General features: G+C 35.2%; 45 protein-coding genes and 1 CRISPR repeat array. Of the genes, 37 read left to right on the forward strand and 8 right to left on the reverse strand.

Features of this window, described 5'->3' with window-relative positions; all coding sequences use genetic code 11:
* The 6 genes from PWP26_RS04325 to PWP26_RS04350 form a co-directional block, all read left to right on the forward strand.
* Positions 1-820 (forward strand): DRTGG domain-containing protein (locus PWP26_RS04325; protein ID WP_301399023.1); only part of this gene is annotated, 820 nt, incomplete at its 5' end.
* 5 nt (positions 821-825) lie between these two features.
* Positions 826-2,133, forward strand: a complete 1,308-nt coding sequence (locus PWP26_RS04330) for an amidohydrolase (RefSeq protein ID WP_038060081.1) — start codon at positions 826-828, stop codon at positions 2,131-2,133.
* A gap of 237 nt (positions 2,134-2,370) precedes the next feature.
* Positions 2,371-2,763, forward strand: a complete 393-nt coding sequence (locus PWP26_RS04335) for a CBS domain-containing protein (protein ID WP_051754421.1) — start codon at positions 2,371-2,373, stop codon at positions 2,761-2,763.
* Positions 2,764-2,829: 66 nt separating this feature from the next.
* The gene (gene acs / locus PWP26_RS04340; RefSeq protein WP_301399024.1) at positions 2,830-4,806 is read left to right on the forward strand and encodes an acetate--CoA ligase; all 1,977 of its coding nucleotides are present in this window, start codon (positions 2,830-2,832) and stop codon (positions 4,804-4,806) included.
* 89 nt (positions 4,807-4,895) lie between these two features.
* Positions 4,896-6,071 carry an iron-containing alcohol dehydrogenase gene (locus PWP26_RS04345; RefSeq protein ID WP_301399025.1) on the forward strand — a complete coding sequence of 392 codons (1,176 nt, stop codon included), beginning with the start codon at positions 4,896-4,898 and terminating at the stop codon, positions 6,069-6,071.
* Positions 6,068-7,108 (forward strand): NAD(P)-dependent oxidoreductase, encoded by a 1,041-nt coding sequence (locus PWP26_RS04350; RefSeq protein ID WP_287568584.1) that lies wholly within the window; start codon positions 6,068-6,070, stop codon positions 7,106-7,108. Before PWP26_RS04345 ends, PWP26_RS04350 begins: the two co-directional genes overlap by 4 nt.
* On the opposite strand, the gene PWP26_RS04355 is transcribed toward PWP26_RS04350, so the two are convergent.
* The gene (locus tag PWP26_RS04355; protein ID WP_301399026.1) at positions 7,099-7,761 is read right to left on the reverse strand and encodes a 2,5-diamino-6-(ribosylamino)-4(3H)-pyrimidinone 5'-phosphate reductase; all 663 of its coding nucleotides are present in this window, start codon (positions 7,759-7,761) and stop codon (positions 7,099-7,101) included. The two genes, PWP26_RS04350 and PWP26_RS04355, sit on opposite strands and share 10 nt — an antisense overlap.
* Complete coding sequence (locus PWP26_RS04360; protein WP_301399027.1) at positions 7,754-8,383, reverse strand: CDP-alcohol phosphatidyltransferase family protein; 630 nt, start codon at positions 8,381-8,383, stop codon at positions 7,754-7,756. The genes PWP26_RS04355 and PWP26_RS04360 overlap by 8 nt, the downstream gene beginning before the upstream one ends.
* A 290-nt stretch (positions 8,384-8,673) precedes the next feature.
* Between PWP26_RS04360 and rplU the strand changes: the two genes are divergently transcribed.
* From rplU to PWP26_RS04435, 15 genes are all read left to right on the forward strand, one after another.
* On the forward strand, positions 8,674-8,985 hold the full coding sequence (gene rplU / locus PWP26_RS04365) for a 50S ribosomal protein L21 (protein WP_353735831.1): 312 nt from the start codon (positions 8,674-8,676) through the stop codon (positions 8,983-8,985).
* A 12-nt stretch (positions 8,986-8,997) separates the two neighbouring features.
* A complete protein-coding gene (gene rpmA, locus PWP26_RS04370; protein WP_273011502.1) occupies positions 8,998-9,252 on the forward strand; it encodes a 50S ribosomal protein L27 in 255 nt (84 codons plus the stop codon).
* A 97-nt stretch (positions 9,253-9,349) separates the two neighbouring features.
* Positions 9,350-9,961: a glycerol-3-phosphate 1-O-acyltransferase PlsY gene (plsY, locus tag PWP26_RS04375; protein WP_301399028.1), complete on the forward strand. Its 612-nt coding sequence runs from the start codon at positions 9,350-9,352 to the stop codon at positions 9,959-9,961.
* Positions 9,954-11,372 carry a FapA family protein gene (locus PWP26_RS04380; RefSeq protein ID WP_301399029.1) on the forward strand — a complete coding sequence of 473 codons (1,419 nt, stop codon included), beginning with the start codon at positions 9,954-9,956 and terminating at the stop codon, positions 11,370-11,372. Before plsY ends, PWP26_RS04380 begins: the two co-directional genes overlap by 8 nt.
* 6 nt (positions 11,373-11,378) lie before the next feature.
* Entirely contained in the window at positions 11,379-12,140 is a 762-nt protein-coding gene (locus PWP26_RS04385; protein ID WP_273011509.1) for a hypothetical protein, read from the forward strand.
* Positions 12,130-13,497 (forward strand): tRNA lysidine(34) synthetase TilS, encoded by a 1,368-nt coding sequence (gene tilS, locus PWP26_RS04390; RefSeq protein WP_038060068.1) that lies wholly within the window; start codon positions 12,130-12,132, stop codon positions 13,495-13,497. The genes PWP26_RS04385 and tilS overlap by 11 nt, the downstream gene beginning before the upstream one ends.
* Complete coding sequence (locus tag PWP26_RS04395; protein WP_301399031.1) at positions 13,494-14,909, forward strand: DUF342 domain-containing protein; 1,416 nt, start codon at positions 13,494-13,496, stop codon at positions 14,907-14,909. Before tilS ends, PWP26_RS04395 begins: the two co-directional genes overlap by 4 nt.
* A gap of 209 nt (positions 14,910-15,118) precedes the next feature.
* Positions 15,119-15,676, forward strand: coding sequence for an RsbRD N-terminal domain-containing protein (locus tag PWP26_RS04400; protein WP_038060066.1), 558 nt, complete (start codon positions 15,119-15,121; stop codon positions 15,674-15,676).
* Positions 15,677-15,691: 15 nt separating this feature from the next.
* A complete protein-coding gene (gene dsrM / locus PWP26_RS04405) occupies positions 15,692-16,747 on the forward strand; it encodes a sulfate reduction electron transfer complex DsrMKJOP subunit DsrM (RefSeq protein WP_301399032.1) in 1,056 nt (351 codons plus the stop codon).
* A 16-nt stretch (positions 16,748-16,763) separates the two neighbouring features.
* Positions 16,764-18,386 (forward strand): sulfate reduction electron transfer complex DsrMKJOP subunit DsrK, encoded by a 1,623-nt coding sequence (gene dsrK / locus PWP26_RS04410; protein WP_038060064.1) that lies wholly within the window; start codon positions 16,764-16,766, stop codon positions 18,384-18,386.
* 22 nt (positions 18,387-18,408) lie between these two features.
* Complete coding sequence (gene dsrJ, locus PWP26_RS04415; protein WP_301399033.1) at positions 18,409-18,795, forward strand: sulfate reduction electron transfer complex DsrMKJOP subunit DsrJ; 387 nt, start codon at positions 18,409-18,411, stop codon at positions 18,793-18,795.
* Positions 18,786-19,550: a sulfate reduction electron transfer complex DsrMKJOP subunit DsrO gene (gene dsrO / locus PWP26_RS04420; protein ID WP_287568570.1), complete on the forward strand. Its 765-nt coding sequence runs from the start codon at positions 18,786-18,788 to the stop codon at positions 19,548-19,550. Before dsrJ ends, dsrO begins: the two co-directional genes overlap by 10 nt.
* A gap of 28 nt (positions 19,551-19,578) precedes the next feature.
* Positions 19,579-20,769 (forward strand): sulfate reduction electron transfer complex DsrMKJOP subunit DsrP, encoded by a 1,191-nt coding sequence (gene dsrP, locus PWP26_RS04425; RefSeq protein WP_301399034.1) that lies wholly within the window; start codon positions 19,579-19,581, stop codon positions 20,767-20,769.
* Between the two features lie 90 nt (positions 20,770-20,859).
* The gene (locus PWP26_RS04430) at positions 20,860-22,257 is read left to right on the forward strand and encodes a cobyrinate a,c-diamide synthase (RefSeq protein WP_301399035.1); all 1,398 of its coding nucleotides are present in this window, start codon (positions 20,860-20,862) and stop codon (positions 22,255-22,257) included.
* Positions 22,258-22,270: 13 nt separating this feature from the next.
* Positions 22,271-22,459 carry a ferredoxin family protein gene (locus PWP26_RS04435; RefSeq protein WP_038060060.1) on the forward strand — a complete coding sequence of 63 codons (189 nt, stop codon included), beginning with the start codon at positions 22,271-22,273 and terminating at the stop codon, positions 22,457-22,459.
* A 29-nt stretch (positions 22,460-22,488) separates the two neighbouring features.
* Here PWP26_RS04435 and coaD read toward each other — a convergent pair whose 3' ends face one another.
* Both coaD and PWP26_RS04445 read right to left on the reverse strand, forming a co-directional pair.
* Positions 22,489-22,992 carry a pantetheine-phosphate adenylyltransferase gene (coaD, locus tag PWP26_RS04440; protein ID WP_022855046.1) on the reverse strand — a complete coding sequence of 168 codons (504 nt, stop codon included), beginning with the start codon at positions 22,990-22,992 and terminating at the stop codon, positions 22,489-22,491.
* 39 nt (positions 22,993-23,031) lie between these two features.
* Positions 23,032-24,435, reverse strand: a complete 1,404-nt coding sequence (locus PWP26_RS04445) for a hypothetical protein (RefSeq protein WP_273018984.1) — start codon at positions 24,433-24,435, stop codon at positions 23,032-23,034.
* Positions 24,436-24,639: 204 nt separating this feature from the next.
* On the opposite strand from PWP26_RS04445, the gene PWP26_RS04450 reads away from it, so the two are divergent.
* Genes PWP26_RS04450 through trmFO form a run of 10 tightly spaced genes read left to right on the forward strand, consistent with a single transcriptional unit; the run spans position 24,640 to position 35,341 of the window.
* Positions 24,640-25,038, forward strand: coding sequence for a bacteriohemerythrin (locus tag PWP26_RS04450; RefSeq protein WP_038060055.1), 399 nt, complete (start codon positions 24,640-24,642; stop codon positions 25,036-25,038).
* A gap of 14 nt (positions 25,039-25,052) precedes the next feature.
* A complete protein-coding gene (locus tag PWP26_RS04455) occupies positions 25,053-26,708 on the forward strand; it encodes a hypothetical protein (RefSeq protein ID WP_301399036.1) in 1,656 nt (551 codons plus the stop codon).
* 19 nt (positions 26,709-26,727) lie between these two features.
* On the forward strand, positions 26,728-28,731 hold the full coding sequence (locus tag PWP26_RS04460) for a dynamin family protein (protein ID WP_301399037.1): 2,004 nt from the start codon (positions 26,728-26,730) through the stop codon (positions 28,729-28,731).
* Entirely contained in the window at positions 28,725-29,387 is a 663-nt protein-coding gene (locus tag PWP26_RS04465; RefSeq protein ID WP_301399038.1) for a hypothetical protein, read from the forward strand. Before PWP26_RS04460 ends, PWP26_RS04465 begins: the two co-directional genes overlap by 7 nt.
* Positions 29,388-29,425: 38 nt before the next feature.
* Positions 29,426-30,487: a pilus assembly protein PilM gene (gene pilM / locus PWP26_RS04470; protein WP_301399039.1), complete on the forward strand. Its 1,062-nt coding sequence runs from the start codon at positions 29,426-29,428 to the stop codon at positions 30,485-30,487.
* Complete coding sequence (locus PWP26_RS04475; protein ID WP_287568554.1) at positions 30,484-31,026, forward strand: PilN domain-containing protein; 543 nt, start codon at positions 30,484-30,486, stop codon at positions 31,024-31,026. The genes pilM and PWP26_RS04475 overlap by 4 nt, the downstream gene beginning before the upstream one ends.
* Positions 31,026-31,625: a type 4a pilus biogenesis protein PilO gene (locus tag PWP26_RS04480; RefSeq protein WP_273019862.1), complete on the forward strand. Its 600-nt coding sequence runs from the start codon at positions 31,026-31,028 to the stop codon at positions 31,623-31,625. Before PWP26_RS04475 ends, PWP26_RS04480 begins: the two co-directional genes overlap by 1 nt.
* The gene (locus tag PWP26_RS04485) at positions 31,622-32,089 is read left to right on the forward strand and encodes a pilus assembly protein PilP (protein WP_273011061.1); all 468 of its coding nucleotides are present in this window, start codon (positions 31,622-31,624) and stop codon (positions 32,087-32,089) included. Before PWP26_RS04480 ends, PWP26_RS04485 begins: the two co-directional genes overlap by 4 nt.
* Positions 32,090-32,092: 3 nt before the next feature.
* Entirely contained in the window at positions 32,093-34,021 is a 1,929-nt protein-coding gene (locus PWP26_RS04490) for a secretin N-terminal domain-containing protein (protein ID WP_301399040.1), read from the forward strand.
* 9 nt (positions 34,022-34,030) lie between these two features.
* A complete protein-coding gene (gene trmFO / locus PWP26_RS04495) occupies positions 34,031-35,341 on the forward strand; it encodes a methylenetetrahydrofolate--tRNA-(uracil(54)-C(5))-methyltransferase (FADH(2)-oxidizing) TrmFO (protein WP_301399041.1) in 1,311 nt (436 codons plus the stop codon).
* Positions 35,342-35,343: 2 nt separating this feature from the next.
* Here trmFO and yajC read toward each other — a convergent pair whose 3' ends face one another.
* From yajC to PWP26_RS04515, 4 genes are read right to left on the reverse strand one after another with little or no spacing between them, the layout of a single operon-like run.
* Positions 35,344-35,676, reverse strand: coding sequence for a preprotein translocase subunit YajC (gene yajC / locus PWP26_RS04500; protein ID WP_022855034.1), 333 nt, complete (start codon positions 35,674-35,676; stop codon positions 35,344-35,346).
* Positions 35,667-36,812, reverse strand: a complete 1,146-nt coding sequence (gene tgt / locus PWP26_RS04505; RefSeq protein ID WP_301399042.1) for a tRNA guanosine(34) transglycosylase Tgt — start codon at positions 36,810-36,812, stop codon at positions 35,667-35,669. Before tgt ends, yajC begins: the two co-directional genes overlap by 10 nt.
* Positions 36,813-36,817: 5 nt before the next feature.
* Positions 36,818-38,002 (reverse strand): pyridoxal phosphate-dependent aminotransferase, encoded by a 1,185-nt coding sequence (locus tag PWP26_RS04510; RefSeq protein WP_273020049.1) that lies wholly within the window; start codon positions 38,000-38,002, stop codon positions 36,818-36,820.
* Between the two features lie 20 nt (positions 38,003-38,022).
* Positions 38,023-38,691, reverse strand: coding sequence for a hypothetical protein (locus tag PWP26_RS04515; RefSeq protein ID WP_273025590.1), 669 nt, complete (start codon positions 38,689-38,691; stop codon positions 38,023-38,025).
* A gap of 164 nt (positions 38,692-38,855) precedes the next feature.
* Here PWP26_RS04515 and PWP26_RS04520 point away from each other — a divergent pair, with 164 nt between their 5' ends.
* From PWP26_RS04520 to trmB, 6 genes are all read left to right on the forward strand, one after another.
* Complete coding sequence (locus PWP26_RS04520; RefSeq protein WP_301399043.1) at positions 38,856-40,379, forward strand: flagellin; 1,524 nt, start codon at positions 38,856-38,858, stop codon at positions 40,377-40,379.
* A 215-nt stretch (positions 40,380-40,594) separates the two neighbouring features.
* Positions 40,595-41,197, forward strand: coding sequence for a TetR/AcrR family transcriptional regulator (locus PWP26_RS04525; RefSeq protein WP_287568546.1), 603 nt, complete (start codon positions 40,595-40,597; stop codon positions 41,195-41,197).
* Positions 41,198-41,202: 5 nt separating this feature from the next.
* The gene (locus tag PWP26_RS04530) at positions 41,203-42,312 is read left to right on the forward strand and encodes an efflux RND transporter periplasmic adaptor subunit (RefSeq protein WP_287568545.1); all 1,110 of its coding nucleotides are present in this window, start codon (positions 41,203-41,205) and stop codon (positions 42,310-42,312) included.
* Positions 42,313-42,314: 2 nt separating this feature from the next.
* The gene (locus PWP26_RS04535) at positions 42,315-45,434 is read left to right on the forward strand and encodes an efflux RND transporter permease subunit (RefSeq protein WP_301399044.1); all 3,120 of its coding nucleotides are present in this window, start codon (positions 42,315-42,317) and stop codon (positions 45,432-45,434) included.
* Positions 45,431-46,843 carry an efflux transporter outer membrane subunit gene (locus tag PWP26_RS04540; RefSeq protein WP_301399045.1) on the forward strand — a complete coding sequence of 471 codons (1,413 nt, stop codon included), beginning with the start codon at positions 45,431-45,433 and terminating at the stop codon, positions 46,841-46,843. The genes PWP26_RS04535 and PWP26_RS04540 overlap by 4 nt, the downstream gene beginning before the upstream one ends.
* Complete coding sequence (gene trmB, locus PWP26_RS04545) at positions 46,833-47,882, forward strand: tRNA (guanosine(46)-N7)-methyltransferase TrmB (protein WP_301399046.1); 1,050 nt, start codon at positions 46,833-46,835, stop codon at positions 47,880-47,882. The genes PWP26_RS04540 and trmB overlap by 11 nt, the downstream gene beginning before the upstream one ends.
* A gap of 256 nt (positions 47,883-48,138) precedes the next feature.
* Positions 48,139-48,982: a CRISPR direct-repeat array (repeat unit 35 nt; unit sequence GTCGCAATCCCTTTTGAAGTAGGGCAGGTTTCTAC).
* The last annotated feature ends 64 nt before the right edge of the window (positions 48,983-49,046 follow it).

A 49,046-nucleotide genomic window follows, 5' to 3' on the forward strand; every position in this document is an offset into this window, starting at 1 on the left:
GTACAAACTGTTTGAAGGAGAAGACATATCTGTAGACCAGCAGATAAGAGAGGTTATAAAAAAACAGGCTGAACTTAAGGATTACCTTTTTGTGGTTGGGGGAGACAACATTTTTGAAGGCTACAGCCTTGGGATAGACAGCTTTCATTTAATAAAAGAATTAAAAGGCAAGGGATTAATAGTTCAGCTTTGGGATGGAGAGACCTCGGTAGACGACATTTTAGGAATCAAAGAGCTTTTAGGAGAAAATTTTGCCGGTGCGGTGATAAACAAGGTCCCTGTTGAGGAATATCCTTATGTAAAGGAGAAGGTGGTTCCATACTTAGAGGGTAAGGGTATAGAGGTTTTAGGGGTTTTCAAGAAGGACAAGTTGCTTGAGGCAGTAACGGTTAGGACGCTACTTGAGGTGGTTAACGGGGGTATTGTGTGTTGTGAGGACAAGCTTGATGAGTTTGTAGAGAACATTACGATAGGTGCGATGGACCCTGAGAATGCGATGAGGTATTTTTTAAGGATACCTAACAAGTTAGTGATAACAGGGGTAAACAGGACAGACATTCAGATTTTAGCTTTAGAGACTTCTACCAAGTGTTTACTTTTGACAGGGGGTTTGTATCCAAGCGAGATGGTGGTAAACATAGCTAAGACAAAGGGAGTGCCAATTGTGGTGACCTCTCTTGATACCTTCTCGGCAGTTGAAAAAATACAGGCCTTAGTAGGAAAAGCCATTTTAAAGGAAAAGGGTAAGGCACTGAGGGCTAAAGAGATGGTAGCTAAAGAGTTTAATTTAGAAAGATTTTTAAACTTAGTAAGAGGTTAAAACATATGGATGAGAAGTTGATTTTAGCCAAATGGGTAGTGCCCTCGGCTTATGAACCTCCTATAAAAGAAGGTGGGGTTTTTATAAAGAAAGGAGTTATTTTAGATATAGGTACTAAAGAGCAACTTATTAATAAATACCCAAACGTAGAAAGAGAGGTATTTGAAAACGGTATTCTGATGCCGGGATTGGTTAACGCACACACTCATATTCCTATGAGTATTTTAAGAGGTTTAGCAGAGGATCTTTCTTTGATGACCTGGTTAACCCAATATATTTTTCCTGTAGAGGCTAAATTAAAAAAAGAATGGGTTTATTGGGGAAGTTTGCTTTCTCTTATAGAGATGATAAAGTCGGGGATTACTCTTTTTTGTGATATGTATCTTTTTGAAGAAGAAGTTATAAAAGCCACAGAAGAATCTGGGATAAAAGGGTTACTTGGAGAAGGTCTTTTTGATTTTCCTTCTCCAAGTTACGGCCCTTTAGTTAAAGGGTTGGAATTAACAGAAAGTTTGTTAAGAAATTTTCAAAACCATCCTTTAATAAAAATAGCGGTATGTCCTCACACTTTATATACTTGTTCTCCGGATACGATAAAGTCTTGTCTCAAAATTTCTGAGAGATATGGAGCTAAACTTCACATTCATCTTTCCGAAAATCAAGAAGAGATAAAACTGATAAGGGAGCGTTATGGTAAAAATCCTATAGAGCTTCTTGCTGAAATAGGGGGGGTTAATGAAAATCTTATAGCTGTCCATGGGGTTAAGATAACTCCTAAAGAAATAGAACTTATGTCTAAAGCTAAGTCCAGTTTTATCCATTGTCCAGAGAGTAATTTAAAGTTAGGCTCAGGGGTTGCACCTATCCCTGAGATAATAAAGGCAGGTATAAACCTGGCTTTAGGTACTGATGGGCCTGCTAGTAATAACGACCTTGATATGTTTTCTGAAATGAGGACCGCCTGTTTAATCCAAAAAGGGATCAAAGAGGACCCGACGGTTATTACCGCTAAAGAAGTTTTTTATGCTGCTACCGAAGGAGGAAGTAAGGCCTTAGGTTTTTTAGATACAGGTAAACTTTCCCTAGGTTATAAAGCAGATTTAGCTGTGATAGACCTCAACAATCATTCTTTACAACCAGACTACAATCCTCTCGCTCTTATAGTCTATACAGCAAAAGCAGGTTGTGTGTCTCACCTAATGGTTAATGGAAAATGGATTATGAAAAATTATCAAGTCTTGACTGTAGATGAAGAAAAGATAAGAGAAAAGATAGAAAAAATAAAAAAAGAGGTTTTGAAGATAATTTCTTAGAAGACATAACTGAGGTATTTTTTCTCATTGAGGTTTTTTTCATCACTTATTTTTTCATAAAAAGCTAGTTTTTTTTGAAATTTTGATTATAAGAAGCCAGGCATAAATCTTGTTATATAAAATGTAAAGCATACTCTTATAAGTTTAGATTAGTGAAATTTTTAACAAAGCTATTTTAAATTTTGTTATGTTTGTAATATAAAACTTAATAAATCATTTTATAAGGAGGAGGGGCTTATGATAGAGATTGAAAAGATAAAAGTGAGAGATGTAATGACTACTCCGGTAGTTACTATTGATGGTAACGCTACGGTGAAAGAAGCCGCAGAGTTGATGATGAAAACTGGTTACAGAGGGTTGGTAGTTGATAAGGTAGACGAAGAAGATGCTTATGGGATTATCACAGTTAAAGACATAGTTTATAAAGTTATAGCTAAGGGACTCCCTTTGGAAAAAGTTAGGGTTCTAGAAGTTATGACCAAACCGTGTATCACCGTTCCTGATTACTATGATATAAAATATGCGGCTAAACTTATGGCGATGGCAAACGTGGTAAGGCTTCCGGTTATTTCAGGAGAAAAATTAGTAGGTATGATAACCTTAAGAGATATCATAAAACCCCACGTATAATAGCAAAAGATTTTTAATATTTATTTTATTTTATTTTAAAATAAAATTTTCAAAAAGGAGGTAGATATGGCAGAGTTAACATCTTTGTTGAAAGAGGAAAGGATTTTTTATCCTCCTCAAGAAGGTAAAGACCAGGCTTACATTTCTTCTCGTTATAAATATAAACAAATTTATCAGTATTCCTTAGATGACCCTGATGAGTTTTGGGCTGAGAGGGCTAAAGAGTTGATAACTTGGTTTAAGTATTGGGATAGGACTTGTTATTGGGATTTTTACAAACCAGAGATCAAGTTTTTTGAAGGTGGTAAGCTAAATGCTTGTTTTAATTGTGTAGATAGACATTTAGACAACCCAGCTATAAAAAATAAGGCAGCTATAATTTGGCAAGGAGAACCTGACAGAGACACCAAGGTTTATACCTATAATATGCTGCACAGTGAGATATGTAAGTTTGCTAAGATTTTAAAGAATTTAGGTGTAGAAAAAGGTGATAGGGTAACCATTTATCTTCCTACTATGCCAGAGGCTGTGGCAGCGATGTTGGCTTGTGCAAGAATAGGGGCTATCCATAGTGTAGTGTTTGGAGGTTTTTCCTCAGAAGCCCTTAAAGTTCGTATTCTTGATGCTCAGGCTAAGGTAGTTATCACTTGTGATGGCACTTATAGAGCTGGAAGAAGAATAACTCTTTTAGATAGGGCAGAAGAGGCTATAAGAGATTGTGATTGCGTAGAACATTGTATTGTGTTAAACCGTTTTGGTGATCCTATAGAACTAAAAGATAACCGTTGTATCTTATACGACGACTTAAAAAAAGATTTAAGTGTAGCTGAGTATTGTGAATATGAAGTAATGGATGCTGAAGATCCTCTTTTTATTCTATATACCTCAGGTACTACAGGAAAACCTAAAGGAGTTTACCATACCACAGGTGGATACTTGGTATATGCCGCGCATACCACCCAGTGGGTTTTTGACCTAAAACCAGACGATATCTATTGGTGTACTGCTGATATAGGTTGGATTACCGGGCATTCCTATGTAGTTTACGGTCCTTTAGCTTTAGGAGCTACGGTTTTTATGTATGAGGGGGTTCCAACTTATCCAGATCCAGGAAGATGGTGGGAGTTGGTAGACCGTTATGGTGTAACTGTTCTATATACAGCTCCTACAGCGATAAGGGCGTTGATGAGAGAGGGAGATCAGTGGCCTAAGAAATACAATCTTTCGAGCTTAAGGATTTTAGGAACGGTGGGAGAACCTATAAACCCAGAGGCTTGGGTTTGGTTTTATGTTAATGTAGGACGTAAACGCTGTCCTGTAGTAGATACTTGGTGGCAAACCGAGACCGGTGGACATATGATAGCCCCTATACCCTTTGCAGTACCTCAGAAACCTGGTTCAGCTACTTATCCTTTACCTGGAGTAGAGCCTATTATCCTAAGAGCTGACGGAACAGAGGCAGACATCAACGAGGGAGGTCATCTTTGTATCAAAAGAGCCTGGCCTGGTATGGCAAGAGGGGTTTGGGGGGATGAAAAAAGGTTTAAAGAGGTCTATTTTAGCAGGTTTCCAGGATATTATTACACAGGAGATGGTGCCAGAAAAGACGAGGACGGCTATTTCTGGATTATGGGAAGACTTGACGATGTTATCAACGTTTCTGGACACAGGCTTGGTACGATGGAATTAGAGTCTGCTTTTGTAGAACACCCTGCAGTAGCAGAGGCTGCAGTGGTGGGATTCCCTCATGACATTAAAGGAGAAGGGATCTTTGCTTACATCGTACTTAAAGAAGGTTTTGAGCCTACTCCAGAACTCAAGAAAGAGTTGGTCTCTTATATTAGAAAAGCTATAGGTCCTATAGCAACCCCTGACTTCATACTTTTTGCACCTGGGTTACCTAAAACTCGAAGCGGAAAAATCATGAGAAGGATCTTAAGAAAGATAGCAGCACAACAGTTTGAAGACTTGGGAGATACCAGTACATTGGCAGAACCTGAGGTGGTAGAGAAACTGGTAGAGTTGAGAAAAAATTTAAAATAACCGGTTGATTTATTTTGGTTTTTGATTAAAAATAGACCTATAGGGGTAAGCCCTATAGGTCTATTTTTATTTTAGAAGGGGGTTAATCGATGAAAAATTTTGAGTTTTATCTTCCTACAAAAGTTTTTTTTGGTAAAAAAGTTTTGAGACAATTTCCTAAAGAAGTTTCAGGTATAGGGAAAAAGGCCCTTTGGGTTTTTGGAAGGGGATCCATAATAAGAAACGGAGTTTATGACCAAGTTAAAGAGGTCTTAAAAAAAGCTAATATAGAGTATATAGAATTTGGGGGAGTAAAAGCTAACCCTCTTTTATCTAAGGTTTTAGAGGGTATCAAGGTAGCCAAAGAAGAAAAGGTTGATTTCATTTTGGCTACCGGAGGCGGAAGTGTAATAGACACTGCCAAGGCTATAGCCTGTGGGGTTTTTGCAGAGGAAAAGATATGGGATTTTTATGAAAGAAAAGATTCTCCTACACAAGCTCTCCCTATAATAGCAGTGCCTACTATCGCTGGTACTGGTTCAGAGCTAAACAACATAAGCGTTATAGTGAACGACGAAACAAAGGTTAAACTTTCTATGAACTCTCCCTGGATTTTCCCTAAACTTACTTTTTTAGACCCTACCTTTACTTTTACTGTACCTCCTGATTATACCGCTTATGGGGCTTTTGACGCCTTTTCTCATGTTTTTGAGGTTTTTATAAGTAGAGAATATAAAAAAGACTGCCTTACAGAAGACCTTATGGTAGCTTTAATGAAAAACCTTATGAAATGGTCTAAGGCTGCTATGTATGACCCTACTAATTATGAAGCCAGGGCTAATCTTATGTGGGCTTCTTCTTTAGCTTTATGCGGATTACCTAAAGCAGGTATGGGAAAATACAGGTTTTTTATTCATGCTTTAGAACATACCTTAAGCGGAGTATATGACCTTCCTCATGGACTGGGTTTAGCAGTCATAACTTATGCTTGGATAAAGGTTTATAGAAAAAACAAACTTCTTCATAAATTTTTTGAAAAAGTTTTCAACATAAAAATAGAAGATAAAATCTCTATAGAAATGGGGATCGAAGTCTTTGAAAACTGGTTAAGGGACTTGAGACTTCTTTATACTTTAAAAGATTTAAAAATTCCTGAAAAAGATTTAGAATACTTGATAGACAAGGCTTATCATATCTTAACTATATGGCAGGTAGCTGATGAGTATTCTAAAGAAGAGGTAAGTAAAGTATTTTATACAGCTTATTTTGGAGAGGTTAAATCATGAAAATAGGTATCTTTGAAATCGAGAGAGACTGGGAAAAGGAAGTTTATTTAAAGACTTTAAAACAAAACTTAGGAGAATCATTAAGTAATTTAGATCTTATTTTCACCTCAGAACCTTTAGATAGTTTTACGGGTGATGCTTATTCAGACTTAAATGTGGCAGTGATTTACATTCGTTCTTTGGTTGACGAAAAAGTACTAGATCGACTTCCTAACTTAAAACTTCTCATCACAAGAACCACAGGCACAGACCATATAGATATTTTGTCCTGTCAAAAAAGAGGTATAATAGTAGCCAATTCTCCTTACTTTGCTTTTACTACCGTAGCAGAACATACTATAGGTCTTATTTTTGCTTTAGCAAAAAGGTTTCCTACGGCTATTTCAAAGATTAAAAACTTAGATTTTTCAAGAGAAGGACTTTTGGGGTTTGACTTATTTGGTAAAACCATAGGGATTATAGGTACAGGTAACATAGGGAAAGAAGTTGCAAGGATAGCTTATGGAATAGGTATGAAAATTTTAGCGCATGACATAAAGCCTGACCTTCAGTTAAAAGAAAAATTTGGGGTAAGTTATGTCTCTTTGGAGGAGTTGCTAAAACACTCTGATATAATAGTAGTTATGGTTCCATATTATTCTAAAACTCATCATATGATAAATCTTGAGAATATAAAATTAGTAAAGGATGAAGCTATGTTAATTAATACCGCTCGTGGACCTATAGTAGATACAGAAGCTTTAATATGGGCTTTACAAAATCGAAAACTACAAGGAGGGATTGCTCTTGATGTATTTGAAGGAGAAAGGGTATTACTTGAAATGGAAAAAATTTTAGAGAATAGATTTTCACCTCAAGAGTATGAAAAAGCTTTGAAAACCCTTCATCTTTTGAGTTATCCTAACGTTATCTTTACCCCTCATACTGCACACTACACTAAAGATGCTCTACGAAGAAATATAAATTGGGTAGTAGAAACCATAACTCAATTTGTGAAAAACAAATGCCTTTTAACCACTTACTCTTTTTATTTTTGAACTTTCCACTCAGAAATCAAAAAATCGTCTATCTGAAAGAATTTTTGGATTTTAAGTTTTAATACCTTACTAAGCGATTTAAACCCTTCTCCACCTACAAAGGTAGGTACGTTTTTTCCACCTACTATCACTGGAAGATGGATGATTCTAATTTCATCTACATATCTATTTTTCACAAACTCCCAGTTAATAGAAGACCCTCCTTCTACCATCAATTTTTTTATTCCTCTTTGATAAAGCTCTGATAAAAGTACCTCAAAGTCTACCAACTCTTCTCCAGCAACGATAACTTCAGCCCCAAGCTCTTTAAGTTTTTCGATTTTTTCTTTAGGAGCTCTTTGGGTAGTAGCAATGATGGTAGGAGCATCTTTAGAAAAAATGTTAGCATTATAAGGTACGTTAGCCGTAGAACAAGGAATGATTCTCACCGGGTTTTTACCTTCTACATACCTTACGGTCAAACTTGGATCATCTGTTCTTACTGTTTCGCAACCTACCATGATACCGTCTACCTCAGCTCTTATACCATGTAAATAGCGATAAACTTCTTTGGTCATCAAACTCATTAGTTCTTTGCTTGAAGCTCCTCTATATAATGTAAGCTTTCCGTCTATTGTAACCTCAGATACTATTATTACATAAGGTCTATTCATCTTTTATCCCTCTACAGTTTTGATATAAGTATAAAATCCTTGTTATAAGAGAAAATAGGGTGAAGACAGTGATAAACTTTATACCAAACTCGAGTCCGATTTCATAAGGAGCAAATTTCTCTAAAAAGGTAAAGATTAAGATGCTTAGATGAGTTTCAGGACGACCAAAAAAACCGACGTTTTCTAAAGGATCTTGGATTTTTCCTTTTAGTTTTACCTGATATCCTATTTCAGCATATACCACAGGCTTGAGAAAGGAGTGGAGCATAGAAGATACTATAGCTAATATCGTCCAAAAAGCATCAGTATAGATATAGGCAATAGTACCTAAAACTATACCATCTACCCACTTATCTGCTATCCAATCAAAAACTGCTCCAAATTTGGTGGTATTGCCGGAGATTCTTGCTATTTCTCCATCCATAAGGTCTAAAAGGCCAGATAAAAGTAACAAAAAGGCAGCTGTCAATAAGTATTCATAATAAAAACAAACACCAGCTATCGTTCCTGATACTAAAGAAAGAGAAGTAATAAAATTAGGAGAAAGATTACTTTTGTAGAGTAAAAAACTTAAAGGGAAATAAAATCTTTTAAAATAAGCCCGTTTTGAAGTAAGGTTCATGATAAATATTTTATTAGTATTTGTTTAAAAGTCAATAAAATAACAGCATTTGGAGGTTAAAAATAGATTGTTCTACTGAGGATAAACTCTTTCTTGAAAAGTCTCTCTTTTTCAAAAATTAACATTTTATATAAAAAATCATGTGGTATTTAAAAAATGAATAGATGATTTAAAATATCAGGGTTATTCATGACAGAAAACAAATTTTAAAACAACGGATAAACAATATTGACAAAACCTGTTTTTAAGATATCTTTTAAGGTGAAAAATTTCAGGAAGGAGGGATTTTCGTGTTTGCCGTGATCAAGACTGGTGGAAAGCAATATGTAGTAAAACCTGGTGATAAAATCAAAGTAGAAAAAATAGAAGCTAATGTAGGAGATACTGTAGAAATTTCAGAGGTTCTTTTAGTTAATAAAGATGGAGAAATAAAACTGGGGACTCCTTTAGTCGAAGGAGTAAAGGTGATTGCTTCTGTGGTAGAACATTCTAAAGGACCGAAAGTGATCGTTTTTAAGAAAAAGCCAAAAAAGGGTTATAAAAGGAAAAGAGGGCATAGACAGCTTATAACTACGTTAGAAATTAAGGAAATTTTGGAATAGGGGGAAAGATAAATGGCTCATAAGAAGGCAGGAGGTTCCTCAAGAAACGGACGAGATTCTAACTCTAAGCGTTTAGGGGTTAAAAGGTATGGTGGTCAGTTTGTAAAAGCAGGTGAAATCATTATTAGGCAAAGAGGTACTAAAGTTCATCCTGGTTTTAACGTGGGTGTTGGCAAAGACTATACTATTTTTGCAAAGATAAGTGGATTTGTTAAGTTTGAAACCAAAAACGGAAGAAAAGTAGTCAGCGTTTACCCCAGTTTATAGCCAAAAATTTTAAGGGTCAGTGCTATTTTTAGTACTGACCTTTCATTTTTACCTGCTTGTTTCTTGTCAATTTTAAAAATTCGTTTAAAATTTCTTTGTGGTTTATTTAATTTTTATCTCTATAATAAGTTATATTTTAGGGTCTATTCCTTTTGCCTTAGTGGTCTGTTTGCCCTTTGGAGTAGACCCAAGAAAAGAAGGCAGTAAAAATCCTGGGGCTACTAACGTTGCCAGACTTTTAGGTAAAAAATGGGGTTTTATAACCTTTTTAGGAGATGCCTCTAAGGGTGTTTTAGCTCTTTTAATAGCCTCTTTTTTAAGCTCAAAAACACCGTATTCTCAGGAATTAATCCTTTCTTTAGCTGGGTTTTTTGCTGTATTAGGCCATCTTTTTTCTGTTTTCTTGGGTTTTAAAGGTGGAAAAGGGGTGGCTACTACCATAGGTGTTTTTTTATTTCTTGCACCTAAAGCGATTTTAGTAAGTTTATTAACCTTTTTAGCTGGTGTAGCTTTGACAGGTTTTGTTTCTGTAGGATCCTTACTCGCAACTTTTTTCTTACCTATAAACCTTTTTATTTTTAACTATTCTACCGAATATATAATATGTGCAACCTTTTTGGGTATTTTAATCTGGTATAAGCATAAAGAGAATATAAAAAGGCTTTTAAGAGGAGAAGAAAAATCTTGGAAAAAAGAGCCTCATGGATAAGGATAAATTAAAAAAAGAAGGGCTTAATTTGGAAGGATTTGAGTTTAAAGTATCTGAAGATGAATTGATGTTTTTTTGGGATGAAATACCTACTGAAGAAAATCTTAAAAAATTTAAAGAAGTTTGGCCTCAAGTTAAATCAAGACTTATAGAGGAAGGTATCTTTGGGGTGCTTGAAGAACCAGAAGTTTTAAATAATAGATTGGTTGTAGCAAAGGGAGTACCTATCACTCCTTTTGTACCAGAAAAAATAGAACTTTTGGAAAAATTTGCTAAGGTTATTTCTTTTCAAGATGAGCCTGTGGATTTACAGGATAAAGAAGAGAGAAAAGATATAAGAGAGATTCATAGAAAAATAGTGTGTGCCGAAGAAAACGAAATAATTGGAAAATGGTATCCTCCTATTCCTGGTTTAGATGGGGTTAATGTGTTTGGAGAAACCCTTCAGGCTCCCCAACCTTCCTCTCAATCTCAGATCCGGTTAGGAGAAAATTTATTTATAGATGAAGAAAAATCTATCAGAGCTAAACAGTCAAGAGTTGTTATTTACCATCAAAATACCATCGATATTTTTCCTGAATATGAAATAAAGGGAGATGTGGATTTTTCTGTAGGAAATATAGATTTTATAGGTAAAAAGTTGATTATCAAAGGAGATGTAAAGTTTGGTTTTAAGGTGAAGGCCAAAGGGGACTTAGAGCTTTATGGGGGGACAGAGAATAAGGTTTTGATCGAGGTAGAAGGAAATTTTTTGTGTGATGGGATCATAAGAGGGGAAGAAACTAAGGTTAAAGTAAAAGGTAAAGCAGAGGTTAAAGGGGTTGAGCATGCTAAATTAGAAGTTTTGGGAGATTTAGTAGTAAAAAATTACCTTATTTTTTCGGAAACCTTTGTGTCTGGAAAGATAGAAGCTAATGCAGGTAAAGGGATCATCTATGGAGGGGTAGTTAAAGCTTGTGATGTTATAGAAGCTAAAATTTTAGGAAATGAAACCCATACTTCTACCAAAATTTTAGCGGGATACCAACCTGAGTTGATAGATGACTATCTGCGAAAGATTCAACAATCTATACTTTTAGAAGAGACGCTAAACAAACTTAAAGTGGGCATTGAGTTAGGAGAAAGGCTTAAAAAAGAAAAAAACTTAACCCCAGAAAAACAAAAGATTCTTGAAAAGATTCAAAAACAATATGAACTTTATTCTAAAGAGTTAGAAGAGCTTTTACAACAACTAAAAATTATTAAAAAAGAACTTTCTTTGTATAAGTCTAAGTTTATCAAAGTTCAAGAAAAGGTTTATCCGGGGGTTATGGTAGGGATTGCTGATGTGTTTTATACAGTTGTTGAGGAGATACCTGGACCGATAATTTTTAGTTTAGAAAATGGTAAGATCAATATCCAGAAAAGTTAAAGCAAAATGATAAAAGACTGGGATGAGTTTTCAGAAAGTTTAAGCATAGAAATCAAAAAAGAAATAGCTGAAAACTATTTTAGAGAAAAAGTCTATTTAGAAGAAAAATGGAACCTTTTCAAAGAGGAATGCGACCAACTAAAAAAATTATATAAGAGAGTGTTTAACAACAGTTGGCGGATTTTTTTTCTACTAAATAAAGATGAGGATTTAATTTCTGCATTTGAAAAAGCTACCGATTTTCCTTTAAGAGAAGTTTGTATTTTAAGTAAAGAAATTTTTTCTAAAGAATTTACTCAGCCTGAAGAGACTATCAAAAAAAAGCTTTTTTCTAATATAACCTCTTCATTTTCTCTAACCACCAAAAGTAAGTTTGTAAAGCTTTTTTTTACTGTATATAAAAGGTTTAGTAAGGTTTTAAAGGAGTATTTATTAAAATTAGAGAACCTTAAAAAGTTTTATCAAGAGTTAGAAGAAGAAACCCAAAACTTTTATAAAAAATTTGATTTAAGTTATATTTTAAGTTTTTTTAACAGACTTTCTGGAGAAGGATTAGAAATTGGTGCTATAGAAGACAAAGAAAAAGTTTGGTCTTCTCTTTCTGAGGCTTTAAAAATAGAGACACCTCCTCCTTTGGATTTAATTTTTAAAGAATTTAAACCTCTTCCCGATTTGGGCAAGGTTTATCAACAACTTTCATTGTTTGCTAAAAAGGCCTACGAGCTTTATCCTGAAAACGCTAAAGATATCCTTAGGCATGTTTATTAACACCATTAAACAGGTTATCGAAAAGTTTAAGCTTTTACAAAAGGGAGACCGAGTACTTCTTGGTATCTCTGGTGGGCTTGATTCTGTAGCGCTTTTAGAGGTTTTTTGTCTCTTAAAAAAGGACTACCAACTTTCTCTTTTTGTGTCTCATTATGACCATAAGATAAGAAAAAATTCCTATCAAGATGCGATGTTTGTGTATCAACTTTGCAAACAAAAGGGAATTCCTTTTTTTTATACAGCTTCTCCTGTGCCTCTTTATGCCAAGCGCGAAAAACTTAGTTTAGAAATGGCAGGAAGAGAATTAAGATACAGATTGTGGTATTTTTTAGCCAAAAAGTATGATTTTCAAAAAGTTGCCCTGGCTCATCATTTAGACGACCTGGCAGAAGAAATTTTTTTAAAAATTATAAAAGGTACTGGTAAAAGAGGTCTTGCAGGAATACCTATTAAACGAGAGGACCTTATCATAAGACCTTTTTTATTTGTAAGTAAAGAAGAGATAAAAAACTTTGCTCAGGAGAGGGGGCTTAGATGGGTTGAAGACCCAACCAACGATGATTTAAGGTTTTTAAGAAACCGAGTAAGACATCTTTTAATTCCATACTTAGAACAAACCTTTAACAAAAACATTAAACAAAATCTTAAAAAAGTTGCGTTAATCATAGCAGAAGAAGAGGAGCTTATCGAAGATCTTGCTAAAGAGCATTATGAAAAATTAAAAGTGTTTGAGGGAAACACACTGCGTTTAAAATTTTATGAACTTAAAAATCTTTCTCCTACTTTAAGAAAAAGAATATACTTTCTGGTTTTTCAAGAGATAGGTCTACCTTTGTTTAGGATTACTTTTACTCATCTTGAAAGTTTAGAACGTTTGGTTACCCAGAATATAAAAGGTCCTGTAAGCCTTCCTGGAGACTATATAGCCTATCGTGGTCCAGGTTATTTAGCTTTTTCTAAGAAAAGCTCTGCTCTTCCTTATTTTGAACTAGAAGTAACGGCAGAGGGGGAATATTTACTTCCAACTCAAGAGATTTTAAAAGTTTATAAGATGAAATCTTTAAAGGAAGTAAAGGAAACACCTTTGATGATGTGTTTTTCAGCTGAGAAACTTATTTTTCCTTTTAAAGTGAGAAACAGAAAGCCTGGAGATAGAGTTTTTATTTCTGGATTAGGGCATAAAAAGATAAAAAAGTTTTTCCAAGAAAAGGGTGTAGCCCATCATCTTAGAGATCAGGTTTTAATCATAGAACATAAAGGAAAAATCGTAGCTATATGGAAGATATATGTTGACCCAGAATATAAGATAAGAGAAAATCAAGAGGTATTAGTGTTAGAGGTTCGATCTTTAAAATGATAGACAAGTTAAAGTTTAAAAAAGAGGGTTTGTGGTTTGGAGATTTTCTTTTATATCTAAGTCAAGATGAAATGTTAGTATATTTGCCTGTAAAACCTTCAGAACGGGTTCTTCTTAAAGATTTTATCAAAAACTGGGAAACAATAAAAGAAGAACTGAAAAAAGCAAACATTTTTGGGGTTTTAGAGGAGCCAGAACTTGTAGACGATAAATTAATAGTAGCTAAAGGAATACCTCCTACACCACCCATTCCAGAAAAGTTAGAATTTTTAGAAAAGTTTGCTCTTTTATTATCAGATGCTAAGACCGAAAAACTCGAATTAGATACTCAGGATCTGAGAGAAGCACCTAAAAGACTTATTTGTGTTGAACCAAACGAAATTATAGCAAAATGGATTCCTCCTATTCCAGGTATACCAGGCATGAACGTTTTAGGCGAACCTATACCTTCTCCTGAGGTAAAGGAATCTGCAAAGATTATCTTAGGGGAAAATCTTTTTATCGACGAAGAAGGATGGGTTAAGGCTAAAACAAGCGGAGTGGTGGGTTTACAGGGTAATAAACTTGAAATTTTGTCAGAGTATACTATCGACGGAGATGTAGATTTTTCTGTAGGTAACATAAGGTTTATAGGTAAAAAATTAACTATTAAAGGAGACATAAAGTTTGGATTTAAGGTTAGGGTCAAGGGAGACTTAGAACTTTACGGAGGGACAGAAAACAAAGTTTTGATAGAGATAGAAGGGAATTTTCTGTGTGATGGGATCATAAGAGGGGGAGAAACTAAGGTTAAAGTAAAAGGTAGAGCTGAGGTTAGAGGGGTTGAGCATGCAAGTTTAGAAGTAGACGGAGATCTTTTGATTAAGAATTATATGATTTTTGGTAAAGCTACGGTGTCAGGAGGGTGTTTAGCTAGCACAGGTAAAGGTTTAATTTATGGTACAGAAATAAAGTGTGGTGGTAACGTAGAGGTTAAAATTTTAGGCAACGAAACCCAGACTCTTACTAAGGTTTATGCAGGATATAAGACAGATTTGATCACTGAGTATTTTAAGGTACTCCAAAAAAGTATTATTTATGAAGAAACCTTAAATAAATTACAAACAGGAATTGAGATGGGGAAGAAACTTATAAAGGAGGGTAGGGTTACGCCTGAAAAAGAAAAAATAATCGAGAGACTTTTTGAACAGTATGAGCTTTACGACAGAGAATTGAAAAAACTATTAGAAAGGTTAAAAGAACTGAAAAAAGATCTTGGTTTATTTAAACAAAAAACCGTAAAAGTTTTAGAAAAGGTCTATCCAGGGGTTATCATTTGTATAGCTGACCAACAAAAAATCGTCACAGAAGAAATAAAAGGTCCTTTAGTTTTCTTTTATGAAGAAAGTGGTGTCAATTGTAAAAAAATCTAAAAGATAAAAAGGTGTTTTAAAAATTTAAGCTTATGTTTTTATCTATAGTTTCAAATAAAAAAGTTGAAAAAATTAAAAAAAATAAAAAAAATTCTTTTTTAAACCGGAAAAGAAGGCTAAAAGGAAGTTTTACTTTTTAAAACGAGGATTGACTTTTATTAAGATGAAGGTATAAATTTAGTTTAAAATTCCTTTTAGAGGGCCTTAGATTGTCTGAAGAACTAACAAGGTTTTTAGAAGATAACCAGGAGAAAATTTTTAAAAAGTGGAAATCTGTTTTTTTAAGCTCTTTAGGAGAAGAGGCCAAGAAGTTTTTTAGTCGAGAGGTTGATCCTTTTCAAAATCCATTTGGGCATAGGATAGAAGAAACTTTTCAAGGCTTGGTAAGGATTGTGTTGGGTGAGTTCAAATGGGAAGAAGCTAATTATTATTTAAAAAGGCTTGTGCAATTACTTGCTGTCCAAGAACAAGTTCCTTCAAAAGCTTTAAATTTATTTATTCAGCTCAAGGGGATTATAAGAGAAGAAATTGGAGAAGAATTTTTAAAAAGGTTTGGTATAGAAGAATTTTTAAGGTTAGAAGATAAGATAAATGCTCTTCTTATTAAAGGATTTGACTATTTTTATGAATATAGAGAAAGGTTAAATCAGATCAGATATGATGAATGGAAAAGGAATCATTTTTTATTGTTAAAGAGGGCAGGGCTAGTTTACGACCCTATGGAAGGAATGCCTCAAGTTGAGGCAGAAGACAAAATAAACCAATAAGAGAGGGAGAGAGGTATGAACGTAGGCTGGAGTTTTTTGATTTTTTTAGTCTTGCTTCTTATCCCCTGGGTTGGAGTAGGGGTTTTAGGTTTGCAAGGATTGTTTGTTACAGTAATCCCTTATGTATGTTTTTTGATTTTCATCGTAGGACTCGTTTACAGGATATTAAACTGGGCTAAGTCTCCTCAGCCATTTAAAATTCCTACTACTTGTGGTCAACAAAAGAGTTTACCCTGGATAAAGCATAGCCGCTTAGAATCTCCTTTTAACACCTTTGAGGTAGTTTTAAGAATGGTTTTAGAGGTATTGTTCTTTAGAAGTTTGTTTAGAAATCTTAGGGCTGACCTACAGGGAAAAAAGCTTATTTATGGTTCTGCTAAGTGGTTGTGGTTAGGGGCTATTCTTTTCCATTGGTCTTTTTTGATCATTCTTATAAGACATCTCAGATTGTTTACAAACCCTGTTCCTTCGGTAATTCAATTTTTGGACTATATGGATAGTTTTATTCATAGTTTTGGTGTTCCTCCAGTTTATATTACCGATATTTTAATTATTGCAGGTCTTTCCTTTTTGCTTCTCAGAAGATTGGTAGACGCTAAGGTTTCTTATATTTCTCATGGTTCAGATTATTTTCCGTTATTTCTTATTTTAGGTATAGTAATAACTGGTGTTTTGATGAGGTATAACTTAAAAATTGACGTATATGCTGTCAAACAAATAACCTTAGGGTTAGCTACCTTTAAGCCAGCTGTTCCTGAGGCAAAAATAGGAACGATATTTTATGTGCATCTTTTCTTGGTGTCAGTTTTAGCTGCGTACTTCCCGTTTAGTAAACTTGTCCATATGATAGGGGTGTTCTTTAGTCCTACGCGTAATATGCCTAATAACAATCGTGCTGAAATGCATGTTAATCCTTGGAACTATCCGGTTAAACATTTAACCTATGCAGAATGGCAGGAAAGATTTAGAGAAGTTATGGAAAATGCCGGGATTCCTATAGATGAGGAAGTAGAGAAAGAAGAGCATGAGTGGTATACTATTTATGGTCCTAATAAAAATTTAAACCTATAAACTAAAGGAGGTAAGAATGAGTCTTCCCAAGCCTGACGAATTGATATCTGATGTAAAATTGCACAGTACTCCAGCTAAAGATTGGATGGAAATAAAACCTGAATTGAGGAAGGGTTATTATCTAAGTATTGTAGAGCCTAAATATTTAGAAGAATTAGATCTTAACCACATGGGGAAATGGCAGCCTTATGATGAGAAATGGCCCTTGCCTGATGGTTGGCAAGAAAAGGTGAAGGAAGAACTTCAAAGAAGGATGAGAATAAATCGTGCTTTTAAGTTGTTTATGGATATATGTGTGAGATGTGGAGCTTGTGCCGATAAATGTCACTTTTTCCTTGGTACAGGGGATCCTAAGAACATGCCGGTTTTAAGGGCTGAGTTGGTAAGGTCTGTTATAAAAGGCGAGTTTAGTACTTTTGGCAAGCTATTTGGAAGGTTAGCTGGGGCTAGAAAGTTAGATGAGGATGTAATAAAAGAGTGGTTTTATTATTTTTATCAGTGTACAGAATGTAGAAGATGTTCGGTTTTCTGCCCTTATGGGATTGATACCGCAGAGATAACCATGATGATGAGAGAGATTTTGCTTGAGCTTGGAATTGGCACAGACTGGGGAATTAAGCCTGTTCATAACAGTTATTATATAGGTAACCATGTAGGTGTACCTCCTCAATCTTTTAAAGAAAACTTGGAGTTTTTAGTTTGGGAGTTTGAAGAGATTACAGGAATTAAGATCGATTTAGATAAGTATATAAACAGAAAAGGCGCTGAAATTATGTTTGTTCCCCTATCAGGGGACTATTTTGCTGAGCCAGGTATCTATACTATGTTAGGTTATCTTGTTCTTTTCCATTATTTAGACTTAGACGTTACGATGAGTCCTTTTGCTACCGAAGGTGGAAACTTCGGCTTTTTCAATTCTTTAGAAATGGCCAAAAGACTTCATTCAAAAATATATGATGAAGCAAAAAGACTTAAAGTTAAGTGGATAATGGGTGGAGAATGTGGACACATGTGGAGGGTCTGGCATCAATACCATAATACTTTCTTCGGTCCGATCGACTTCTTAGAAGTTCCTAAATCACCTATTACTGGCACAGTTTTTGAGCATGCTAAATCTAACAAAATCATTCACATAGTTGAGTTTACCGCTGACTTGATTGCTCACGGAAAATTAAAGTTAGACCCTTCAAGAAACGATCACTTAGTAGTTACTTTCCACGACTCTTGTAACACTTCAAGAGGTATGGGAATTTTTGAGGAACCTAGATTTATTCTGAAACATGTATGTAATAATTTTGTAGAAATGCCAGAAAATACCATTCGTGAAAAGACCTTCTGTTGTGGAAGTGGATCCGGACTTAATGCTGGAGAAAACATGGAAATCAGGATGAGAGGTGGTTTTCCTAGAGCTAACGCTGTAGAATATGTGCATAAAGAATATGGGGTTAATCATGTCGTTTGTATCTGTGCTATAGATAGAGCTGCTTTACCCACCCTTTTCCAGTACTGGGTTCCTGGTGTTGAGGTAGGAGGCCTTCATGAGTTGGTTGCCAATGCTTTAGTGTTTGAAGGAGAGAGGTCAAGGGATGTAGATTTGAGAAGAAGACCTTTAAAAACTCCTGTAAAAGGTGTAGATTAAATCTTCCTAAGGAGGCCATGGTATGTATAATGCTGGAAAGGTGATAATTTTTATAGTGGTTCTTATCTTATTTTTTACGATACCTATGTGGTTAAATTTGGGGAGGGTAGAGGCTATTCCTAAACCAGAGCTACCTAAAGACAAGGCTAAATGTATTGAATCTAAGGAATACATGAGAGCTTATCATATGAAACTTTTAGATGATTGGAGGAAACAGGCCATTCGTGAAAATAAACATGTATACGTGGCTAAGGATGGAGAAAAATATTTTATTAGTTTACAAAAAACTTGTATGAAATGCCATAATAACAAAGAAAAGTTTTGCGATAGTTGTCATAATTTTGTAGTAACACACCCAGATTGTTGGAGTTGTCACATTGCACCGGAGGTGGCAGAAAAATGGCAATAAAAAGAAGAGACCTTTTAAAATTAGGTGGTTTAACTTTAATAGGTACAGCAGCTTCAGCTGCTGTCGGAGGTGTTTATACAAAGCCTCAAGAGGCTTTGAAAGGTAGTAGATGGGCTTTAGCTATTGATGTGGTTAAATGTAAGGAAAACCGAGCTACCTGTGGTTTGAAATGTGTAGAGGTATGTCATTCTTTACATAATGTTCCCAGCATCCCTGATAAGAAAAAAGAAATTAAGTGGATCTGGGAAGAGAAGTTTGAACATGCTTTTCCTGAGCATGAAGCTAATCATTATTTAAACGAAAAACTGCACGATACACCTTTCTTACTTTTATGTAACCATTGTGATAATCCACCATGTGTTAGGGTTTGTCCTACCAAGGCAACTTTTAAGAGAGAAGACGGTATTGTAATGATGGACTATCACAGATGTATAGGTTGTCGTTTTTGTATGGCAGCATGTCCTTATGGGGCAAGGTCGTTTAACTGGATAGACCCAAGACCTTTTATTGCTAAGGTAAATCCTGAATATCCTAGTCGTATGAAAGGTGTGGTAGAAAAATGTACTTTTTGTTATGAAAGAATAGCAGAAGGTAAAATACCTGCTTGCGTGGAAGCTTGTCCTGCTAAGGCAATCGTTTTTGGAGATCTTAAAAATCCAAACGATGAGATTAACAAGATATTAAAAGAACGTTTAGCTATTAGAAGAAAAGAAGAATTGACCACCTATCCTTCAGTTTTTTATTTGATTGGATAGAAAATTTTAAACAAAGAGGGGTAGAAGTATGATAGAAAAGGCATTAACAGGAAGTAAAAAGTATTGGTTATGGCTTGCCTTTTTAGGCACCCTTATTTTTATAGGGTTTTTATGTTACTTACTTCAATGGAAGATTGGTTTAGGTATCACTGGTATGAGTAGAGATGTTTCGTGGGGCTTCTATATTGCCAATTTTACTTTTTTGGTTGGAGTAGCGGCTTCAGCTGTAATGGTAGTTCTTCCTTATTATTGGCATAACTATAAAGAGTTTGGAAAGATCACTGTTTTAGGAGAGTTTTTAGCTATTTCAGCAGTTTTGATGTGCATGCTTTTTATTTTTGTAGACCTTGGTCAACCAAATAGAGTTTTAAATGTTTTAAGATATCCTACTCCAAACTCGGTCTTCTTCTTTGACGCTTGTGTTCTCTCTGGGTATCTTCTTTTAAACCTTCTCTGTGGATGGACGGTTTTGCATGCTGAATATAAAGGAACAAAATATCCTTCTTGGTTAAAACCTTTTATTTACTTAGCTATTATTTGGGCTCCAAGTATCCATATCGTAACGGCTTTTATATACCAGGGTCTACCTGGAAGACACTTTTGGTTAACAGCTATCATGGCTCCAAGATTTTTAGCTTCTGCGTTTTCTGCCGGTCCAGCGTTAATTATTATCTTAGCTTTGTTGCTAAAAAGAGTTGCTAATTTTGACGCAGGGCAGAAGGCAATACAGACTTTGGCTAAGATAGTAACCTATGCTTTTGTTTTAAACTTACTCTTCTTCTTCTTTGAAGTCTTTACAGCTTTTTACAGTGGTATCCAGTCCCATCAAGCTCCGATTAAATATTTGTTTACTGGATTAAAGGGACATGCTGAGTGGGTGCCTTTTATGTGGGCTTCTTATATTCTTGCTTTTATAGCATTAATCCTTTTAGTGATTCCAGCTACGAGAAAGAATGAAACTACATTGGCTGTTGCTTGTTTAAGTGTGTTTATAGCAGCTTGGATAGACAAAGGTATTGGTCTGATTACCGGAGGATATACTCCTACTCCATTTGAAACCATAACTCCTTATCGTCCTACATTACCTGAAATAGGTATCGCTATCGGTATTTGGGCTTTAGGGTTTTTTGTTTTAACCATTCTTTATAAAATAGCCTTAGGGGTCAAGGAATCTAAGGAGTTAAGGGTTAAATATCAAGGGGTATTGATTAAAAAGTAGAAAGGAATGAGATTTAAAATTTATAAAAGGGAAGAAGTTACTCAAACTTCTTCCCTTTTAATTTTTTTTAATCTATGATATATTCCCTGTATGAATAAAGAGTTCAACGTTCCCAGGTTTTTAATTTCTTCTCATAAAGGTGGTTCTGGTAAAACGTTGTTAACCATTGGTCTCATCTATGTTTTTCGAGATTTAGGATTAAAGGTAGTAGGGTTTAAAAAAGGTCCTGACTACATCGATGCAGGTTGGTTGTCTAAAGTCTCTGGGGTGGTCTGTAGAAATTTAGACCCTTTTTTATTTAAAGAAGAAGATGTTTTAAAGTCTTTTTATCAGGGAGCTAAACAAAGTGACCTTGTGATAATAGAGGGGAATAGAGGGCTTTTTGACGGATTAGACGTTTATGGAAGTTATAGTACTGCTAAATTAGCTCAAGTTTTAAAAACTCCTGTAGTTTTAGTGCTTGATTGTACCAAGGTTACCAGAAGTTTAGCCCCGTTGGTTAAGGGATTTTTAAACTTTGAACAGGGAGTGGAAATCAAGGGGGTTGTCTTAAACAAGATAGCCCGACCCAGGCACGAAGATATCATAAGAAAGTCTATAGAATATTATACAGGAGTAAAAGTTTTAGGAGCTTTACCTAAACTTAAAAATTTACCTCCTGAAAGACATTTAGGGTTGATTACCTCTTTTGAATATCAACAAGAACTCTTTTTGAATGAACTTTCTCAAGCGATTAAACAGAATTTTGATTTAGAAGGCTTCTTGACCATAGCTAAGGACGTCCCCCCTATTGAGTTCACCTTCTCACCTCAAGAATTACCAGAAAGTGAATTAAACGGGATTAAAATTGGTGTTTTTTGGGACAAGGCTTTTCAATTTTATTATCCAGAAAATTTAGAGAGTTTTCAAAACCTTGGAGCAGAAATTAAATTGATAAATGCTTTTAAAGATAAATCCCTTGAAGATATAGATGGGCTTTATTTAGGAGGTGGATTCCCTGAGGTTCAGGCAGAAGCTCTTTCCGAGAATAAAGACTTGATGAAGGAGGTGAAAGAGGCAGTTTTAGAAGGGATGCCAGTTTATGCTGAATGTGGTGGTTTGATGTATTTAGGAAAAAAGATAATTTGGAAAAACAGAGAATATCCGATGTCAGAAGTATTACCGATCACCTTTAAGGTAGAACCTACCCCTCAAGGACATGGTTACGTAATAGCTAAAGTAAAAGAAAAAAATCCTTATTTTGATGTAGGTCTCTCTATAAAAGGACATGAATTTCATTATTCAAAACCTGTAGATTTTGAACTTGATCAAGATGTTAAGTTCGTCTTTGACTTGGAAAAAGGAGTAGGGTTTAAAGAAAAAAAAGACGGTATTTTATTTAAAAATTTACTGGCAGCCTATACACATATTCATGTTTTTAGTGTAAAATGTTGGACAGAGAAGTTTTTAAAGAAAGCCAAAGAGTTTAACCTACAAAAATCATCATAAAAGGAGGTGCAACATGTTTGAAATTACCGTGAATTATGACACCTGTGATGCTTGTGGAACCTGCATTGAATCTTGTCCTGCTCAGGTTTATGACAAAGGAGATGATGGGAAACCTGTCATTTCAAGAGCAGAGGATTGTCTTGGTTGCATGACCTGTGTGGAGGTATGCCCAACAGGTTCTATCACTGTTAAAGAAATTTAGTTGTTTTAGACTGTTTCCCTCTGAGGGCTTTAAAGCCCCAGAGGGAACTTTTCTTTCAGTTTTTCAAAAACTATCTTAGGAACTAAATCTTCTACTTTTCCACCTAATCTTGCAGCCTCCTTTACTATAGAAGAGCTTAAAAAGATCCATTTAAGGCTTGGTAAAAGGAAAATGGTGTCAATGCTGTTAGAAAGTTTCCTGTTCATCAAGGCTAATTGCATTTCATATTCAAAATCAGAAACTGCCCTTAGACCTCTGATAATGGCACATGCGTTTTTAGCTTTAGCAAACTCTACCAACAATCCAGAAAAGGTTTCCACTTCTACTCGATGTCCTTCTGGAAGTTCTTTGACTGCTTCCTCCACCATCATCAACCTCTCTTCTATAGAAAAAAGGGGTTTTTTGGCTGGATTTTCACCTATTGCCACAATTACCTTGTCAAAAAGCTTTAAAGCCCTGTTTATTATGTCTAAGTGTCCATTGGTAATAGGGTCAAAAGTTCCAGGATAAATAACTACCTTAGGACAACTCATCAATGCCTCCTTTTTTTGACTTTTAAATGTGTTGGGTGTTTACTCTTTAATTGGAATATAAAATATTTTGAGAACAGCTGAACCGTCTTTTTGACCTATTCCAAAAAGTCCTTCTAAAATTTCTACATAACCTGTCTTCTCACCATCTACTATCCTTAAGATAGGGCCTATTTCCTGTACTTTTCTAGTTTTATATCTTTCATATCTATAAAGACCCCATAGTATCTTAAAAATAACATATTCTTCTTTTTTGTAGTATTCCATCAGTTTTAAAAGTGGACCATAGTTTCTTTCTAACCCTTCGTCAAAAATAGGTAAAATCGCTGGAAAATACCAGATTTTGCCCTCTGGTGAACCTTGAGAAATAGTATGCAAAAGAGGCCAGATTTTAACCTCTCTGGCAACTGTTTGGTTACCTTCCCAAGTTTTTTGAGCTTTAGAGAGAATTAAGAAACGATGTATTTCTTCCTGATAGTTTTTTCCTTTATAAGAGATATAAGTTTTTTTATAGAAATAGAGAGGCCATAAAACAAAAGAATCAAAGGTGTCTTCTTTTTTGACATAACCATACAAAGGCCAAAAACGTTTTCCTTCTATTTCTTTACCTTGAATTTTTCTGAAAAATGGCCATGGTGCATCTAACTGAGAGTATGAGTTGTCTGGGGTGGTGATTTTTTGAAAAAATGGCCAAAGTATTATCTTTTTTTCAAAATCTTCGTTTTTTTCGCGAATGTAAAAAGGAAAGATTATCAGTTTTTCTGAAGAATCTCCTTCTGAAGAATGAATAATTTCTTTTATGTAAAAAGGCCATAGGATAAATTTACGTTCCTGTTCCTCTTCTCTGAAGTTTCCATAAAAAGGCCAGATTTTAAATCCTTGGTAAAGAGATCGGTTTTGTTCTTGGTTAGCAGATATAGTTCTTACAAAGGGCCATAGGATGTTGTAGGCTGTATATTCTTCATATTTAGTTTTACTATAAAGAGGCCATAGAAAAAAAGTTATTTCATCAGCACCAAACCGATTTTTGATCTTTCCATAAAAAGGAAAAAAACCTCCATAGGTTTCGTTTGAAGAGGTTTTACCTGTAAAAAAAGGGAAAAAAGTAAATTGTGTTTCTTCAGGCTCTTCAGGAGAGTATTTATACCAAGTTTTGTTGATTATAGGAACTATTTTTAAGGTAGAACTTTGGGAATCAGACTGATAAATCCCTAAAGGAGATATAAAAAAGATTTTTTTTGCTTCAGGAGTGACAACTTTAGAAGTAATAGGCCTTATAGAAGTAGCATTTTCTTTAGAAAAAGATGTTTTTTGATATAAGGGACCTAAGGCTTCAACCCTGGTGGAATTTAATTCATAATTTTGAGAAAAGAAAAAAATCGGCCAAAGATTAAACCGTTTTTCCTGTAAGTCTTCATAGGCATAAAGATGAGAATATATAGACAAAAAAATAAGTATTAAAAAATTTAATGTCTTTAACATTTTATACATGATTTTAAAATTATAAAAAATTTTCGAGAAATGTCAATAATTTTTAGATAAAGCTATTTAATTTTGGTAAAATGCAATTTTTTGTTTTTTTTTTGTATTTGACAAAATTTTTAACGTTAATTATTAAATAATCTTTAGACATCAATTGGAGGCAAAACTGTGCCGTTTTTAGAATGGAACGACAATTTTCTCACAGGTATTAAAGAGATTGATCAACAACATAAAAAGATGTTTAACATGGTTAATGCTTTATATGAGGCGGTAAGACTTAAGGTAGACAAAAAATTTCTGATAAACTCGATAAATACGCTTAATAACTATTTTGAAACCCATTTTAAATTTGAAGAAGAACTTTTAGAAAGGTATGGTTATCCTGAAATAGAGAAGCATAAAGAGGAACACGAAGGTTTTAAAAGATCTTTTAAAGAGTTAATCGACCAGGAAGAAGTTAATTTTTCTGAGGTTTTAAAACATTTGAAAAATTGGTGGGTTAGCCATCTTTTGGTTCATGATAAAAAATATGGAAATTTTTTAGCTGGAAAGATAAATAGTCAATAAAGGGGAGGTTTAACATGTCTTCTCAAGGTTGGTTCAGCAAATTAAATAAAAAGTTAGAGTTACATCAAAAGATTATCCCTATCATTGTAGTTTGTTTTTCTGTGTTGATAATTTTAACCATCATCGTTACTTCTTATGCTAACTATTTTTTTGGTTTAAAACACGCTAAACAGTCTTTAAAAGAAAAATATGAAATAGTATCTAATGCAATCATTAAACATGGACCACTTCTTGACAAAATGGTAGGAGATAAAAGACAAAACTATAAAATTATTAGAGAAGAATTTTTAAGACAACAACCTAATATTAGAATTATAAGAAACGAAAAAATAGACGAGTTATATGGTAAGGAATCTCCTCAATATTATGCTAAGGATGAATTAGAAAAAAAGGTCTTAAAAGAAGGAAATGAGGTAATAGTAAGAGAAGGTTTTGAGTTGAGAGGAGTTTTTCCGATTAAGCCTAACATAGAGTGTTTAAGATGTCATTATAATGTAGGAGAAAAAGAAGTAATAGGAGCTATAAGCATTGTTATTCCTGTAGAGTATATATTTTCTGAGACTAAACTGGTAACACTGGTTTACATATTTTTAGGTTTAGGAGGTATTTTAACTGCAGCATTAGCTGTTTATTTTACCTACATGAAAATAGCTCATCAACCTTTGGAATCTGTAGTAAAAGTTTTGGATAAAATAGCAGAGGGAGACCTTACGGTTGAAGTTCCAGCTGTTTTTAAAGAAAGAGAGGATATGATAGGAAGATTGTCTAAAGCAGTAGACAAAGTGTTAGAGTATATGAAAAACTTTACTTCCAAGATCCTTGACTATTCAGTAAAACTGGTAGACCAGGTGGATAATGTTTTTAGATTGGTAGACAGTGTTAATGAGAAAATTAAGTTCCAGAATTTGCAGGTAGCACAGACTTCTATAATATCAGAGGATTTTGCTTTGACTGTGGGTTCTATTTCAAGGAACACCAGTGCTATAAATAACATTGCTAAAGAAATATTAGCCCATATAGAAAAGTTAAAAGAGGCAGAGGTTCAGGAACAATCAGAGATTTTGGTAAAGATATTTGGCTTGCTTGAAGGTTTGAATACTAAGGTATTAGAAATAGCAGAGGATTTAGACAAAGGTCTTAAAACTTCTGAAAGTATTAATGAGGCTTTTGAGGAGATTACCCAAGTTTCAAACGAGATCAGCCAACTCATGGATAAGATGAGCGAGAATGCTTATGAAACCTTGCTTATCTCTTCTTATATGAAAACCATAGCTTCCACAGTAAAAACCAAGAAGATGGAAGAGATGTTGTTTGAACTTTTTGAAAAGGATATAGACCGCTATATGTTACGTTTGCAGGCTCATATAAAAGGTATAGATAGACTTGACCCAGAGAGATGGGGAGATTATCAGGCCTTTCCTCTCGGAAAGTGGTATTATTCTGAAGAAGGTCAAAGTTTAAAAAAGATGATTCAAGATTTTGATTTTGATGAATTTGAAAGTCTTTTGAAAAACCTTCATAATGTAGGTAAAGACCTTATTGTTGCTTACAATCAGGAAGATTCTATAAAGGTAGAAAAATTGCAGGTTCAGCTTAGGGGTATAGCAAGAAGACTAAAGCTTCTTTTAGATGAGTTGAGAGAGCATTATTCTAAAATAAAAACTTTATAGAATAAAGAGGTAATTAAAGATGTCCGCTCGTTTAGGTTTTGCAGATTATAAATTTTATAAACAACAGGTTATAGAAGCTTTTGAGATCTACAAGTCTTTAAGGGGTGAGATTAACGACGGAGTAGATCTTGAAAGTCTTTCCAAAAAGGTGGAAAACTTAAAGAACAGTCAATTTCTTGTGGCGGTAGCCGGTGAGGTAAAGGCAGGAAAATCAAGTTTTATAAATAGTTTGATAAAAGAGGAGATCCTTCCTACCGATGTGTTACAGGCTACCAGTGCACTTATCGAAATTTTTTACTCTAAAAAACCTTTTTTAAGAGTTACTTACGCCTCAGGTAGAGTAGAACTTTTTGAAGAAGAATCCAAAGAGATTTTTAGGGATAGACTTAAGTCTATCGCCTCTATTCCTGAAGAATACAGAGATATTCCTGTAACTTTGATAGACCTTTACATTTTAGAACATGACAAAGTGCCTCTAATAGACGATGACTTTATAAAATATTTAGAAGAAAAGTCAGGGATAGAAAAACTAAAGGAGGTCAAGTATAAGCTGGAACAATATGCTATGGATCGTAGTAAAGATAAAATCCCTATAAGGATAGAGCTTGGATATCCCTTTGACTGGGAGTTTGATGAGTTACGGTTGGTTGATATGCCAGGGGTTAACGCGGTAGGAGGAGTATATGACATTTCTTTTTCCTTTTTAGATAAAGCTAATGCTGTCCTTTTTATCCACCCTATTAAACCTGTAGAATCTGAGTCTTTTAAAAGGTTTGTTTCTTCGGTTATTACCAAAAAGAGTAAAGATGTATTGTTTTTAATTTTAACCCATGCTGCGGTTTTTTATGAAGAAAAAGAAAGATTGTTAGATGAGGCTAAGCGTATTTATGGTTCTATCATACCTCCTGATAGGATTTTTGCAGTAGATAGTATTCTAAAACTTATTTATGAAGAGCTAAATAAAGGGAAATCTTTAGCTGAAATAAAAAAAGATAAGAGTAAAAGAAAATGGGTAGTTTATTTTCAGGATTTGGCAGATGAAGAAGGTTTAGATGAAAAAGAAGCTTTTTTAGAGTTTTCTGGTTTTAAACAACTTCTTCCTAACCTTGAAAGATTTTTGGTTGAAGCACCTTTTTCTATTTTAACTGAGGTTTTAGAGACTATTAAAGAGGGGTATAAAGAACAGATAAATCATTATCAAGAAACGATAACTTTACTTCAAAGTCAGAAAAAAGATCGAGAAGAGTTTTTAAGGGAGATAGAAAGACGACAGGAGGGTTTGAAGAAGCTAGAATCTTACTGTTATTTAGTTTTGGAAGAAGCTATGACCATTTTTAGGGGGGTTCATTCTCCTATAGAGACTACTTTAAATGAGTTTAAGTTTAATTACTATGAACTTTTTTTAAAAAGTTCCGATTTAGAAGAATTGAGGAAGTATTATCGGGATGCTGAAAATGATTTAGATCAGATAGTGAGAGAAAACCTGCAAAAGATTACGGAATTTTTTAAAGAAAAGCTAAAACAAATAGGAGAACAGTTTAAAGAGGAATATAACATAAATTTGCCCAAAATAGATTTTAAGGCCATAGAAGAGAGCTGTAAAAAGAGGGTGGTAAAAAGGGAAGAAATCGTAGAGGAAAGGATAGAAAATCTTTTTGAAAATTGGAATTTTCTTAAGCCTTGGAAATGGTTTAAATCTGGGCGTATAAAAAGGATGGTTGTAGGGACTAAAGAGGTATTAGATGAAAATATGTTTTTTAAGACTTTGAAAAACAGTCTGATAGAAAATTTTGTGGAAATCATCGAGAAATTGAGAGAAGAGTTTTACAGTGCTTTTGATTTTTACAAAAAAAGGATTACGTTAATTTTAGAAGAAAAAAGAAGAGGTTTGGAAAAATTAAGACAAGAGTTAAAATCAAACGAACTTATAGATTATGAAATTCTTATGTTAGAAAAGAATATAAACTTGATCGAAGGTGAGCTTAAAAAAATCGATAATTTAAAGAGTGCTCTTATATGTTAAAGAAAGAGACTATAAAGAACATAGAAAGTCAACTTGATAAAGACATAGACAAAGAAGTTGAGTTGATTAAAAGTGAAATTTTTTATTTTTTAGATAAAGATTTAGATATGTTTTTTTTAAAAGAGTTTGTCAAACATTATCCAAGGAAACTTCTCCGAGAAAGGTCTGAAGTTTTACTTGATACGGTACTTAACTATCTTATGAAAGAGATATTAGAACAAATTAGAACAAAAGGTTCAGATGTTCAGTATGCCTTTTCTAAAGAAAACCTAAGAGAAAAAATAAAGGAGTGGGCTTTAGCTAAAGAGAACAGGTATAATCCTTCTATACTTAAATTGAAAGAGGAAGAGACCATAGTAGAAAAAACTATTACTGTAGCACCAGGTATAGTTGTTAGTGCTGGAGGGCTAATCGCTATAGCCTCAGCCCCTGAGACTTTAGTTTTAAAAGCTATTCCTGCAGTCTCTACTTTAGCAGGTCCGATTTATATCTTTAAAAAAATAAAAGAAAAAAACAAAAGGTTAAAAAAAATCTGGAAAAAAGAAATAAACAGTTATTTAGAAAAGGCTAAAAAAGAGTTGAAAATTTGGTTGATAAAAGTGATTGAAAAGTTTGATAAAGAACTAACCGATTTTTGTAGAAAATTGGGGTTATAACTTGACTTTATATTCAAAGAAAATATTATAATAAAAGTATGAATAAAATTTTTGATTTAAAAAATCTGAAAAGTTTATTAACTTTTAAGAAATCTCAAAAAAACGTTTATATAGGAATAGATATAGGGACATACTCTATCAAAATAGCAGAGGTGGTTTTAAATAAAAACGATATAATCCTTACTAATTTCATCCAGGGAAAAACCTACCCGAATGTTATCGTAAACGGAATAATCAACGACTTTCAATATCTAAGCACTAATTTAAAAAATATTTTTGAAGTGTTTCAACCGATTTCTAATCAAGTTAATCTTTCGCTTTCGTATGATGTACTTATATATGATTCTTTTCAATCTCAATATATACCTTCTGAAGAAGAAATAAGAAATAAACTTAATGAAGACATTCCCTATAATTTAGATGATGTTTATTACAGTTATTTTATCTTCCCTATGCAAAATAGTTATAAAATTCTTTATTTGGTTATAAAGAAGGATATAGCTCAACAGTTTGAAAATCTTTTGAAAGGCCTTAATTTCAGCGTAAAAAACATGGATGCAGATTTTATAAATATTCACAACCTTGTAGAGTTTTTAGAAGGGGAAGAAAAGGCTAAGTTAATCGTCGATTGGGGAGAAAGTAAAATTAGACTTCTTTTTTCTAACAAAGATATTCCTCTATACAATCGAGACCTATTTAATCTTGGTTTGAAAAACCTTAAAAAAGAAATAAGAAAACTGGTTCCGGATAAAGATATGGTAGAGATGGTTATGGTTAATCCTTCTAATTTTGAGAAATTTCAAGAGGTAAAGGAAATTTACAAAAACTATATCAACGAAATCATAAAAGAAATTCAGTACACCATCGAGTTTGTTCAAGGTAAATTTAATTTAATCTTAGAAACAGTATATCTGGTAGGAGGAGGAGCAAGAATTTTAGATATAGAAAAGATTTTTACCTCAAAACTTAAACTTGAAACCAAAAAAATCAACCTCCAAGATAGGATTGAGATACACCCTAATGTTGACCCAACTTATCTTAAGATTATAAACACTCAAGGAGCTAATGCTGTAGCTGCAGCTTTGAGGGAATTTATATGATCATTAAGTTTAACCTCTTACCTAAACCTAAGGAAACGGTAAAGGAGGAAATTCGTAAAGAACCTTTTAGGTTTTATAAACTTATCATTACCTTAGTTATTTTTGTAGTATCTGTTATGGCAAGTGGTATTATTTCTATAGAAAAACAGAAAAAAGACTTGATTAAAGAGAAAACGACTAAAGAAACTAAGCTTAAAGAATATAAGACAGTAGCTCAAAAGGTGGAACAACTTGAAAAGGAAAACGAAGAGGTTAAAACAAGAATAGAAACCATTTTATCTCTTAAAAAGGATAGAGAAAAGGTTTTAAAAAGATTAGATGTTGTTCTTAGTAATCTTGGTAAAACTCAGGTTTATTTTAGTTTATTAAAGATAGGCTCTAATCAAACCAAGATAGAAGGTATAAGTACTGATATGAAAGAAGTAGGTGAATATTTAAAAACCTTAGAGGAAAGAAAGGATATAGTAAGACAGGTAAACATTACCCAGGTTAAAAAACAAGATAAGCTGGTAGAATTCCAGGCTGAGGTTATTTTTTGATGAAGGCTTTGATCGAAAGACTTAAAGCTTGGGATGAAGTTACCCCTAAAAGAACAAAAATACTTCTTTTGATTGTTTTAGTGATAGGTCCCCTTGCGTTATTTTATCAGTTTTATTATCAGCCCAGTAAAGAGACTATAAATGTTTTAAAAGAAGATGTTAAAAAGTTAGATTTAGAAATAGCTAAATATTCTCAGGTTGTTAACAAACTTGATTTTCTTAACAAACAAATGGCAGCAAGAAAAGAATTTTTGGAAGTGGTAAAGACTATCTTTCCTGATGAAAAGGAGATACCTGTTATCCTGAAAAAGATAGCAGAGCTTGCTAAAAAAAACAATTTAGATTTAGCCTTGTTTAAACCAGAGAAGGAAGAGCTAAAAGATTACTATAAAATCATTCCTATTACTGTTGAACTCGTAGGAGATTTTAGCAACATGATAAATTTTCTAAACGAGATTCAAAAGCTTCCTCGTTTAGTGGTAATAAATGAACTTGAGTTTAAGGTTAAAGATAAGAAGCTTACCCTTGGATTAAATTTAAGTACTTTTCAATATACAGGTAAACCTTTGAAAACTAAAGAGAATAAGGAAAAGAAATGAAAATTAAAGTTTGGTTGGTAAGTTTAGTGTTGATTTGTTTATTAATAGGGTGTGATAAAAAGAAAGAGGAACCTATTTCTCCCAAAATAGGTGTAAATGCAAATTTAATCGATATAATCGATAAGGAGCTCGAAACCTGGAAGGTTGAGCTTGCTAAAGAACCTTATATAATAAACTCTAAAGAGGTTAAAAATCCTTTTGTTGCCCCTGTAGTAGGTAAAACCATAAGTCATGAAAATGTCCTTTCTATCCGTTTAGTAGGTATAGTTGATAAACAAGGAAAAAAGCTGGCTCTTATTCAGGACGAAGGGAAGATGGGTTATCTGGTTAAACCAGGAAGTAAGATAGGAAATTACAGGATCTTAAAGATAGAAAAGAATCAGATTTTGGTAGAAGAAGAGATTACCGACCTTTATGGTAATCGTAAGAAGGTACAAAGGGTTTTAAGTTTAGTCAAGGAGTGAGTTATGAAGATAAGGATATTTATTTTTAACATGTTTATATTTATTTTAGCTTTTACGTTTATTTTAAGTTTGGGAAGGGGTGAGGTAAAGGCTAAGACCAATCTAAGAGAGGTTTTTTACTTGAAACAACCGGTTGATACTTTGATTTTTGAGTTTGACGGAAAACCCCAATATACCTTAAATGTTGAAGAGACTAAATTAACTCTATTTTTACAAAACGTGGTTCCTTTAAAATCAAACTGGGTAAAAAATTTACCCAAAGATTTGATTAAAGAAGTTGATGTTTCTTTAGAAAAGAATGGGATTAGATTAAGTTTAACCTTAACCAAAAAGTTTAACGTCCAGGTAAAAGATTTAGAAAATAAAATTCTGGTGGAATTTTTATGGGAAAAACCTTTAAAACCGGTCAACGTGGTTATTAAAGATAAAAAAGTAGAAACCTTAGAGGAAAAAACTTTAAAGGAATTAAGAGATATTTTAGAAAATAAGATAAGTACCCAACCGTACGAGATTCTTTTAAATGAAAGAAGGGTGAGTCTTCCGCTTTCTGACCTTAAATATAAAGGGATTCCTATAACGGTTGATTTTCAAGGGGCAGACCTACATGCCGTTTTAAGGCTTCTTTCAGAGGTAGGGGGTATTAATATTTTGGTGAGTGATAAAGTTAACGGTATAGTTACCCTTAAAGCCAAAGATGTTCCGTGGGATCTGTTATTAGATGCGATAATCTCTAACTTTGGTTTAGCGAAGTTGAAAACAGAAAATTTGATTGTGATTGCTACGTTAGATGAGGTCAAAAAATATGCAGAACATTATAAAGATTATCTAAAGGCAGTAGCTCAGGGTAAAGAGGGTATTAAAGCGGAAATTGAGGCTCAAAGAGATATTTTTGATGCCTTGCAAAAGGTTCAGGAAGAAAAAAACCTGCTTATTACCAGAATTTTTACGCTTAAGTATTTAAGAGCAAGCAAGGTCATAGACCTTCTAAAGAGCCATCGTTTTCCGGATAAGCTTCAGGAGCTACTTAAGGATCCCAACAAAATAACCTTTGAACCTCTAACTAACACCATCATAGTTAAAGCAACTCCCAAAATTTTAGATGAGATTGAGGCGATCATTAAAGCTATAGATAAACCAAGGCCTCAGATAATGATAGAGGCAAGAATAGTAGAAATGAGAGATGAATATGCACATAAATTGGGTATTAAGTGGGGAGGAGCTGCTTGGAAAAGAACGGAACATAGTATTTGGGGTATTGCTCCAGGTCATTCTATTACCACAAATGATACCATGACTACAAAAACACCAAGTATTAACATTCCTAACACAACCATCTTTGATTTAGGAGTTGCCAATAGCATAGCAAATTTAGGGGTTGCTTTAGGTTATTTTGGTGACACCACTGCTGTGCTTGATGTAACTCTTTCTGCTCTTGAAGAATCAGGGATTGCAAGGGTTCTTTCAAAACCTCAAATTTTAACCCTTGACAAAGAACAAGCTATAATACAGCAGGGTTACAGAATTCCTTATTTGAGTTATGCAGCTAACATCAACCAGGCAACCGTAAATTTTATAGATGCTGGGTTAAAACTTTTGGTAACTCCTTCCGTTACTCCAGAAGGTAAAATTTTTGTAGATGTGGTTATGGAGAAGTCAGAGCCTGATTGGGGGCGTACAGTTTCAGGTGAACCTACTATTAATACCAGTAACATTTCTACTTCCGCTTTACTTGATAACGGAGAAACTTTAGTAATAGGAGGGGTTAAAATAAATAATATTTCTGATAACATAGATAAAGTTCCTGGGCTTGGAAGTATTCCAGGAGCAGGGGAATTTTTTAAAAGAAAAGAAAAAATGTTGTCTAACAGCGAACTTATGATTTTTATAACTCCCAAAATAGCCTATATTCCTATTGAAGGGATAGATTATTAAAACTAGAACATGTCTGAAGTTTGGGTAGTAGGGGGAGGGCTTGCTGGGTCTGAGGCTGCCTGGCAGCTTGCGGTTAGAGGGGTTAAGGTTGTCCTGTTTGAGATGCGCCCTACTAAACTTACCCCAGCCCATAAAACAGATTTATTAGCTGAACTTGTATGTTCAAACTCCCTTCGTTCTAAAGAGCTTACCAAGGCTGTAGGACTTTTAAAGGAAGAATTAAGGCTTTTAAAATCTTTGATACTTGAGTCAGCTTTAATTTCTGAAGTTCCTTCAGGCAAAGCTTTAGCGGTAGATAGAAAGCTTTTTTCTGAATATATAACCCAAAAACTTTCTTCTCATCCTAACATAAAAATTATCAGAGAAGAGTTAACGGAGATTCCCAAGGATAGAATAGTTATTTTAGCTACAGGACCTCTTACCAGTGAAGCTATGGCTAAAGCTTTGGCAACCCTGATAGAGGTACCTTATTTACATTTTTATGATGCCATATCTCCTGTGGTGTATGCAGAAACCATAGATTGGGATAAGGTGTTTGTAGCAGACCGTTATGGAAAAGAGGAAGGATCGTATGTAAACTGTCCTCTTACCAAAGAGGAATACGAAAGATTTTGGGAGGCTTTGATAAAAGCAGAAAAGGTTCCTTTGCATTCCTTTGAAGACCCAAAGTATTTTGAAGGATGCCTTCCTATAGAGGTGATGGCTGAAAGGGGGAAAGAAACCCTGCTTTATGGTCCGATGAAACCTGTAGGATTGGTAGATCCAAGAACAGGTAAACAACTTTATGCAGTAGTACAACTAAGGCCTGAAAATCGGGAAAAGACTTTATACAACATGGTAGGGTTTCAAACCAAGCTCAAATATGAGGAACAAAAAAGGGTTTTTCGGCTTATTCCAGGGCTTGAGCGTGCAGAGTTTGCAAGATTAGGTTCTATTCATAGAAATACCTTTGTTAATGCCCCGTTGGTCTTAACTTCTACCCTTCAGCTTAAAAAAAGTCCTAATGTTTTTTTAGCAGGACAACTTACAGGTGTTGAAGGGTATGTAGAATCTACTGCCATGGGTTTTTTAGCAGGAATTAATGCAGAAAGGTTGATGAAGGGGAAGCCCTTATTAGTTCCTCCTAAGGAAACGGCTATCGGGGCTTTAGTACACTATTTGGTTGAAGCAAATCCAAAGTATTTTCAACCTATGAACATTAACTGGGGGCTTTTTCCTCAGTTGGATAAAAAAGTTCACAAAAATCAAAAATATCAGTTAATGGTAGAAAGGGCACTAAAGGCTCTTTCTGAATGGATTAGCAAAAATCAGGTATTATAAAGTTAAAAGTTGATAGGACCAGCGATATAGCCTTTTACTACAGGAATATTAGTATCTTTGTCTACCTCTAACCAGACGATATCTCCTTCAATCTTTACGATCTTTCCAACAATACCACCGGTGGTAAAAACTTTTTGTCCTGGTCTTAGTTCAGAAAGAAATTTTTGATGTTCTTTCATTCTTTTTTGTTGAGGTCTGATAAGAAGGAAATAGAAGATTACAAAGATGATGATAAGAGGTAGAAGGGAGATGATAAAACCTACCAACCCTCCTTGAGGGGGTTGTCCTTGAGGTGCACCCATAGCCCAAAGATTAGAAACTAAGTTTAAGTCCATAAAACTGCCTCCTTCTGGGTATTTTTTAAATATAACTCTTTAAGTTCTTGAATTAGGTTCAGCAAGGTTTCTTGTTTGATACTTTGTTTTATTTTTTCTATAAGTTTAGCATAATAAAATAGATTGTGAAGAGTTAATAGTTGATAGACCAAAAGTTCTTTGGTATGAAAGAGATGTCTTAGATATCCCCTAGAAAAGTTCCGGCAGGTATAACAGGTGCAATTTGGGTCTATCGGTTCAGAGTCGGTTTTGAATCTGGAAGATTTTATCGATAAAGGTCCTTGAGAGGTAAAAAGACTTCCTCTTCTGGCATTACGGGTGGGAAGGACGCAATCAAACATGTCAACCCCTCTGGCTACTGCCTCAGCAATATCCACCGGAGTTCCTACCCCCATAAGATATCTTGGTTTATACTTAGGCATAAAACTGGTTGAAACTTCGATCATTTCGTTTCTTAGTTCTAAAGGTTCTCCTACTGAAAGGCCTCCTATCGCATAGCCATCAAACTCAAGAGAGGTAATAAAAGAGGCACTTTTTTGTCTAAGGTCTACAAACATACCTCCTTGAATGATACCAAAAACGGCTTGTTTGGTGTTTTTATGTCTTTGTCTATATTTAAAAGATTCTAAAGCCCATCGGTGGGTAAGTTCAGTAAGGGTTTTTGTTTCTTCATAAGATAGCGGATAAGGAATACATGTGTCAAGGACCATCGCTATGTCAGAGCCAAGTTTTGTTTGAATTTCTAAAGCCTCAACCGGGGTGATAAAATGTTCTGACCCATCGAGGTGAGACTTAAAAAGAATTCCCTCCTCCTTTATCGTTCTAAATTGTGATAGACTGTATACTTGGAATCCTCCGCTATCGGTAAGTATAAGTCTTGGCCAACTCATAAATCGATGAAGTCCGCCCAAATTTTTGATAACCTCAGCCCCAGGTCTTAGGTAAAGATGATAAGTATTGGCTAAAACTATTCTATAACCTAAGGAGGCTATTTTTTCAGGAGGAACAGCCTTGATGGTAGCCTGGGTACCTACCGGCATAAAGACTGGTGTTTCTACCACCCCTCGGTGGGTTATTAACATCCCAATTCTGGCTTGGGTGATCTGGCTTTCGTATAAAACATGAAACTTAAACATAACCGTTAAGCTTGATTAAGGATAGTTTTCACTGCTTCGATAAAAGAGCTTTTATGCCTTTTTAGGGTTTCTTCATCTACGCAAAAAGAGAGTCTTATATGGTTTGATACACCAAAACCACGCCCTGGGACAGCCAATATCAAGTGTTCTTTTAGTTTTTGACAAAAGGTAACATCATCCATCGGGACTTTAGGGAAGATAAAAAGTCCACCCTTAGGTTTAACAAACTCAAGCCCTGCCTCTTCGAGCATCTCACAGATAAGGTCTCTTCTTCTTTGATAGATAATAGTTTCTACTTTTGCAAAAGCACACTCTGCAGCCAACCTTTGAGCTAAAGCCGGCGCATTTACAAACCCTAAAATTCTATTACAAAGAATTAATCCCTCTAAGATAAGTTTCTTGGGTTGTATTTCAGGATGCACGGCTACAAACCCTATCCTTTCTCCTGCAAGGGAAAGTTCTTTAGAAAAGGAATAGGCAATAAGACTGTTTGGATAGTGTTTAAAAATAGAGGGTACCTGATGATTATCAAAAACTAAATTTCTGTATGGTTCGTCAGAAACTAAATATATAGGGTGTCCAAAGATTTTACTTTTTTCTGACAGAAGTTTAGCAAGACTTTTTATTTCTTCTTCGGTATAGATTTGTCCTGTGGGATTGTTAGGTGAATTTATCAGGACTATTTTGGTCTTTTCAGTAATATTTTGGTCTAAAGCTTCAAGGTTAAGAGAAAAATCCGGATTGGTAGACACGGGTTTAGGTATTCCTTGATGGTTTTCTGTATAAAAAAGATACTCTACAAAAAAGGGAGAAGGAAAAATCACCTCTTCTCCTGGGTTAAGGAGGGTTTTAAAGATGATATTTAAAGCACCGGCTGCACCACAGGTCATGATTATGTCTTCGGAGGTAAGCGTGACCCCTTGTTCTATACTCACCTTTTTAGCCATTACCTCTCTTACAAAAGGAAATCCAGCATTAGGCATGTAACGATGAAACGATGGTTCATAATTTTCTATAATTTTTTGCAAAGTTTCTTTTACTCTAGGTGGAGGGGGAAGGTCTGGATTCCCTAAGGTTAGGTCTAAAACCCGGTCCTCTCCATGAGTCTTCTTTAGTTTTATTCCTTCTTCAAACATCTTTCTTATCCAGGAACTTCTTTCCAGATAGTCTTTAATTTGCTGTGAAACCATAGGTTTTCTCCCTGAGATCCTTATAGATTTTTAAAAATTTCTGGCGTAAACCCTGAGGTTTGGGATATTTCCCATAGGGTTTCAAAAGCTTTTAAAATCAACGGGTCATCTATATAAAATCTATACCCAAAGCAGGCTGAGTTTACAGAAGGAATAAGCACTTGCCCTTCCATCCAGTCAAACTGCAAAACCAAGTGTTGATGGACAAATCCTTCCTGAAAGGTGAGGGTCATAAGAGTTTGGTCGAACCACTCAACCGTCCATAGATGGGTGTACACATATACATTAGGTTGGTTAGGGGGAGAAAAGCTAGCCTTTTCAAAAGGCAGGTTTTTTAGTTGATTTAAAATTTCATAAGATATAGGTTGGATTGCTCGATTGTCTATAAGATGTTTGTTTCCTTCTCCTAAATATAAAAAGTATTCCTTAGTTGCTCCTCCTTCAGTCGAGAGAATTTCTACCCAAGCAGGTTTGGTAAGGTATAACCTTACGGGAGGCGCTTTATGCTTAACTCTATCATACAAAGAAAGAAAGTGAGAAAAATGAAAAGGAAGGTCTGGAGGTGGTTCGTCATGTTCATCTTTGGCTTTAAAAATTAAAAAGTTAAAGTCAGGTGAAAGAAAAATAGACTGATCTTTGGTTTTTTGACGAGATTTTAAGTATCTTAAAGCCTCTAATTTTTGATACACCTGTTAAAATCCTCCGAATTTAACTTTTAAATAGAAATTTTAACATCTTATATAAAAAGAAAAAGGGTTGTCCATGAATTTTTAGAGTTTACATAGCTAAAGTTTTTTTTTATCTGTCCGATAAGAATATACAAAAGAAAAAAACAAAAAAGGAGGTGCCAGATATGGCAGTTAAAATTAACTTTAACGAAGCAGCTGCTCAGACCCACACAGCTTTATTAAGAAACGAGCGTGCTATGAACAAATCCTTACTGAGGTTGTCTACAGGAGTCAGGATTTTGAATGCGTCAGACGACTCGGCAGGACTTTTTATTGCGGACATGCTTGGAACAGTTGCAAAGGGATATGAACAGGGTAATAGAAACATCCAGACAGGCATTTCAGCCTTACAGATTGCAGAGGCCTCAGCCGGACAGATTTTTGACAAACTTCAGGAAATCTATGTAAGGGCTCAGAATGCAGCCAACGACATCAACGACCCGACAGCAAGAAATGCATTACAACAGGAAATTAGGAACTTTGTCGATGCTATTCAGAAAATAGGTGCTGATACAGAGTATAACGGGATTAAGCTTTTGGATGGTACATTTAAGGACAAGTATATCCATTATGGGGCTCGTCTTGAGCAGACGGTTTATCTATCGGTAGATGATGTGAGGGCTCAGAGTTTAGGTGCTCACATGGTTAAAACCAGCGGATATAAAGTTGCAGCTAGTGACGTTTTAACAAGTCTTACTGATGTAGTATTTGGAACTAATCAAACCATAACAGTTGGTGGTAGAGTAATTGAGGCAACTATACAAAATGTTAATGGTTCTACAACCAACTACATCCTGGATGCAGGGTATATGGCAGAACAGATTAATTCTAATCTCAGCGACATAGGTTTTAAGGCAAAGGCCATAAATGTTAGTATTGGTGAAAAATATACAGCGATAGCTGATGTTTCAGACACAGCTAGTCTAACTTTTTATGTAGGAAATAAGTCTTTTAGTTTTGATGCAGAAACTACGATATCTCTTGATGAACTTGTAGAGAAGATAAACCGTGAAGCAGCAACTGCTGGCGCAGACCTTACTGCCTCAACCGATGCAGGAAGACTTGTTCTTACCTCTTCTAAAGGTTATACTATTAGTGTTAAAATTAGCCTTGCAAGCGCAACAGGTACTATTAATATCAATCAGATTGTTAATGACTTAGAAAATGCTTCTGCAGGAACCATTCAATCTCAAGCTAGTGCAACCATAGCTTCTGCAGTAAAGGTTGGAGACCTTTATATTGCTAATGACAAGGATTTTACCTTGGATTTAGGAACAGTAAGTAACACCGCCTTAGGAGATTTTGAAATTGGCTCAACTACAGGATCCCAGTTTAAGAATCTTTATTCTATAAATGTGACTTCAAATGAGGGAGCAGAGGCATCGATGCTTATTGCTGAGGTAGCGTTGAGGAAGGTTGATACCATAAGGGCCCAGATTGGTGCAACTATGAACAACCTTCAGTCTATTTTTGACAGTCAAAAGGTTGCTTATGACAACACCAAGGAAGCTGAGTCAGTGATTAGAAATACAGACTATGCAAAGGAGATGGCAGAGTTTACGACCTATCAGATTCGTATGCAGGCAACAATTGCGATGCTTGCTCAGGCAAATACTCAGCCACAATTAGTGCTTCAGTTGTTGAGGTAGTAAGATTTAGGGTGGAGGCAGGATAATTCCTGCCTCTGCCCTTGTTTAAACTTAAGAAAGGGGCGGGTCTAAACCCGCCCCTTTCTTATTTTTCCTATCTTTTTCTGTAAAAAACTTTATAACCTAATCATTTGTTTTCTCTTGACAAAGCAAAAAACCATGCTATAGTTAAAAATTAATGTGAGAATGTAAGTGCTTACTAAAGAGATTGATAAATGGCTAAAAATACAAAAAAAAGACTTCTCGAAGCTGCTTTAAAGGTTTTTTCAGAGAAAGGGTTTTTAGGTGCAACCACCAAAGAGATCGCTAAACAGGCTGGGGTAGCTGAGGTAACTCTTTTTAGGCATTTCGGTTCTAAGGAAAATCTTTTTGCAGAAACCATAAATCAGTATTCTTTTTTACCTAAACTAAAAGAGATCTTGCCTGAGATAAAAACTGAACTTCCAGACATTGCTTTAAAGAAAATAGCTCGAGAGTTTTTAAACGTTCTTGAGTCTAAGAAAAACTTGATACGGATCATGTATACAGATTTTCACCGATACCCTGACCATATTAAAAAGATTCACGAATCCATCATAGAAAATATCATAGAGCTTATTTCTGCATATTTTAACGAGCTGATAGAAAAGGGTATTTTTAGAAAGGTTGATACGCATTTTGCGGCGAGAGCGTTTTTAGGGATGTTTTTTTCTTACTTTTATGCTAAAGAAATCAAAGAGTTTCTAAACATCAAAAAAAATGATTTGGAAGAAATTATAAACTGTTATGTCGACCTTTTTATAAAAGGAATTGAACTTAAACCAGAGTCGGAGGCATAGGCTATATGTTGAGGATATTAAGTTTTATATTCGCTATAATGTTAAGCCTTTCTGGTTGTGCTAAAAAAGATGCAGAACAACCTAAGGCTACGATAGTACCTGTAACTGCCTATCAGGTTCCTCAACCTAAAGACCATAAGGTTGAATTGGTCTATCCTGGCAAGACTAAAAGTATTTCTTTCGTAACGGTATCAGCAAGAATTACAGGGGTATTACAAAAGCAGTATTTTAAGGAAGGGGATTTTGTTAAAAAGGGTCAGGTACTTTTTTTGATAGAACCTGATTTGTATGAAGCCAATTATAAAAGCGCAAAGGCTAACTTAGAAAGAGCCCTTGCTGAGTATGAGAAAGCAGAAAAAGACTGGAGAAGGATAGAGGCATCCTTTAAAGCAAAGGTAGTAAGTGAGCAGGAAAGAGATTTTGCCCTTTCTGCTTACAAAACCGCCAAGGCAAACGTCGAATATGCTAGGGCTCAGTTAAGACAAGCAGAGATAAACTTAGGCTACACCAAAGTCGTCGCCCCGGTTTCTGGTATTGTAGGACAGAGAATGGTAGACGTAGGTAATCTGGTAAATCCTGGTACGCCTTTGGTAACGATAAACCAGATAGACCCTATTTATGTAGATTTTTCTTTTCCTGATAGAGATTTAGTAAAATTAGGGTTTGAGATTACCAAAAAGGGACTTATGGGACTAAAAGGTCTAAAACTTAATTTAATCCTTGAAGGTAAATCTTATCCTTATTCAGGGGTAATAGATTTTATAGATACCATCATCGATGAAAAGACTGCTTCGGTTAAAGCAAGGGGCTTGTTTAAAAATCCTGAAAAGATTTTACTTCCAGGACAGTTTGTGCAGGTTGTAGTGAAGGGTATCACAAGAAAGAACGTGATTTTGATACCTCAAAAGGCTGTGTTTCAGACACCTACTGGTCCGGTGGTTTGGCTGATAAAGGACAACAAAGTTCAGCCTCAGCCAGTAAAACTTGGAGAAACTTCAGACGAGTATGTAGTGATAGAAGAAGGCCTTAAACCAGGAGATATGATAGCTTTAGACAACTTACTTAAGCTCGAGTCAGGTGTTCCTGTAAAGGTGGAAAAGGTAGTTGGAGAATAAGTATGATTTCAAAGTTTTTTATAGAAAGGCCGAGATTTGCGGCAGTAGTTTCTATCTTTTTTGTTTTGCTTGGGATTTTAGCTATACAAGTACTCCCTATCCAAGAATATCCAGCCCTTACCCCTCCTCAAATAATGGTTAGAACTGTTTATCCTGGGGCAGACGCCGAAACTGTTTTAAAAACAGTAGTTACTCCTTTAGAAGAAAGTATTAACGGTGTCCCTAACATGATTTATATGTTAAGTACTGCTTCTTCAAGCGGAGATGTTAACATAAATGTTTACTTTGAAGTAGGGACTGATGTTAACGTTGCGAAGATGGATGTAAATAACAGGGTACAAATGGCCTTGAGTAAACTTCCTGAAGAGGTAAGAAGACAAGGAGTTGAGGTGAGAGAACTTTCCCGTGACATTGCTTTGGTGGTAGCTTTTATCTCTCAGGGAGGGGTAAGAAGCCCGGTAGAAATTTCTAACTTTGTTTTGATAAACGTGGTAGAAGAGTTAAAGCGTATACCCGGGGTAGGAGACGTTGTAATTTTTGATGATAAAAGTTATTCTATCAGGGTTTGGTTAAAACCCGATAAACTTGCTAAATATGGTTTAACCCCGATAGAAGTAGCCCAAGCTATTGCGTCTCAAAATCAACAGTTTTCTGCAGGAGGTATAGCTCAAGAACCTACAGATAAGGCTTATAGTTTTTCTTACACCGTAAAAGGAGATCCAAGGTTTGAAAAGGTTTCTCAGTTTGAAAACATCATCTTGAGGTCAAATCCTGATGGGTCTAAGCTACTTTTAAAGGACGTAGCAACCGTAGAGCTAAGTTCAGAAAACTTTAACAGCCAGTCTTTTTATAAGAAAGACCCTGTTATCCCAGTAGGTATTTTTTTGGCCCCCAATGCTAACCTTTTAGAAGTAAACAAAAAGGCAAAAGAGACGTTAAAAGAACTTTCGCATAACTTTCCAGAGGATATCAAGTTTTATTATCCTTATGATCCAGCTCTTTATGTTAAGGAGGCTATCAAAGAGGTTATCGTTACTTTTGTAATAGCCCTAATTCTGGTAGTGTTTGTTATATATATCTTCTTAGGTAGCATAAAGGCTACCATTATCCCTGTACTTGCCATACCTGTTTCCATCATCGGAACATTTGCTGGCATGTATGCCTTAGGTTTTTCTATCAACCTTCTTACCCTTTTTGGTCTGGTATTAGCCATAGGGCTTGTGGTAGATGATGCCATCATCGTTATAGAAAATGCAGAGAGAATAAAAAGGGTCAAAAGGCTTCCTTCTAAAGAAGCAACCATCGAGGCTATGCAAGAGATAACAGGGCCTATCATAGCTATAGTCCTTGTTCTTTCTGCGGTTTTTATCCCTGCAGCCTTTTTAGGAGGTTTTACCGGTGCTTTTTATCGTCAGTTTGCCGTAACCATCGCTATTTCTATGATCCTCTCTGGAATTGTAGCTCTCACACTGACCCCAGCCCTTTGTGCAAGATTTTTAGAGGAAGAGCATAAAAAGATGCCTTTACCTATTAGATTGTTTAATCTATTCTTTTTTAAAAGTAGAAAGTGGTTTGTAAACACAGTTAAAAATTTTCTTAGATTTGTACCGATAGGAATAGCGGTATTTATTTTTGTGGTAATAGGAACTATATTTTTTATCAAACGTCTACCTACAGGACTAGTGCCTTTTGAAGATAATGGTCTTCTTTATATCTTTACTAACCTACCTCCAGGATCTTCATTAAAAAGAACGATAAATGTTGCCAACGAAATAAGTGATACCTTAGCCAAAACCAAAGAGGTAGAAGAGTGGATAAACGTCGCAGGGTTTGATTTGCAAACTTTTGGTTCTAAAAGCGATTCTTTGACTACTTTTATTCATCTAAAGGATTGGAAAGAAAGGAAGGGTAGAGAACATTCTTCATTTGCTTTGGAGCAGAGATTAAATCAACAATTTGCGAAAAACCGGGAGGCTTTAATCTTTGTAGTAAATCTACCTCCTATTAGAGGCATGAGTTTGGTAGGTGGTTTTGAAATGTATATCCAGGATAGGTCAGGAAGACCTCTTTCTGACCTTTATAAATATGTTCAAGAGATAGTGGCTAAAGCTAATCAAAGGCCTGAACTTACCGCAGTTAGAACTACTTTTGTTCCTAATGTTCCTACTTATAAGGTTACAGTTGACAGAGAAAAAGCTAAGGCCTATGAGGTAGATGTAGATGAAGTTTATCGTACTTTAAACATCGTGTTTGGTAAATACTATGTTAATGATTTTAACCTTTACGGTAGAATTTTTCATGTTAACTTAGGTGCAGAAGGTGAATATCGTGATGATTTAAGAGATTATAGTTATGTCTATGTTCGCTCAAAAAATGGAAACTTGATCCCTATCAGTAGTTTGATTAAAGTAGAGTTAATCCCAGATGCTCCTATTTTAGAAAAGTTTAACATGTTTGTAAGCGCTAAAGTTTTGGGAACCCCTAAGCCTGGATATACTTCAGGTGATGCTATCAAGGCTATTTCTGAGGTAGCCAAAGAAGTTTTACCTCCAGGATATACGATAGCCTGGGCAGGAACGTCTTATCAGGAGGTCAAGGTACAAACTAAGGGTAATTTAGCCCTTATATATGCCTTAATTTTTATTTATCTTATCTTGGTTGCGCTTTATGAAAGCTGGAGTGCTCCTCTTGCCGTCCTCTTAAGTACACCCTTTGCCCTTTTTGGGGCAGCCTTGGGATTAAATCTTTTTGGTTTACAGAATGACATATATTTCCAAGCAGGGCTTTTGGTTTTGATCGGACTTTCTGCCAAAAATGCTATTTTGATCGTTGAGTTTGCAGAAGAAAGATTAAAACGTGGTATGGGGTTGGTTGAAGCAACGATAGAGGCCGCTTATCTCAGGTATAGACCGATTATGATGACCTCGTTTGCTTTTATTGCCGGGGCTATACCTCTTATGTTTGCAAGTGGAGCCGGAGCTAACAGCAGAATGATCATCGGAACAACCGTGGTTATGGGAATGACCTTTGCAACGTTGTTTGGGGTTTTCTTTATACCTCTTTTTTATTACGTGGTGGTAAAATTAAGAGAGAGACTTTCTAAAATAACGGGAAGAAAATGAAAAAATCTAAACTAACGATTTTAGGTTTAAGCATGTTTTTGGTTTTTGGTTGCTCTTTAGCCCCAGAGCTTAAGAAGCCTGATCTACCTTTACCTCAGAGTATTAGGTTAGAAAATGGGACCGTTAGCTTAACAGATAACTGGTGGAAAAACTTTGATGATCCTTACTTAAACCAGCTGGTAGAAGAGGCCCTAAAAGCAAACGATGATCTTATGATCGCACAGTCGCGTGTGGAACAAGCCTTAGCTATGCTTGGCAACCTAAGGGCTCAGCTTTATCCTTATTTTGGTTATCAAGGTCAGGCTGAAAGAGGCAGGATTTCTGAATATACTGGTCCTCTTGGAGGCAAAACAGATTATTCCTTTTCTTTTTCTGGTTTGGTGTCTTATGAGATAGACCTTTGGGGTAAACTTAGAAATCAAGAAAAGGCAGGTCTTGCAAGGCTTTTATCTGCTAAAGCTAACCAAGAAGCTTTAAAAATCAGCCTGATTGCAAACGTAGTCTCTACCTATTTAAACCTAACTTCAACCACCTTGCAACTTAAAACCGCCGAAGATTACGCCGAAAAGCTTAGAGAAACTTACGAATATAGAAAAACTCAGTTTCAAAAAGGTTTGGTTAGCAAAATAGTTGTAGAACAGGCTAAGGCAGAGTATGAATCTGCCAAATTAACGGTAGAAACTTTGAAAAATCAAAGAGAAGTCCTGAAAACTGTTTTGTCCGTCCTTTTAGGAAGAAGTCCTAAGGAGATTTTTGAAAAAAATTTTTTGGTAAGGCAGGATTTACCTCAGCCTTTAAAACCTCCCTCAGTTTTACCTTCTGAAGTTTTGGTTCGCAGGCCTGATATCATCGCGGCAGAAGAGACCCTTAAAGCCGCTAACTTTGAGATAGGTGTAGCAAAATCAGCCTATTTTCCGAGTATTTCTTTAACAGGTGCTTTAGGGTATAAAAGTAATGAACTGTCAAACCTTATTACACATTCAGCCTCTTTTTGGAATCTGGGACTTTCTTTAGCAGGACCGATACTTGATTTTGGTAGAACTAAAAGCCAGGTAGAACTAAAAGAGGCTCAAAAGAGGGAGGCTTTGTATACCTATGTAAAAACCGTAAAAACTGCTTTTAAAGAAGTATATGATGCTTTGGTAGCCATAGAAACAACCGAGAAAAAGTTAGAAGCTCAAAAGGAGCGATTAGCCTCTTTAGAAAAGGTGCTTTCCCTTTCAGAAAAAAAGTTTGAACAAGGGTTGATTGATTATTTGGTGGTAATTGATGCTCAGAGAAACTATCTCAACGCTAAGCTTAACCTAATCCAACTACAAACAGACCTTCTTAATGCCTATGTTAATCTTTACAAAGCCCTTGGAGGCGGCTACTCTTATAAAGAAAACTTCAACTTTAATGGAAAATAAAGTTTACTTAAAAGAAGAAGATTTAGGCTTTCAACCTAAGTGGTCTGAGATTTTTAACAATTTAAACCCTATTTATGTAGAGATAGGTATAGGAAACGGAGAGTTTATCGTTCATTTAGCCAAAACTTACCCTCATTTTAACTTTGTTGGCACCGAGTTTTGCCGGGAGGTTTTAAGAAAGGCTTTAAAAAGGGCAGAAGGAGAAGGCCTTTCAAATTTAAGACTCTTACCGATGGAAGGGACCAAACTTCTTATTAAAGGGTTTACTTCAGAAAGTATCTTTGGACTTTATCTTAATTTTCCAGATCCTTGGGATAAACGTAAGAAAAGACGAAACAGGTTAGTTAATGAAGCGTTTGTATGGTTGCTTGCAGACCGGCTTAAAGAAGGTGGATTTTTTCGGATGGCAACAGACCATAGACCTTATCTTGAGGAGGTAGTAAAATTATTTACCACTAATGAGGCTTTTTCTCCTCTTTGGGAAGAGCTTATAAGAACTGAGATAGAAGATTTTTATCCTACCAAATATGCAAGAAAATGGCTTTCTCAAGGTCTACCTTTATATTTTACCGGTTTTAAAAAGATAAAAAGGGTTAGGTTGCCTGATTGGATAAAAGAGAAATATTCTTTATTAAGGTTAACGAAGGAGGACTATGTGCCCATAATAAGTGTGTTGAAGGTAAAACAATTGCCAGATTTTCGAACTTTGGTTAAAGCAATACCTAAGGACATTTTATACCAAAGCGAAGGGGATTTAATAAAGGTTTTAGATGTTTATACCAAAGAAGATGGGTTACTTATAGACCTCATAGTGTTAGAAAAGAGTCTGCAACAACGGTTTTTTGTAGCTGTAAATCCTTATGAAACCAGAGGGATTATTATTTCTGTTCATAGTTCAGACCATCCTGACCCAACAGATGGGGTTCATCTTGCTATCTCTTTGATAACTCACAAAATCTGGTCTTTTTTATCTGAGTCTGAGCTAATAAAAACTACCTGTAAAACTAAACTTTTTAACCTAAGCAAAACTTTAGTATAGCCTTACAAATTAATTTTATGAGTACGCTCTATCAAACAAATGCGTTAATGGAGTAAGATTAAAGCTATCCTTTATTTTTCTTCTCACTAAAAATGGAATAGCCACCGAATTTAGAGGTTTTCCCCTGTTCGTTTATAATTGCAGATATTTTAAGCAACTCAGACCACTTACCAATCACCAGATTATTTTTAAATAAGGAAGATTTCTACATTCAGTAGAAGCAGACAAACTATACTTTCCGTTTTTATTCAAACGCGTCGCAATCCCTTTTGAAGTAGGGCAGGTTTCTACCAAAAAAGGAGGGGGTTGGTATGAAAGAGGTAGTGAGTCGCAATCCCTTTTGAAGTAGGGCAGGTTTCTACAGAAGCAGCAAGGCATTGGGTCGAAAAAACAAAAATAGCATGTCGCAATCCCTTTTGAAGTAGGGCAGGTTTCTACTGCAATCTACTGCCCAATAAATAACTGTTATATTGATAGTCGCAATCCCTTTTGAAGTAGGGCAGGTTTCTACTTTTATTTGTTGGAAGAAAAAGAAGAAAAATATGACGTCAAGTCGCAATCCCTTTTGAAGTAGGGCAGGTTTCTACAAAGATTGCCCGGGTATCGGGCTTGGGTGGAGATAATGACGAAATGTCGCAATCCCTTTTGAAGTAGGGCAGGTTTCTACATAAGAAATCATCATAAGGATTTTGAGTTTCATGTCGCAATCCCTTTTGAAGTAGGGCAGGTTTCTACCCAAAGAAAAGCGCTTTCCCTTTTGCTCTGGATTTTGTCGCAATCCCTTTTGAAGTAGGGCAGGTTTCTACAAATTCTTGAAAAGTTTAAGGAAGTATTTGGATTTGAACGTCGCAATCCCTTTTGAAGTAGGGCAGGTTTCTACAGTTATGAAAGCGCTAGGTATTACTCGTCTAAAAACAGATTTGTCGCAATCCCTTTTGAAGTAGGGCAGGTTTCTACTTAGAATGGCGCGGCTCTTACTGGATTAGAAAAAAAGGTCGCAATCCCTTTTGAAGTAGGGCAGGTTTCTACGAAGCAATGCGGAAAATATTAGAGAGGAAAACAGGAGTCGCAATCCCTTTTGAAGTAGGGCAGGTTTCTACGAATTATATGAAAGCGGTAGTTGATTTGGTTGGTGTTATGTGTCGCAATCCCTTTTGAAGTAGG

It is taken from the genome of Thermodesulfobacterium sp., from assembly GCF_030445475.1.
Taxonomy (GTDB): Bacteria; Desulfobacterota; Thermodesulfobacteria; order Thermodesulfobacteriales; family Thermodesulfobacteriaceae; genus Thermodesulfobacterium; species Thermodesulfobacterium commune.

Bases quoted from the DNA above. Each gene is read 5' to 3' on its own strand.
- PWP26_RS04485 (WP_273011061.1), top strand. From the start codon at position 31,622: ATGAAAATTAAAGTTTGGTTGGTAAGTTTAGTGTTGATTTGTTTATTA.
- rpmA (WP_273011502.1), top strand. From the start codon at position 8,998: ATGGCTCATAAGAAGGCAGGAGGTTCCTCAAGAAACGGACGAGATTCT.
- PWP26_RS04385 (WP_273011509.1), top strand. From the start codon at position 11,379: ATGATAAAAGACTGGGATGAGTTTTCAGAAAGTTTAAGCATAGAAATC.
- PWP26_RS04535 (WP_301399044.1), top strand. From the start codon at position 42,315: ATGATTTCAAAGTTTTTTATAGAAAGGCCGAGATTTGCGGCAGTAGTT.
- coaD (WP_022855046.1), bottom strand. From the start codon at position 22,992: ATGAGTTGTCCTAAGGTAGTTATTTATCCTGGAACTTTTGACCCTATT.
- dsrK (WP_038060064.1), top strand. From the start codon at position 16,764: ATGAGTCTTCCCAAGCCTGACGAATTGATATCTGATGTAAAATTGCAC.
- PWP26_RS04350 (WP_287568584.1), top strand. From the start codon at position 6,068: ATGAAAATAGGTATCTTTGAAATCGAGAGAGACTGGGAAAAGGAAGTT.
- PWP26_RS04460 (WP_301399037.1), top strand. From the start codon at position 26,728: ATGTCCGCTCGTTTAGGTTTTGCAGATTATAAATTTTATAAACAACAG.
- PWP26_RS04455 (WP_301399036.1), top strand. From the start codon at position 25,053: ATGTCTTCTCAAGGTTGGTTCAGCAAATTAAATAAAAAGTTAGAGTTA.
- PWP26_RS04525 (WP_287568546.1), top strand. From the start codon at position 40,595: ATGGCTAAAAATACAAAAAAAAGACTTCTCGAAGCTGCTTTAAAGGTT.
- PWP26_RS04345 (WP_301399025.1), top strand. From the start codon at position 4,896: ATGAAAAATTTTGAGTTTTATCTTCCTACAAAAGTTTTTTTTGGTAAA.
- PWP26_RS04360 (WP_301399027.1), bottom strand. From the start codon at position 8,383: ATGAACCTTACTTCAAAACGGGCTTATTTTAAAAGATTTTATTTCCCT.
- yajC (WP_022855034.1), bottom strand. From the start codon at position 35,676: ATGGACTTAAACTTAGTTTCTAATCTTTGGGCTATGGGTGCACCTCAA.
- PWP26_RS04330 (WP_038060081.1), top strand. From the start codon at position 826: ATGGATGAGAAGTTGATTTTAGCCAAATGGGTAGTGCCCTCGGCTTAT.
- PWP26_RS04380 (WP_301399029.1), top strand. From the start codon at position 9,954: ATGGATAAGGATAAATTAAAAAAAGAAGGGCTTAATTTGGAAGGATTT.
- PWP26_RS04480 (WP_273019862.1), top strand. From the start codon at position 31,026: ATGAAGGCTTTGATCGAAAGACTTAAAGCTTGGGATGAAGTTACCCCT.
- PWP26_RS04510 (WP_273020049.1), bottom strand. From the start codon at position 38,002: ATGGTTTCACAGCAAATTAAAGACTATCTGGAAAGAAGTTCCTGGATA.
- PWP26_RS04540 (WP_301399045.1), top strand. From the start codon at position 45,431: ATGAAAAAATCTAAACTAACGATTTTAGGTTTAAGCATGTTTTTGGTT.
- PWP26_RS04335 (WP_051754421.1), top strand. From the start codon at position 2,371: ATGATAGAGATTGAAAAGATAAAAGTGAGAGATGTAATGACTACTCCG.
- PWP26_RS04355 (WP_301399026.1), bottom strand. From the start codon at position 7,761: ATGAATAGACCTTATGTAATAATAGTATCTGAGGTTACAATAGACGGA.
- PWP26_RS04520 (WP_301399043.1), top strand. From the start codon at position 38,856: ATGGCAGTTAAAATTAACTTTAACGAAGCAGCTGCTCAGACCCACACA.
- dsrJ (WP_301399033.1), top strand. From the start codon at position 18,409: ATGTATAATGCTGGAAAGGTGATAATTTTTATAGTGGTTCTTATCTTA.
- trmB (WP_301399046.1), top strand. From the start codon at position 46,833: ATGGAAAATAAAGTTTACTTAAAAGAAGAAGATTTAGGCTTTCAACCT.
- PWP26_RS04430 (WP_301399035.1), top strand. From the start codon at position 20,860: ATGAATAAAGAGTTCAACGTTCCCAGGTTTTTAATTTCTTCTCATAAA.
- pilM (WP_301399039.1), top strand. From the start codon at position 29,426: ATGAATAAAATTTTTGATTTAAAAAATCTGAAAAGTTTATTAACTTTT.
- PWP26_RS04530 (WP_287568545.1), top strand. From the start codon at position 41,203: ATGTTGAGGATATTAAGTTTTATATTCGCTATAATGTTAAGCCTTTCT.
- tilS (WP_038060068.1), top strand. From the start codon at position 12,130: ATGTTTATTAACACCATTAAACAGGTTATCGAAAAGTTTAAGCTTTTA.
- trmFO (WP_301399041.1), top strand. From the start codon at position 34,031: ATGTCTGAAGTTTGGGTAGTAGGGGGAGGGCTTGCTGGGTCTGAGGCT.
- PWP26_RS04490 (WP_301399040.1), top strand. From the start codon at position 32,093: ATGAAGATAAGGATATTTATTTTTAACATGTTTATATTTATTTTAGCT.
- dsrP (WP_301399034.1), top strand. From the start codon at position 19,579: ATGATAGAAAAGGCATTAACAGGAAGTAAAAAGTATTGGTTATGGCTT.
- dsrM (WP_301399032.1), top strand. From the start codon at position 15,692: ATGAACGTAGGCTGGAGTTTTTTGATTTTTTTAGTCTTGCTTCTTATC.
- acs (WP_301399024.1), top strand. From the start codon at position 2,830: ATGGCAGAGTTAACATCTTTGTTGAAAGAGGAAAGGATTTTTTATCCT.
- PWP26_RS04475 (WP_287568554.1), top strand. From the start codon at position 30,484: ATGATCATTAAGTTTAACCTCTTACCTAAACCTAAGGAAACGGTAAAG.
- tgt (WP_301399042.1), bottom strand. From the start codon at position 36,812: ATGTTTAAGTTTCATGTTTTATACGAAAGCCAGATCACCCAAGCCAGA.
- dsrO (WP_287568570.1), top strand. From the start codon at position 18,786: ATGGCAATAAAAAGAAGAGACCTTTTAAAATTAGGTGGTTTAACTTTA.
- PWP26_RS04465 (WP_301399038.1), top strand. From the start codon at position 28,725: ATGTTAAAGAAAGAGACTATAAAGAACATAGAAAGTCAACTTGATAAA.
- PWP26_RS04395 (WP_301399031.1), top strand. From the start codon at position 13,494: ATGATAGACAAGTTAAAGTTTAAAAAAGAGGGTTTGTGGTTTGGAGAT.
- PWP26_RS04435 (WP_038060060.1), top strand. From the start codon at position 22,271: ATGTTTGAAATTACCGTGAATTATGACACCTGTGATGCTTGTGGAACC.